Source organism: Ureibacillus acetophenoni (assembly GCF_900220965.1).
Taxonomy (GTDB): Bacteria; Bacillota; Bacilli; order Bacillales_A; family Planococcaceae; genus Ureibacillus; species Ureibacillus acetophenoni.
Window position 1 is genome coordinate 1 of record NZ_OBQC01000003.1, and the last position, 57,671, is coordinate 57,671.

General features: G+C 33.6%; 48 protein-coding genes and 1 pseudogene (1 of these 49 running past the window's edge). 38 read left to right on the top strand and 11 right to left on the bottom strand.

Annotated elements, in window-relative coordinates:
* Positions 1-363 precede the first annotated feature (363 nt).
* The 4 genes from CRO45_RS05515 (at position 364) to CRO45_RS05530 (ending at position 2,799) form a co-directional block, all read left to right on the top strand.
* Entirely contained in the window at positions 364-864 is a 501-nt protein-coding gene (locus CRO45_RS05515; protein ID WP_097148660.1) for a hypothetical protein, read from the top strand.
* Between the two features lie 35 nt (positions 865-899).
* A complete protein-coding gene (locus tag CRO45_RS05520; RefSeq protein WP_097148661.1) occupies positions 900-1,241 on the top strand; it encodes a hypothetical protein in 342 nt (113 codons plus the stop codon).
* 121 nt (positions 1,242-1,362) lie between these two features.
* The gene (locus CRO45_RS05525; RefSeq protein WP_097148662.1) at positions 1,363-1,578 is read left to right on the top strand and encodes a hypothetical protein; all 216 of its coding nucleotides are present in this window, start codon (positions 1,363-1,365) and stop codon (positions 1,576-1,578) included.
* Positions 1,579-1,746: 168 nt separating this feature from the next.
* On the top strand, positions 1,747-2,799 hold the full coding sequence (locus tag CRO45_RS05530) for a replication initiation factor domain-containing protein (protein WP_097148663.1): 1,053 nt from the start codon (positions 1,747-1,749) through the stop codon (positions 2,797-2,799).
* Between the two features lie 48 nt (positions 2,800-2,847).
* Here the strand turns inward: CRO45_RS05530 and CRO45_RS05535 are convergent, their stop codons facing one another.
* Both CRO45_RS05535 and CRO45_RS05540 read right to left on the bottom strand, forming a co-directional pair.
* Positions 2,848-3,048, bottom strand: a complete 201-nt coding sequence (locus CRO45_RS05535; protein ID WP_097148664.1) for a hypothetical protein — start codon at positions 3,046-3,048, stop codon at positions 2,848-2,850.
* Positions 3,049-3,069: 21 nt separating this feature from the next.
* A pseudogene (locus CRO45_RS05540) lies at positions 3,070-3,473 on the bottom strand (recombinase family protein); the annotation flags it as partial.
* Between the two features lie 92 nt (positions 3,474-3,565).
* On the opposite strand from CRO45_RS05540, the gene CRO45_RS05545 reads away from it, so the two are divergent.
* Genes CRO45_RS05545 through CRO45_RS05560 form a run of 4 tightly spaced genes read left to right on the top strand, consistent with a single transcriptional unit; the run spans position 3,566 to position 13,074 of the window.
* Positions 3,566-5,011, top strand: a complete 1,446-nt coding sequence (locus CRO45_RS05545; protein ID WP_097148666.1) for a competence protein CoiA family protein — start codon at positions 3,566-3,568, stop codon at positions 5,009-5,011.
* 5 nt (positions 5,012-5,016) lie between these two features.
* Positions 5,017-6,939 carry a coiled-coil domain-containing protein gene (locus tag CRO45_RS05550; RefSeq protein ID WP_097148667.1) on the top strand — a complete coding sequence of 641 codons (1,923 nt, stop codon included), beginning with the start codon at positions 5,017-5,019 and terminating at the stop codon, positions 6,937-6,939.
* On the top strand, positions 6,936-7,814 hold the full coding sequence (locus tag CRO45_RS05555; protein WP_097148668.1) for a hypothetical protein: 879 nt from the start codon (positions 6,936-6,938) through the stop codon (positions 7,812-7,814). The genes CRO45_RS05550 and CRO45_RS05555 overlap by 4 nt, the downstream gene beginning before the upstream one ends.
* Positions 7,815-7,818: 4 nt before the next feature.
* A complete protein-coding gene (locus CRO45_RS05560; RefSeq protein WP_097148669.1) occupies positions 7,819-13,074 on the top strand; it encodes a DEAD/DEAH box helicase in 5,256 nt (1,751 codons plus the stop codon).
* A gap of 532 nt (positions 13,075-13,606) precedes the next feature.
* Here CRO45_RS05560 and CRO45_RS05565 read toward each other — a convergent pair.
* Positions 13,607-16,288 (bottom strand): hypothetical protein, encoded by a 2,682-nt coding sequence (locus CRO45_RS05565; RefSeq protein ID WP_097148670.1) that lies wholly within the window; start codon positions 16,286-16,288, stop codon positions 13,607-13,609.
* A 1,263-nt stretch (positions 16,289-17,551) separates the two neighbouring features.
* Here CRO45_RS05565 and CRO45_RS20435 point away from each other — a divergent pair.
* From CRO45_RS20435 to CRO45_RS05695, 26 genes are all read left to right on the top strand, one after another.
* Complete coding sequence (locus CRO45_RS20435; RefSeq protein ID WP_097148671.1) at positions 17,552-17,716, top strand: DUF4357 domain-containing protein; 165 nt, start codon at positions 17,552-17,554, stop codon at positions 17,714-17,716.
* A gap of 238 nt (positions 17,717-17,954) precedes the next feature.
* The gene (locus CRO45_RS05575; RefSeq protein WP_097148672.1) at positions 17,955-18,821 is read left to right on the top strand and encodes a hypothetical protein; all 867 of its coding nucleotides are present in this window, start codon (positions 17,955-17,957) and stop codon (positions 18,819-18,821) included.
* A 9-nt stretch (positions 18,822-18,830) separates the two neighbouring features.
* The gene (locus CRO45_RS05580; protein ID WP_097148673.1) at positions 18,831-20,009 is read left to right on the top strand and encodes a hypothetical protein; all 1,179 of its coding nucleotides are present in this window, start codon (positions 18,831-18,833) and stop codon (positions 20,007-20,009) included.
* Between the two features lie 70 nt (positions 20,010-20,079).
* Entirely contained in the window at positions 20,080-21,351 is a 1,272-nt protein-coding gene (locus CRO45_RS05585; RefSeq protein WP_097148674.1) for a cold shock domain-containing protein, read from the top strand.
* Between the two features lie 54 nt (positions 21,352-21,405).
* Positions 21,406-23,109 carry an ATP-dependent DNA helicase gene (locus tag CRO45_RS05590; protein WP_097148675.1) on the top strand — a complete coding sequence of 568 codons (1,704 nt, stop codon included), beginning with the start codon at positions 21,406-21,408 and terminating at the stop codon, positions 23,107-23,109.
* A 598-nt stretch (positions 23,110-23,707) separates the two neighbouring features.
* The gene (locus CRO45_RS05595) at positions 23,708-26,092 is read left to right on the top strand and encodes an INTS11 family MBL fold metallo-hydrolase (RefSeq protein ID WP_097148676.1); all 2,385 of its coding nucleotides are present in this window, start codon (positions 23,708-23,710) and stop codon (positions 26,090-26,092) included.
* 1 nt (position 26,093) lies between these two features.
* The gene (locus CRO45_RS05600; protein WP_097148677.1) at positions 26,094-27,653 is read left to right on the top strand and encodes a hypothetical protein; all 1,560 of its coding nucleotides are present in this window, start codon (positions 26,094-26,096) and stop codon (positions 27,651-27,653) included.
* A 25-nt stretch (positions 27,654-27,678) separates the two neighbouring features.
* Entirely contained in the window at positions 27,679-29,424 is a 1,746-nt protein-coding gene (locus CRO45_RS05605; protein WP_097148678.1) for an Hsp70 family protein, read from the top strand.
* A gap of 16 nt (positions 29,425-29,440) precedes the next feature.
* A complete protein-coding gene (locus CRO45_RS05610; RefSeq protein ID WP_097148679.1) occupies positions 29,441-31,174 on the top strand; it encodes a HEAT repeat domain-containing protein in 1,734 nt (577 codons plus the stop codon).
* Positions 31,175-31,275: 101 nt separating this feature from the next.
* Complete coding sequence (locus tag CRO45_RS05615; RefSeq protein WP_097148680.1) at positions 31,276-32,541, top strand: coiled-coil domain-containing protein; 1,266 nt, start codon at positions 31,276-31,278, stop codon at positions 32,539-32,541.
* 750 nt (positions 32,542-33,291) lie between these two features.
* Complete coding sequence (locus CRO45_RS05620) at positions 33,292-33,921, top strand: LysE family transporter (protein ID WP_097148681.1); 630 nt, start codon at positions 33,292-33,294, stop codon at positions 33,919-33,921.
* A 332-nt stretch (positions 33,922-34,253) separates the two neighbouring features.
* Positions 34,254-35,225, top strand: coding sequence for an N-acetylglucosamine kinase (locus CRO45_RS05625; RefSeq protein ID WP_097148682.1), 972 nt, complete (start codon positions 34,254-34,256; stop codon positions 35,223-35,225).
* Positions 35,222-36,169 (top strand): GNAT family N-acetyltransferase, encoded by a 948-nt coding sequence (locus tag CRO45_RS05630; protein WP_097148683.1) that lies wholly within the window; start codon positions 35,222-35,224, stop codon positions 36,167-36,169. The genes CRO45_RS05625 and CRO45_RS05630 overlap by 4 nt, the downstream gene beginning before the upstream one ends.
* The gene (locus CRO45_RS05635; protein ID WP_097148684.1) at positions 36,166-37,221 is read left to right on the top strand and encodes a serine hydrolase domain-containing protein; all 1,056 of its coding nucleotides are present in this window, start codon (positions 36,166-36,168) and stop codon (positions 37,219-37,221) included. Before CRO45_RS05630 ends, CRO45_RS05635 begins: the two co-directional genes overlap by 4 nt.
* An 11-nt stretch (positions 37,222-37,232) precedes the next feature.
* Positions 37,233-37,952 carry a PIG-L deacetylase family protein gene (locus tag CRO45_RS05640; protein ID WP_097148685.1) on the top strand — a complete coding sequence of 240 codons (720 nt, stop codon included), beginning with the start codon at positions 37,233-37,235 and terminating at the stop codon, positions 37,950-37,952.
* A complete protein-coding gene (nagZ, locus tag CRO45_RS05645; protein ID WP_097148686.1) occupies positions 37,949-39,517 on the top strand; it encodes a beta-N-acetylhexosaminidase in 1,569 nt (522 codons plus the stop codon). The genes CRO45_RS05640 and nagZ overlap by 4 nt, the downstream gene beginning before the upstream one ends.
* 116 nt (positions 39,518-39,633) lie before the next feature.
* Positions 39,634-40,785, top strand: a complete 1,152-nt coding sequence (locus tag CRO45_RS05650; RefSeq protein ID WP_097148987.1) for an anhydro-N-acetylmuramic acid kinase — start codon at positions 39,634-39,636, stop codon at positions 40,783-40,785.
* A 21-nt stretch (positions 40,786-40,806) separates the two neighbouring features.
* Positions 40,807-42,144: a sugar ABC transporter substrate-binding protein gene (locus tag CRO45_RS05655; protein WP_097148687.1), complete on the top strand. Its 1,338-nt coding sequence runs from the start codon at positions 40,807-40,809 to the stop codon at positions 42,142-42,144.
* 59 nt (positions 42,145-42,203) lie between these two features.
* Positions 42,204-43,172 carry a carbohydrate ABC transporter permease gene (locus CRO45_RS05660; RefSeq protein WP_097148688.1) on the top strand — a complete coding sequence of 323 codons (969 nt, stop codon included), beginning with the start codon at positions 42,204-42,206 and terminating at the stop codon, positions 43,170-43,172.
* A 13-nt stretch (positions 43,173-43,185) separates the two neighbouring features.
* Complete coding sequence (locus CRO45_RS05665; protein WP_097148689.1) at positions 43,186-44,157, top strand: carbohydrate ABC transporter permease; 972 nt, start codon at positions 43,186-43,188, stop codon at positions 44,155-44,157.
* The gene (locus CRO45_RS05670) at positions 44,157-45,320 is read left to right on the top strand and encodes an exo-beta-N-acetylmuramidase NamZ family protein (RefSeq protein WP_097148690.1); all 1,164 of its coding nucleotides are present in this window, start codon (positions 44,157-44,159) and stop codon (positions 45,318-45,320) included. Before CRO45_RS05665 ends, CRO45_RS05670 begins: the two co-directional genes overlap by 1 nt.
* A gap of 12 nt (positions 45,321-45,332) precedes the next feature.
* Positions 45,333-46,247: an N-acetylmuramic acid 6-phosphate etherase gene (gene murQ / locus CRO45_RS05675; RefSeq protein ID WP_097148691.1), complete on the top strand. Its 915-nt coding sequence runs from the start codon at positions 45,333-45,335 to the stop codon at positions 46,245-46,247.
* A gap of 5 nt (positions 46,248-46,252) precedes the next feature.
* A complete protein-coding gene (locus CRO45_RS05680; protein WP_212613418.1) occupies positions 46,253-47,203 on the top strand; it encodes a GNAT family N-acetyltransferase in 951 nt (316 codons plus the stop codon).
* Positions 47,204-47,227: 24 nt separating this feature from the next.
* On the top strand, positions 47,228-48,106 hold the full coding sequence (locus CRO45_RS05685) for a MurR/RpiR family transcriptional regulator (protein WP_097148693.1): 879 nt from the start codon (positions 47,228-47,230) through the stop codon (positions 48,104-48,106).
* An 18-nt stretch (positions 48,107-48,124) separates the two neighbouring features.
* Entirely contained in the window at positions 48,125-49,288 is a 1,164-nt protein-coding gene (gene nagA, locus CRO45_RS05690; RefSeq protein ID WP_097148694.1) for an N-acetylglucosamine-6-phosphate deacetylase, read from the top strand.
* A gap of 29 nt (positions 49,289-49,317) precedes the next feature.
* On the top strand, positions 49,318-50,415 hold the full coding sequence (locus CRO45_RS05695; protein WP_097148695.1) for an ABC transporter ATP-binding protein: 1,098 nt from the start codon (positions 49,318-49,320) through the stop codon (positions 50,413-50,415).
* Between the two features lie 208 nt (positions 50,416-50,623).
* Here the strand turns inward: CRO45_RS05695 and CRO45_RS19995 are convergent, their stop codons facing one another.
* The 5 genes from CRO45_RS19995 to CRO45_RS05715 form a co-directional block, all read right to left on the bottom strand.
* Positions 50,624-50,923 carry a hypothetical protein gene (locus CRO45_RS19995; RefSeq protein ID WP_097148696.1) on the bottom strand — a complete coding sequence of 100 codons (300 nt, stop codon included), beginning with the start codon at positions 50,921-50,923 and terminating at the stop codon, positions 50,624-50,626.
* Between the two features lie 87 nt (positions 50,924-51,010).
* Positions 51,011-51,628: a sporulation-specific diadenylate cyclase CdaS gene (gene cdaS, locus CRO45_RS05705; protein ID WP_097148697.1), complete on the bottom strand. Its 618-nt coding sequence runs from the start codon at positions 51,626-51,628 to the stop codon at positions 51,011-51,013.
* 116 nt (positions 51,629-51,744) lie between these two features.
* Positions 51,745-52,707: a hypothetical protein gene (locus CRO45_RS05710; protein WP_097148698.1), complete on the bottom strand. Its 963-nt coding sequence runs from the start codon at positions 52,705-52,707 to the stop codon at positions 51,745-51,747.
* 106 nt (positions 52,708-52,813) lie between these two features.
* Positions 52,814-52,978, bottom strand: coding sequence for a hypothetical protein (locus CRO45_RS20000; RefSeq protein WP_170949416.1), 165 nt, complete (start codon positions 52,976-52,978; stop codon positions 52,814-52,816).
* Between the two features lie 92 nt (positions 52,979-53,070).
* Positions 53,071-53,901, bottom strand: a complete 831-nt coding sequence (locus CRO45_RS05715; protein WP_097148699.1) for an EcsC family protein — start codon at positions 53,899-53,901, stop codon at positions 53,071-53,073.
* Between the two features lie 215 nt (positions 53,902-54,116).
* On the opposite strand from CRO45_RS05715, the gene CRO45_RS20005 reads away from it, so the two are divergent.
* Positions 54,117-54,281 (top strand): hypothetical protein, encoded by a 165-nt coding sequence (locus CRO45_RS20005; protein WP_170949417.1) that lies wholly within the window; start codon positions 54,117-54,119, stop codon positions 54,279-54,281.
* Positions 54,282-54,327: 46 nt separating this feature from the next.
* Here the strand turns inward: CRO45_RS20005 and CRO45_RS05720 are convergent, their stop codons facing one another.
* The 3 genes from CRO45_RS05720 to CRO45_RS05730 are packed head-to-tail and all read right to left on the bottom strand — an operon-like array spanning position 54,328 to position 56,077.
* A complete protein-coding gene (locus CRO45_RS05720) occupies positions 54,328-55,473 on the bottom strand; it encodes a zinc-dependent alcohol dehydrogenase (protein WP_097148700.1) in 1,146 nt (381 codons plus the stop codon).
* Between the two features lie 19 nt (positions 55,474-55,492).
* Positions 55,493-55,855 (bottom strand): spore coat protein, encoded by a 363-nt coding sequence (locus CRO45_RS05725; RefSeq protein WP_097148701.1) that lies wholly within the window; start codon positions 55,853-55,855, stop codon positions 55,493-55,495.
* 12 nt (positions 55,856-55,867) lie between these two features.
* Positions 55,868-56,077, bottom strand: coding sequence for a spore coat protein (locus CRO45_RS05730; RefSeq protein WP_097148702.1), 210 nt, complete (start codon positions 56,075-56,077; stop codon positions 55,868-55,870).
* Positions 56,078-56,234: 157 nt separating this feature from the next.
* Between CRO45_RS05730 and CRO45_RS05735 the strand changes: the two genes are divergently transcribed.
* From CRO45_RS05735 to CRO45_RS05745, 3 genes are all read left to right on the top strand, one after another.
* Positions 56,235-56,438: a hypothetical protein gene (locus CRO45_RS05735; protein ID WP_097148703.1), complete on the top strand. Its 204-nt coding sequence runs from the start codon at positions 56,235-56,237 to the stop codon at positions 56,436-56,438.
* Between the two features lie 193 nt (positions 56,439-56,631).
* Entirely contained in the window at positions 56,632-57,303 is a 672-nt protein-coding gene (locus CRO45_RS05740) for a reverse transcriptase-like protein (protein WP_097148988.1), read from the top strand.
* 196 nt (positions 57,304-57,499) lie between these two features.
* A protein-coding gene (locus CRO45_RS05745; RefSeq protein WP_328588605.1) for a YcdB/YcdC domain-containing protein crosses the window boundary here: on the top strand, positions 57,500-57,671 show its 5' portion. It continues 2,024 nt past the right edge of the window; 172 of the gene's 2,196 nt are visible here — the first part of the coding sequence; its start codon is at positions 57,500-57,502; its stop codon lies off the right edge, out of view.

Below are 57,671 nucleotides of genomic sequence, written 5' to 3' on the forward strand. Positions count from 1 at the left end.
TACGCTCCTAACTCTATGAAGTTAGGATTATTTTCATATAAAAGTGGCTCACTTTTCAATTGCTATGGTGGCTCAGTTTTAGCTTATCAAATACAGGCATCCTTTCGAAGTTTCCTCAATACTTCACCAAAAGCCTGATTAAGTTCCATTTATAATCACCTCTTAGTCTAAAACTAAAAGAATGAATAAATAACTCTACAGACTATAGTCATCAAACGGTTGCTAGTGTTATAATATTTTTTAGAATTGTTAAATGTTGTAATTAAGAGTAGAAAACAAACAGTAGAAACAAACAGATAGTTATGATTAAGTGGGCGGCATTATGAGAGAGAATGAAAGTCTAGTATTAGAGGAGAATGATCTATGAAAGTATTCTTAATTTATCCAGTTGAAATTGAAAACAAAGATTGGATACGTGTTGAATTTGCTGAAAATATTAATGAAGCAATTAAAAAAGCATGTAATTATTATGTGGACCATCAAGATTTTCAGTACTATGAATATAGTTACATTCATAATACACCCGAAGAGTCTAGTCCATATTACTATTTTCATCAAGATTGGAAAGGATATTTGTATGATGACGAATGGCAAATTCGACCAGATTTAAATGAAAAATATACAGATGAAACAAAGTTAAACCAATACATAAACACTCATTTTCGTGAAAATGTTTATAAATTCTTTATTGAGGATAAATCGTTGGCAGATGAATATATAGAAGTACAAGAATTTAATGCCTCATCTAATCAGCATACATATGGTTTTAGCAATGAACTTTATGCTTACTTAATGAGAAAGTTTGAGTTCGAAATACAACAAGGGTTTGTAGTTAAAGAAATTGAACTACATCAAACTATTTAATTTAGAAAAGCAACTAGTAGAAGTAGGTGAAGAGCATGGGACTTAAAGGACAAATGGGTGTCTCTGGGAACATTGAGCGACCACGAACAGCAAAACAGAAAAAAGATAATGAAGCACGAAAAAAAGCTGAAAGAAAGCAATTTGAATATTTCATTCAATACAGATGTACAAAATGCGGAAGAACGACCGAAATTCCTATGAAAGGAGTAAATAAATTATTCTGTGTGAATTGCCATGTAGAGGGTAAAGGTTTAAATGAAGTTATAAAAATGAAAACAAAAGGAAAAAGATTAAAAACTTCAGCTTATATGCCTAAAAGTAAGAAGAATTATGGAAATAAGAAGCCGAAATTTAAAAAGAAGAAATCTACTAAATAGGTAGTAATGAAATATAAAATTCCGAATCGGCACTGATATATATATCGTACATAAAGACATGTTTACAGGAAATAAAAAATTAATAATCGTTGTTAGATTAATAGTGAAGAGAGGGATTACATTGAAATTTGAATACTTTAATGATACTGGCAGAGAAATAGGCATTCATCCTGCTACAAGAGAACATGGAACCCAATGTGATATGTCGACTATTAAACACTTAGAAATACGAACATTCTATCTACCTGAGGGAACATATCCTTGGGTGAAAATGTGGGATTACGGAGAGGATCGTGGACTTAGTATTTTAGTTTCTCCTCGTGAGGTTAATGAATAGAAGAAATAAATTAAAAGTGAAGTAGATTTGAAGAATTAACAATTCTTTGAATCTACTTTTTTGTTGGATCTCAATCTCATTAACTCTATTACCATATTTTTAGTCTTGATAGTGATATATCAACTGCTTACGTTTCCTCCAGACAAACAAAAGGAGGACTAGTAAGTCATGAAAAAAGAGAAAAAAGATTTTGTATTCCCGTACTCTAACAGGGGGGTAGGAAATACATTAGAAAATGGTCTCAGAGCTTGTGTAGACTGGGTTGAAGGCACCTTCAAAACAGTCGGAACGAAACAACTTATTACAGACATTTTGCAGATGGATTTCAACAAGTTCTATCTAGATACAGGACGTTATGGTTATAGAAAGTCATTACGTTGCGGTAGTATTGCAGTGTACTATGATGGTAACGAAGATATGGGAATCCATCTAGAGATGAGAGGTCGTGGCTGCAGAGAGTATGAAAGCTACAATATATGGTCATGGAAAGAGCTATTTGGAGTCATGCTCGGTCACGGTGCATCCTTCTCACGCCTGGACATAGCTGTAGATGATTTCAAAGGATTCTTCAAATTAAAAGGCATCATTAAGAAGATAAAAGGTAGTGAACTTGTTTCTAAGTTCAATTTATCACATATTCATCAATCCTATGAAACTAACACTGGATTAGGACAGGGTTTGACGATTTATTATGGATCTTCTAAGTCTGATATTCATATTAGGATGTATGATAAATTAAGCGAACGTATTAACAACAACTATAACGTTCCAGATGACATTGATTTTTGGAACAGAACAGAAGTCCAACTACGTAACGAACGTGCACAATCTGTAGCTGAAATGTTGGCAACAAATGAAGATGGTGAACGTACGATAGGGAAAACTGTATGTGGTATTTTGAAGCATTATCTTCGTTTTACGATTAAAGGCAAAGATAAAAACCGCAGTCGTTGGAAAACGGCAAGGTTCTGGGATAAGTTCCTCAATGGTGTAGATGCACTTTCACTCTCTACAATTCCAATAGAACCTCAAACAATTGAAGACAAAGAGATGTGGTTTATTAATCAAGCTGCTCCTACTTATGCTTTGATTTATGATGCATATGGTGGAGATGTTGAGAAAATGGCCCAAATTGCAGAGTATGGCCGTTTGCGATATAAAAGAGAACATCGTGATATGATTAGCCGATTCCAAGAACAAAAAATAGAGGGTAGCTCGTAATGAGCTGCCCTTTACTTATAGGGATTCTAAAACAAAGGATTTATTAGTCTAATCATTAGTGTTTTTATTTCTTAATTCATTTAAAAATTCTCTTCCAGATATTTTTGGAAGCTTTCCTTCTTCTATCAATTTCACTGAATTTAATGCTCTTAAATTATGTTTCTTTCTATCGGAATCTATATTTTTGTTTCTAACTATTTGTTTATATAAGTCTCCATCAATCATAAACGAAAACTTATAATAGCCCATGATGAAAAAATCCTCCGCATATTAGATTTTTCTTCTTTTTATTTCTCTAATTAAAGTGCTTTTTGAAATACCTGTCAGCGCGGCAACCTGATTATACGAATTATTAGTTAGTAATTGGATGGCATGATCTAATTGTTTTTTTGTGTATTTAAGCGGTCGGCCTTCTTTAAAATTTGGTTGCTGTTTTGCGATTGCTTTCCCTTCTTGTGTTCGCTCTACAATCATATCACGTTCGAATTCAGCAAATGCAAAAAAGATGTTACGAACTAATTTTGAAGCAGGGGTATTATCAAGTAAGCCAATATTCAATATATGTACAGCAATGCCACGATCGATTAATTCTTTTACAAGTTCACTCCCTTTAGTAGCAGAACGTGTAAAACGGTCAGCTTGGTCACAAATAGTGTATCCCTGGCTGTAAGAATGACAAAATCAACTTAGAACCATATATTACCTCCTAAATATTCGAAATTAATAGTATAATAGTATTATTAAATAAATATATAGAGGAATTATTATGTTTGTAGCATTAGATCAAAATTATCGTTTAGTAGAGACACAGCAAGGGATTGAAAAAGCTATATATTATTGTCCTTGTTGTTTAGAACCAGTACATTTTGTTCGTTCGCAGAAGAAGGTATGGTATTTTAGGCATAATAAGGCGTTAGGAGAGAAAGAACGACAAGAATGTGAATTGTATAGTAGTGGACTTTCTATCTCAAACGAAATTGATTTAGAGGAACAAAGTAATGGAAATCTACGCTTGCAACTACACACAGTTGAAAAAACGCACTTTTCTTTACTCTTCCCAAAACTTACTAAAGAACAAACAATACGTCAAGAGAAAATGGGGAGTTATTTTCATGTGACTCTTGAAGAAACAAAGCAACAACTAAGTTCTGTACACTTGATGCATCATAGTGAGACGAATTTTTTACCAGTTACATTATGTGATTCTTACACAATAACTATTTCTGAAAATGTAAAGGATAGTGCTATAAAAAAAGTATATCAAGGAGTATATTATCTTCTTCAAAAGCCTGTTCTTTTTAAACCGATTGCAGGTAGAATTATTCACATTCCATACGAGGATATTACTATTCAAGATGAGTTCTATATTCTGTCAAGAGAACCCTTATTCTTTCCACAAGATATTAATGTACTACAAAAAGAAACGCTCGAAACATTTATTTTATATCAGTGTGTGATGAATGATGTATTTTCAATAGATTGTATGTCTTGGTTCAAACGTATTCTTGGCAAAAATTTATTACCATCAAGTTATCATATTGATGTAATACAGCCTGTGAAATTTATTCAAGATGCAGGATTGTTTCAAGTTCAACAGACAAACGTTACGTTAAACCTTTCATTTACTGGAAAACATAAAAATCAGGAATTATTGAAAATCAAGCATCCAAATGGGCAAATTACACACCAAAAGGTTGCACCTGGTATTATAAAATTACAACTCCCTCAGCAAGGTATTTATCAATTATCAGTTACTCTACTACGTGGTGCTATTTTAACCGTTAAAAGAGTAGAAAAATTAACAATACCTGAAATAGATTCTCCAAGTTGGATTATTAATAATCAGGAAGTAATTTTCCGATTAAAAGATCTAAAAGGGGAGCAATTTGTAACAAAAAGTGATTATCCATTAAATTATTACAATGGTTCTACTAAAAGACAAAGTAAAGAAATAGTCTTTGACTTTAAAGATGAAATGGTTGCGACCATCCCCTTTTTATGGACTATTAGACTCAGAAATCCAATCCAAGAAATTACATTAGATTTTCAAGAACTTCTCTTTTTCTATAAAACACAAGCAGAACTGGTGAAAGTAGATACTTTATTGTATCGTAGTATATTAACGAAAATTATTGAATCGAATCAACGACAATTATTGACTTTTATGAGAGGCTATCCAAATATGCTTCCGAAAAGATTCATAGATAGGTGAAAATTATGATTATTTTAGGAAAAACAAAAACTCTATTCTTTCCCAACACGGACAAAACCGAACGACTTGCAATCGATGTTGTGGCAACTTTAACAGATAACGTTTTAATTCCACTCCATGAGGAATTTCTTCAACAAGTACTACCAAATAACGGGAAAGTATTCGTACCTAGCTACTTCACAGTGCCTGAAGAGCATCAATATAAGCTATGGGAACTGGAAGAAAGCCATGAATACTCGCCATCAGTACCGACTTCACGCAAATATTTTTTAAAAAGGGAAGTACTAGATGTATCGCTATATGAAGTAATTACATTACAGGCAAATTTTGAAACTGAAAAAAGAGCAATCGAAACAAAATTACGTAATCCAATTTCCTACAAAGAAAAACCACTTCCGCATGTAGTATTTACATCTAAAGATGGATATGTCATCGGCCCTGTAAAGTTAAAACACATATTTGATGAAGCTTACACTCTAGTAGAAGATAATTATGTTGAAGTCTACAAGATGGATGTCGAACAAATAACGATACAGAATCGTAAATTTGCCATAACTGATATTACTGAAGGTAATTTTGTAGGTTTTATTGACGTGGCTGATGATGAACGAGCAGTGCGTGATTCATTAAAAATTTTAAAAGAGCAATATGATTTTGGAGATCTTTCACGTAAAGTAATAGCTCGATTATCAGAGATTTATACAGACAAAAGTGGCGAAATAGGAGAACGTCTAATTCGTGCACAGCAAATTATTCAGTCAAAAACATTTAGTGAAGAAGCCGAAAATTTTTTCCGTAGCCAATTATTAGATTTACCTTATGTACAACAGGTAATAGCGGAACAAACAGATGAAGCGCTTGAAAAATTATTGATAGAATTTAAAGAGAAATATAGTAAGTTATTAAATGAAATCGAAAAAGTAGAACAAGAATTAGAAGAGAAAAATCAAGAGCTTATTCAGACTGAAGAAGTATTAGAACAAAAGCATACTCTGTTACATTCTGTTGAAGAAAGTTTTTCTGCAAAACTTACTCAGCTTGAAAAAGAATTTGCAGATGCATATGTAGAGTACTTTTTACGACAAGGTATAAATATACAAAAACCAATAACACAGAATCAATATTCACAACAAATAACAGAAATATCACCAGCATGTGTAAAAGTAGTTGCTAAAAATCAACATCTTGCCACTCTAAAAGAAACACATGAAATATTCCATACGAATCGCAAACTCTTACATATTCGAGACCGTTATGAAACACTTCATAAAACCGTATTAGGTGCTATTTTATTCCGCAATCCGCTCATAATTGCGGGGCCCCAAAGCTTTGAGCTTGCACAATTTATTGGGCATACGTATAGCGCAAATAAATTCTTTTCGGTTGTACCAGAAGTGAATAAGTTTAGTTTTGCAACACTTGAACATATAGCACCGTGCACGGAAGATAAATTAAGCTCAGTTCATTTGCATAACCTACACTATACACAAGGGGAATTTGCATTGAAGAGTTATGTGGAGTTGATGAAGTGGAGTGATAGGGCAACACAACTACTTATACTAACATTTGATAATGTGCAAGATGCAATAAATTGTATTCATCCACTTGGTTGTACGCCACTCCTTTATGCAGAAGATTATCTTAATTATATGATTCTACCAAGTAAATTTAAAAAGTTGCACTTTTCACAAATTGATCTTACTGAAGTAGAAGAATTAGAATTAACAGATTGTTCCACATTTAATACAGAATTTGAAGCATGGTTTGAGGGAAAGTTTGGTTACCAGTTTGAACAATCTTTTGCCTTAGATAATTGGTTAAGTATCATTGCTTCAGATTTAGATGGTTCAAATAACAAAGAGCTGGAGCATGTATATAAACTATTTGAACATTATATTTCTCGCCTGAAACGAGACGAAGAATCATGAATTGGATACCGTATTTAATAGAAAAATCGCTATACATAAAAAGCGTACTAGCATCACAAAAGCAAAATGGAATTGAAAAGGTACATTTTCGGCAGCTTACACCAGTGCTAAGTCGCTTACTAGCAAATGCACCACAAGAAGTACAGGAATTTCTTCAGCACAAAAAAGACACACCTGCCCAATGTTTACTCAATTGGTTATCTTCTATCGGAGAAATTATTAAGCTAGATGATGGCTACTACACTATTTGGGCACCTTGTAATTTGGAGCTCCCCAGTACTAAGCAGAAAGTAGGGGTACGTTACGTTCTTGAACATGAGTCACAGTTCATTACGATTACTAGTAAACCTGATGAATCAAAATCTTTATTGCCGATCACAGATTATCTATATGCACCTACTTTAGAAGAGACACTTAATCAATATCAGTCATTTACTGAAATCGATGATCTTGACACGATTTATCGTTTTACCAAATATGGGCGACAGCAGGTAACGAAAAATTTTACAACAGATAAGTTGTATTTAGCGGAAAAGAAGCAGGCATTTGCACATGGTGGATATAAAACACATCGTTTTCTTGCTAAATTCCAAAAGGGTTGGCACATACAACAAATAGCAGATAAAGATATTTGGAGAGTTTATTATGCATTGAACGCACGTGCAGGTCGTTATTTTACGTATAAATTAGAAAAGCAGTTGTTTTTTACAGAACTAGAGTTACAAATGAAATTACCACATGAGGAATTTGCATTACTTTCATTAATTGGTATGCCGAAAACATTTAAAGACGCGAAGTCTTTTTATATACCTAATGAGAATTTAGACGATGCAATTGAAATTTTGCAAAGGTTAGAAATGAAGGAGAGGAGCTAAATAAATGGACTACACATTAAATAAAGTGGCCGATCGCTTACAAAAAAGGCTTATTGAATATATTGAAACGCGTTATGTAATCAGTAATGATGTTTTACAGAAAAAGCGTCATGCCATGCTAGAAACGCCGGGAACGCTTCGCACTGCACCGTATATAGAAGCAACCCCTGTTTATGAACTTGGCAGTGCATATCAAGATATGCATATTCCACAAAGTACGAAAGAATTGATGACAGAGCTTGCTGAATACAATATTGGTGTATTCCCAAGGCCATATGTCCATCAGCAAATAGCGATGGAAACATTTTTAAGCAATGGTAACGACCTGATTGTTTCAACAGGTACTGGTTCAGGTAAAACAGAATCATTTTTACATCCAATGCTAGCTACACTTTATGAAGAAGCTGTGACAAGACCTGCTTCATTTGTTCAGCGTGGTGTACGAACACTTATTTTATATCCGATGAATGCTCTTGTAGGTGACCAAATGACACGCCTTCGTAAATTGATGGGTGATGAACGTGTGAAATCACGTTTTCATACATATGGCCGAAATCCACAATTTGGAATGTATACCTCTAGAACGCCATATGCTGGGACTCCGAATAAGCTCAAAGATCAATTACAGCTACAACCAATCTTAAAGCATTATTTAGAAATGGAGCAAAAAAATCCAGATATTGCAAATCAATTAAAAGATCGTGGTAAATGGTATGCTAAAGATTTACAAGCTTTTAAAGATTCCAAAATGCCAAAAACCTATCGTTATACAACTAGCCCTACTGATGCTGAATTACTAACACGCCATGAAATACAGCAAACACCGCCAGATATTCTAGTAACGAATTATTCCATGCTTGAATACATGCTTATGCGTCCCATAGAACGTAGCATTTGGCAGGATACGAAGGAATGGCTAGCAAAGGATTCAGCAAATAATTTTGTACTAGTGCTAGACGAAGCACACATGTACCGTGGTACAAGTGGTGCTGAAGTTGCTCTACTAATCCGTCGTTTGCAAGCAAGACTTGGCATTTCACGTGATCGTATGAAAGTAATCTTAACTTCTGCATCACTTGGCAAAGAAGGAGACGAAGAAACACCAATACGCTTTGCACAGCAGCTTACAGGAGTTGCTGCATCACGTGAATTTAAGCTGATAACAGGTAAAAAGGAATCTCGTCCACAAGGTAAAGCAATGACAGCTAATGATGCATTACATTGGGCAAATATTGATTATTCAATAGTGGCTGAATGGAATAAAAACTATCAAAATGTAGTAACGCATTTACAGCCTATTTTCAAAGCACTAAATCTTGATACACTTCCAACAGAAAAAAATGAATTCCAAGAGTTTTTATATAAGCAACTAGATGGCTATGGTCCGATTGAACGAGTAATCAAGCAAATTAGTGGCAATGCAACATCTATTAAAGAGTTAATTGAAGTTATTTGCCCAACTTCAGACCTTACAATAGCTGAAAAAGCAATTAGTCAGCTATTACTCGTTGCCAATACTGCAGTTAAAAACGGACGCGTTTTATTACCAGCACGTTTGCATTTGTTCTTTAGGGGTTTATCGGGGGTGTATATTTGTACAAATCCGAACTGTGATAATTCAAAATTCTTAGGGAAGATGTATGATGCATACCGTGAGCAATGTACATGTGGTAGTCGAGTCTTTGAAATGTATACACACATGTTATGTGGTGCGGCGTTTATAAAAGCGTTTCGTGAAAAAGATGCAGGATTTCCAACATATTTATGGAGTGAACCAGGTAGTGATATTGTTGGCGAACCGTTAGAAGAAATTCATTTACTTATCGAAAAGCCAAATAATCGTGCGCTTGAAGGCGATATATTAAAACCTTTATGGCTAAACGTCAAAACAGGGTATATCGTTGAGACTCCACCTCAACAAGTGATGAATTATATTCGTGTTTACATGTCAGTTGAGAAACCAAAGAAGTACCGTAAACGAAAATATTATTCTCCCGCTAAGTCATTTTATACTTGTCCCTGTTGTTTAAAAAAATCACAAAATAATATTCGGGACCTACGTACAAAAGGAGATCAGCCATTTGGTGAGATTGTCCGTGAACAATTTGCCATTCAACCACCAGTTAGTGGTAAGGAAGATTTACCAAATGAAGGTCGCAAAGTGCTACTTTTCTCAGATGGCCGTCAAAAAGCCGCACGTTTAGCACGTGATATACCTTTAGAAATGGAAAAAGACGTTATACGTCAGCTAATTTTACAAGCAACAACATTAGAAAATGGAATAAAAATGGACAGTTATTTTTATAACAAAATACTTTATTTACTTAATAAAAATCATGTTCAAATCTTAGATGGTGATGATCGAAAAAGTATACAAAACGATGCGGAATATTTTCAAGAAGAATACGAAAATGACCTTGAATATATTAATGAAGAAGCGTTAGAGCCATCTAAAACTTTAGTTAAACGCATTTACCAAGTCGTTGGAAATCCTGGTTATTCCATTTACGATACAGCAACAGGTTATGTGACATTAAGTGCTCCAATTCTAAAACGAAAGCATCGGAACCATGAAAGTTATATTTCAAAAGAAGATTTTGAAACGATTGTGATTTTATTTATAAAAGAAATGTTAGCAGATGTCTCCATTAATGATGCTGTACTAACACCAAATGATCGCAAAGAAATTCTTGGACAATATCGTTCTGAAGAGGAATGGAGTCGTAATTACGGAGATTTAAGTCGAAGTTTAAAAAAATTGATTGAATATATTACCCCAAATAATGTGCAAGAGATTATAGATGAGTTATACAGTCTTTGCCAAATGCAGAATGACCGTTACTTATTAAAAAAAGATCAGCTTATTATTAAGCAAGGTCTCGAAGATAATTGGTATTACTGTACAGATTGTCGTGAAATTCATTTACGAACAGCAAAAAACTTATGTGTAAATTGCTTGAGTAATAACGTTAAAGAGCTGATACCTAACAGTGAAGCGTTTAATGCATTAAAAGGATTTTGGCGCTCGCCAATTCAAGAAGTGCTTGATGGTGTACGTATTAAAAACGTACGTGTAGAAGAACATACAGCGCAGCTTTCTCAAAAAGATGTTCGCCATGCACTTGCAACAACTGAAAAGTATGAGCTTGGCTTCCAAGATATTGAAATGGACAAAGGTATGGGTGTGGTAGATATATTAAGTTCCACAACAACTATGGAGGTAGGTATTGATATTGGTTCTTTAACCGCGGTTAGTCTCCGCAATATGCCACCACAACGTGAGAACTATCAACAACGTGCTGGGCGTGCTGGGCGTCGTGGATCATCATTATCGACAGTAATCACATACGCACAAGATAGTCCACATGATCACTACTACTTCAACAATCCTAAGAAAATGATTAGCGGTGATACACGTGATGCGCTTATTTACATTAATAATAAAAAAATTGTCCAACGTCATATCAACGCCTTATTCATTCAAACCTACTTCCATGAAGTAGTACACGAACTAAGACATGAAAAGTATACAAAAATTAATGAATCACTCGGATATACAGTCGATTTCTTTGAAGGAGAACCGCCGTTTAATTTTGAATCATTTGATGATTGGCTTACTGAACAAAATCATAAGAAATTTAAAGGTATTCCAGGTGTTTATGATATTATTCCGGAAGAAATGGTTGCTGAAGAAGATGACCCAACACGAGCGAAGGTAAATATTATTCGTGAGGCGATGGGTATCTTACTAGACGAGCTTCCTACAAAATACCAAGAAAACATTAAATCATTAAAAGTAGCTGAAGGTGAAGGGGCAGAGGAGTATGTGGCAACGAAATTGTTCATTGAATTCTTATTTAACTATGGATTCTTGCCATCTTATGCATTTCCAGTTGATTTAACAAGTTTCTATATTCAAAAGAAAGAAAACAAAGAGATTATCTTAGAACAACAACCACAACTACAATTAAACCGTGCTTTAAGTGAATATGCACCTGGCCGAATGCTTGTTGTGAATAAAAAGAAATATCGAGTAGGTGGAATCTTTAATCCATACTTGAAAAATCCATTTAGTGATGAAGTGAATCATCAGCTTGACGAAGTCGTGTATTGTGATCGCTGTCACTTTACAAAGCTTGAGCAATTTGCTGAAACAAAGTGTCCGACATGTAATGCAAAATTAAAACGTATGTCTTATATGCGGCCAACAGGTTTTTCTCCAGAAAAGGGTAGAGAGCTACAGGAATTCGATTTAGAACAAGATTACAGTTACGCAAATGATCCACAATTACCCTTTACTAATAGTCAAGAATCGTTAAAGTTCGAGTTGCTCTACAATGGCAATATTCAATATGCTACAAAATTAAATGATGAGCTTATCATCATGAATCGTGGCGTCCATCGTCAAAATGGTTTTAATATGTGTAAAGATTGTGGATTTATTCAGCCTATATATGAAGGAATAGAACCACCGACAAGTCACTTCAAGCCATTTTTAACAAATGGTCGAGATATTGAATGTAGAGGGGAATTACATCAAGTCTTTTTAGCGAACAGGTTTAAATCAGACTTATTATTTATTCGACTGCATCTCTCAAAACAGCTTGATATAGGTGAAATAAAGGCCTGGTTAAATAATGCTCTAACAACAATTGGTGAAGCATTTAGCTTAGCAGCCGGTCGTGTTTTAGACATTGATGCACAAGAACTATCAGTCGGACATCGTTTCGTACGAGAAGAAGATAATGAATTGTACGCAGACATCTATGTATTTGACACACTTGAAGGTGGTGCTGGGTATTCTCTAATGGCAGGTGAGAAAATCCAAGAAATACTTGGAGAAACAATGAATGTTCTAGCTGAATGTCCAAATCACTGTGATTCTTCTTGCTATAAATGCTTACGTCACTATAATAATCAGTTTAAACATAAATTTTTACATCGAAAACTTGGGCATGAACTACTAAGTTATTTAATGAATAATCAATTTGAACAGTATGATGAAACTGAACAACAACAATGGCTCAGTAGAATAATAGAAACGCATCAACTCTTCTCAGGAACAGTTTCTATTCCATTTAATAAACGAAATAATATCATATACATTGAACTATTTGATCAAAAGATAGCGTTGAAAAATAATATCATGGCAATGAATAATGAGCACTATTTATATTTTTCACCATTTGAAATTCAGTTTGCCTTGCCGAATGTTTATATAGAGATTAGAAAAGCGATGGAAGTGATTAACTCGCTTTAAATAACCTGCTTTACAGAAAAAGATTAACAGAATCAATTTCTATTTATACTATTAATTATCGTGTTGAACATGAAATTTAAAAAGGACATATGGAAAAGGTTAAAACGGAAGTAAGTAGATTGTTGAAGGAGAAGGGAGTAAATATCCCTTCTTTTTTGTGTTTATTGTTCGAATGCTTATACAAAGTAATATTCACAATTCGTTCACAAAATAAAAAGAATTTTTACATTTGGACCGAAAAACATGGAAAATGACTATATTAAATAGTGGCAGGCTATTATTATAGAATTACTAATTAAGCTCTAAAACCCTTATTAATCAACAAATAACTACTACACCCCCACAGAAAGCATCAATTTTTATGATTTTAAAAAAGCCTCGAACGAAGCTCAAATAGCCGAAGGCTGGGAATATATAATCGCAGTGAAATTACTAAAAAGGTGAATCCAAATAATCATAGGATTCACCTTTTATAAGGTTTACGTTATCAAATTTTATGTTATCAGTAACAGTAAACAAAGACTAAATTTACTTAATTTTGTTCTAATTCAAGAATACAATTTGGTACTGGGAAATTGCTATACAAATTAACATTTGCATCATTTCGAAGTAAGCGAGCTCTACCAATTGATTGAATTAGTTCACTTTCAATAAAATAGAACTGGATGTCTCTAAGGATTTTGTTATCGGGGAAGGTTGTGAAGTGAAATTCAAAACCATTTCTTTTTACTAACGTTGGATTTATTTGCAAACCATTACTCTCATCGATTTTGATACGGTTCAATGTAAGAGCGGTTAAAAGATACTTGCTTGGAGGAAAGTGGGGAGTACCTACAATTATTAAATCTTCACCTGAAAATTGATTTAATCCCATTGTAGCACCAAAAGTTGCAGCTATATCAATACCTTCATTTTCAAGTGATTTTGCGTATTTTTTGAATGTAATTACTTTGGTGTTTTCTTCATTTTGTTCTTTTAGTTTTTTAACAAACAACTTAATGTCTAGGTTACTCATTGAAGCACGTGAATAACTTCGATCATAATGAAGAATTACGCTTCCTTTGGTTTCAGTTTCACCGATATCATGAAAGGTTACTCGCTCTCCCCAAATGGATTTTCCGATTGTTCTTGATGTTGTAGCAGAAAACATAATATATTTCTTGTCAGTTGGGAAGTTGCTTCTGTTCTGTACAAAATCAATGATGCCATTATCGTGTTTGATATAGTGAGTTGAGTGGATAAAGTTAATGATATTTGAGGTTAATTGAGCTGAATTGTTTTGAATGCATTTAGTGAATACACCATGTTTGAGTTCGAGTTTTGGGGTATCAGTGTAAGTCTCATTAGATGTTGATTTTACTGAATCTATAAAGCTTTCAATAGATTCGTTTTGTGAGGCTAGTAGCACTTCAAGATCTGTTATGTTAATATTGCTTGTCTTAATAACAGAAGGAATAATATCCTCATCAATAATAAATGTATTTATGTTTTTCATTGCAGGTGGATGCATCATTCGTTCATGAGTCAAAATAACTGTAGAAGCTGAATATGCTTTTGTGATGGATTGGCTATATTTAATAATTGCGTTTTTATGTTCTTCAGACTCAGGTTGTTTTTTTCCTGAAATGATGTCTTGTGTGAATGAATTGAACAGTTGATTGGCTCTGTTATATAGGCCTAATTGATGCGATTGTAGTATCTCTTGATCTAGCATAGGAGTTGTCGATGGTTTTTCAGAAATATAAACAACATCCAATTCAGGTTGAGTCCCTTTTATAGATTGATAGATTTCTTTTGCCAGCCGGTGATTTGGAACAGCAATAGCACAGTTCTTAAGGCTATGGGAAGTGTATAGTTTTGATTTACCGATACCAGTTGGAGCCTTTATTACATGTATAGATCCATCAATTGGAGCATCTAAAAATTCGTTATATGCTGCTTGAAGTTGGTATTCTCCATCAGAAAGTGGAACTGTAGGCAATGAAGCTACACGTTTTATCTTTCCTTTTTTTACATCCAATTGTTGTAGTATGTTCTTTCCATTTCGTTCACATTGATCGAAAAACCTACATCCTGTACTACATTTTCCCCTTGGATTACAGCTAGATGGTTGATAGTTATGATTACTGAAATATTGACAGTAATATTTAAAGTCTTCAACCTTATTTGTCGTAATGTGATTTTCATTCAATTCAAGCGAGTCAATTAATTTTTTTTGTCCTCCTCGTGCATGAATGAGGTTCATGGCGATATGTGTTATTTCATCATGATACAACCATTCACCATTTTCCAAAGCATTAACGAGTTGACATCGAGTTTTCAGGTTTTCTAAGTCTACCCGCTGTTCAGCTTTCATTTTATTTGTAATGTTATCTATAACGTATTTCTTTGGCTTTTTATCAATTGGTGTGCGTATTAATTCCTCTTGAGTAATGGAAAAATTAAAGGTAATACGATTGTTTGTAACAGTGTTGATAGATACGGGGTGAAAAGTTGTCGAGTTCGTGCTCACCTCTATATTATTATTTATAGAAGTGAGCATGTTTTCGACAAAAATTGCTGGTCCTTTTTTGTTTATCTGATTGATTGCAGTTTCTTGACAGAACTTCCGCATCTCTCTACTAAATTGATTGGTACATGTCTTTTTCAATTTGGTATAAACCATTTGGGACAATAGCTCAATTTTAAGCATAGCAGATTCATCTATCTCAGTTGCAAGCCCTCGACCACCAAAGAAAAGCCGTGAAACATCCTTAGCTTGAGGATCTTGTTTGTTATCAAAGATAACTGATAGCGACTTTTGAATGTAGTTGTATATGCGAATGTCAGTAATAAATGCATTTAGCATATACACAACACGGAACTTCTCTTTACCTTCTACACCATGGTTGAAAGTATAGTAAATGAAGTTTGGCTTTAGACCATACTCCTCGCCTATTGCTTTGAATTCATCTAGTGATATACCATCATCAAAATCAAGTCCAATTAATTGAGTTCCCGCCCATTTTACTTTAGACCTACTTAATTTGCCGTCTACTTCTTTAAATAGACTTGGACAAAATGAATAGCCTTTCACAACATATTCAGCTAGTTGCTTAATGCTATATTCACGTTGTCCTTGAAGTGCGGAAGTTTGAATTTCTTTGATTAGATTACTTGAAGGCTTATTTGAAAATGCATTTTTTGTGTCAATAGCACATTTGATTATAGTCATTAAAATCACTCCGTTGTTTTCGTATATTTGGCTCTGTATCAGCCGAAATAAAAACAACCATTTGATTTTGAATAATCAAGAGGTAATGCTTACCAAGAATTTATCTCCATTATATATATCTAACTAAGGTATTCTTTAACAAGGGTAATTAATGATCAGTAACAACCATATCCATTAATATATTGACCATTCAAAATTGAAATGCTTACTTTCATTCATGTAAAACAAATACATTTTTACTAGAGGAATTACAATGTAGAAAGTAACGTTTTCAAACCATCAATTACAGTCGTTTGTCAATATGACTGAAGAACAAATCTCGAATGAAGGTCGACGTGTAATAATCAATAAATTAACATCAATGGGTATGCAAAATATCGTAGTTGAAGGTAGAGGAAAAAAGGCTATTTTCACATTCCGAAACCCCTAATGGATTCTACAAATGATTGATGTTGCCAACTGACAACAAACTTCCACGTTACTCAAAGGTAGTTATAGAATGTATAAATGCCTTAATTCGTGGCAATACACAAAATGGCTTTATATCTGTACGTAATGGAGTAGTTACGGTAATCACAAACAAGTGTGGGAAAAAATTAAGGATGTAAAAAAGAACTTCTTAAAATTTAGGAGAAATTTTTTGTAAGAGGGGGTGGGCACGGAAAGATTTTGATTTAGAGCTTTATATAACCTACTTTCGCCTCGAAAATTTATATAGAGTTTCCTCTATAAAGGGCTTCAGGTCAGGAAGAATATAAATTTGAGCGTTTCCATGCTTCCACTAATCCCTTAGTTTATATAGGTGAAGCAGACGGTGTCTACTCACTCTTACAATCTCATTTGAGAGAAAAAGATTTTCGGAATGAATTAATCGTATTTATTAGCAAAGATGACAATTTAAATAATGCAAATATCAAATATATTGAAAGTCGATTATATGAATTAGCAACAACTGTAAATCGGTACAAAGTTGAAAATGGAAACCTACCATGTCTACTATTTCAGAATCAGATCGAGCTGAAATGGAAGAGTACATAAGTAATTAATAATTATTGTAAACACGTTAGGACATAAGATATTCGAAGTACTTAGAGAAAAGGAAACCAATGAAGTAAAAGACTAATATTACATACGTGCTGCAAGAGGTTCAGATGCAAAAAGAATTCAAACGCAAGAAGGATTTGTCGTATTAAAAGGTTCAAAAATTGCTACAACAACTGTACCTTCTTTGAGTAAGAGTCTTTTAACAAGAAAGAAGCTTTAATTCAAGAAAATAAAATATCTAATATTAATGGTGAATTAATCTTACAGGAAGATTCTTTGTTTACATGCCCATCTCTAGCTGCATCAATAGTAACGGGAAGTAGCATAAATGGTTTTATTGCATGGAAAAATGAACATGGGGTTAGTTTGAAGGATATCGAATGAAAGTAAAGAAGAATACGAGAACAAATTAAGATGTCTATAAGTTTTAAGAAGATTTCCCTTAGTTTAGCTTGGGTGAAATCTTTTTTAATTTCAATAATGAGAACCATAATATATATTGTAGGAAGAATGGTATAATAATGGAAATAGTCGAATATTACTATTATCTTGGTAGATTGAAATGCGATTAGAATATTTGAAAAAATAAAAACTGTTTCTAAAATTTTTAAGGAGCAATGAAATGGAACACGATAAGAGGTTAAAGAATATTCGTTTAGGTTTAACTGGTAATGGCACGATTCCTATAGCTGTGGATACTGGGATTAATATGGGGAGTTATTCGCTCGCTAGTTGGGCAGCAGAAAAATTCAATCATAACTTTGATTATTATGATAGAGCAATTGATGCAGTATATAACAGTTCACATGTCGGTGGTTCTTCCTATCATCATTTACTTGATGGACAACATTCAATATTAGGAGCTTTTAATGCTGTAAAGGATGTTAAAGCAGATGATTCTTTTGTTACGGAATTTCTACAGGCAGGAGAACATTTACTAAGAGATACGGCCTCAATTTCAGGGATTAATCCATTTTTTTCGTTGTCCTCAGAGCAATTTAACAATTTAGCTTCAATGGTACAGCCTCTTGGAATCTCGAAACCATTTTTAGCAGATGCATTAACCATTAACGCCCCTGAGTTATTAGGAGGAGTCATAGCATTACTTTCAACTATAATATTAGGAAAAAAAGCTGATCTTACTTTAATTTCAAAGCTATCAGGAGCATATGTCGTATCTGCATTGGTAAGTGCAAATCCATTACTTGCAACAATTGCTGGGGGTGGATTGGCTTATTCATTATTTAAATCAGAAAACAAAAAGGAAGCATTAATTACTGCTGGAAAAGGAGCTATCGTTTCTGGAGGATCATTGTTGATTGGTGGATTAGTGGGAGGACCAGTATGGTTAGGTTGCATAGTTGCTGTAACTGCTGCAATCTCATTAAATTACGTAATTGAAAACCCTAGTAAAACGATTTCTAGAATGAGTGACTTAATAAAACCAACTAGTAAAATATTGAGAAAAGTCTCACTCTCACTCGATTAGGAGGAAGTAATGGAGTTTAGTTATAAAGAAGAAATAATAAAACTTAAGGCTTTTCAATCTGTTTTTAACCAAATAAAATCTATAGATCCCAAAATGGGGAAGAATATTCAACTATCTTTAGAATCTGCTGTTAAAGAAAGTCATGATTTGTTAATGAATGCAAGAATAAAAGAAGAACTGCAATTAGCTTTAATAAAGGAACAAATTAATATTCAATCACAAAGTAGTCAGTATTTAAATATAACGGATGAGATCACTCAACAGAAAAACAAATTATTAGAGTTTAAGCCAAAAGCTTACCACGAATTTATGGAAGAAGTGGAAACTAAAGTTGCAGGTTTAATGCATAGTAAAAAATTGGCGATGTATAGAGAGATTGAAAAAGATGGAACATGGTATAGCGGACTTAGGGATTCTGGTAAAAAAAGTGGTGGTGCATTAATTAATGCAACTGTCAAAGGGATAAATAAACTATCTAAAGAATTTCAAGGTAAGCAAATCATTGAAAAAGAAAAAGTAGTGGATTCAAATAGCATCGTGGAAACTGTACTTGAAAAACATTTAAATAGTGAAATAGTAGCTAAAGAAATAAGTGAAATACTTTCTAAAGCGAGTAAGAATTATGAGAAAAAGTGGATTGAACAAATTTCTATTAATATACCAAACATAAACCGATTATCTGCATATTCCATTTCAAATTTAACAAAGAATAATATAAGAATTGATTTTCAAATTGGTGCAGCAGAGCAAGTATTAACAATGGGGTTAGGTTCAGCTGTTGTAGGAGCTGTTGGGTTAGCAGCAGGATGGCACACAATGACTTATGCGATGTTGAATGTTTTTCCTCCTGTAGCTTTATTTGCTGCAACGGCAACAGTATTTGTTGGTGTTATTACTAAAGATAAAGCTGTTGTGAAAAGAAAAAAGGAAATTGATGATGCAGTAAATCAATACCATCATCACTTTTTACTTCAATTATATTCAATGAAGCTTCAAACGCTTGGTAATAAAAGTACGTCCATTTATTTTGAAGATATGGGAAACAAAATTGTTGATGAAGCAGTAAGACAGTGGGAAGAAAATTACTTTGGAGATTTGAATATGGATCATTTTAGAATGCTTAATCAGGCATTTGTGAAGCATCTATTGTATGTAAATGAGGCAATGGATGAACTAGTATCAAATTAAACGTAAATAGAGTGGATTTCCATTTTCAAAGGACTTTTTATTATTTGATATTTTTAAAGGTTGGGATTTAATGAATGAACTATTAGAAGCGTTTAATAATGGAGATCTTTTAAAAATTCAAAGGATTTTAGCTGGTAACGTTAAAGATTTATTGTTAGATGCTGATGAAAGAGTGATAAGTGATATATTACGAGCTGTTAGAAGAGCTTATAAAGATTCGAATAATTTAGATTTCCTAAATGCTGGAGATTATCTTGCTCAACATGTTTTGTTACAAGTAAAAGATAACCCATTTATCAATAATGCCTATGGATGGATTTTATATGATTTGTGTTTCAGCCAAAACTTATCAGTTGCCATTAGAATGGATATATATGAAAAAGTAGTTACTATTACTAGACAAGGAGAATATTCACCTTACGAACAATTTATATGGAAATTAATTGATCTGTTAGAAAAGGAGCCAAGTGATCAAAAACAAAACATCTTAACATGTTTAAATCGTTTAAATCCTGATTTATTAGATCGAATTCCATTTCTTACAAATGAAGGACGCGAATTGGCGTCTAAATTGGAAAAGTGGTTTTCAAAACAAAGTAAGCTACGTTACGAACTGAAAATGTATGACACTTGTATCAAAGCATCAAATGAATTTCTAAAGAAAATCTCTAAATTCCATCATGACAATGATTCTTGGACTAAACGTCGAATTGCACTATGTTTAGTAGAATTAAATCAATTGAAAGAGGCAAAACAGGAGCTTCAGAATTTATTAATCCACTTTGAACACTCTAGTATATATGCAGATTTAATGTCAATTGCAGTAAAACAAGGAGACCTGCAAATTGCAAAAGCGTATGGAGCAAACGCTATTCTTCATAGGAGTGGTGAATTAAAGCATAAATTAAAAGTTTTAGATACTATGGGTGAAATCTATGAAAAAGAAAATGAGGGTCTAGCATATTCCCATTATGTATTATTACAAACCGTTCGTAAAAGAGAAGGTTGGTCTACAAACAAGGTTGTTGAGGAAAAAATTTTAAAATATAAACAAAAAAATGTTAGTTTATTGGAACAAAAGGCACTTCTACCATATTGGAAAAATGATGCTTACTCGATTTTCGAAAAAGCGACAGGGATAATAAAAAACTTATTACAAAATGGAGAATCAGGGTTTATCATTACAGATGATGGAAGAGATGTATTTTTCAGCATGCGAAACAATCGACAATTGAAACGAAAAGTTCTTATACAAGGTGAACGAGTGACTTTCTACATGAAACCAACTTTTGATCGTAGAAAAAATCGAAAATCTATCGAGGCCATCAATATTTTTCTGTAAAATTCAAATGTCTTATGAGATGCTTCAAATAACCAGATATGAAGGTGATCTAACATGAATTTAACGCAAAGTCAGGAACATGCTTTCCACTTATTTCAAAATTTTATGTCCAGTGAGAGTCATTGTTTTATTTTAAAAGGGTATGCAGGTACAGGTAAAACGTATTTATTACAATATTTCATCGATTTCTTAAAATTTAGTGATTGTCATTTTACATTGTTAGCTCCTACTGGTCGTGCAGCTAATGTGTTAAGAGAACGCACAACTTACTTAGCAAATACGATTCATGGTTGTATATACGACTTAGACTTAAAGAACACAACCATTGACAATAATGAAGAAAAACAACAGATGGATTATAATTTGGTATTTGACTTAAAGGAAAACAAAAGCCCCCTAAATATGATTTATTTAGTTGATGAAAGTTCAATGATTTCAGATAAAGTAACTGAACAAGAATATCTTCAATTTGGTTCAGGAAAATTACTAAGTGATCTAATTAAGTATGTTAACCCTATACAATCTGGGCGGAAAATTGTGTTTATTGGGGACGATGCACAACTTCCTCCAGTCAATACAAGTCATTCATTAGCACTGGATGTAAACTATTTAAAAGAACATTTTAATTTATCAACAAATGAATACCAATTAACCGAAGTCTACCGACAAAGTGAAGAAAGTGGGATATTAACTGCTGCAACAGACCTTAGAGAGAAAATAGGAGAAGAATCCTTCAATTATTATCCTGTTAAAGTTAATAAAAAAGATTTGATTAATTTGGAAATGCAAGAAGCTATTCATCAATATGTGGGTCAATGGAAAAAATCTATTTTTATTACCGAAACAAATAGCTCAACCTTTGAATATACCAACTATATTCGTGAATTACTTAAACTGAAAGACCTTTCTCCTGGTGAACGATTACTTGTAACAAAAAATACACATACTCCGAGCGGAGATAAATTATTTAATGGTGATTTTATTCAGGTTTCAGATGTATTATCCATTCCCGAAATCCGAACGGTAAACTTTAGGGAAAAAGATGAGCAAATCACAGTAGATTTGGTTTACCGCGATATTGAAATTATATATAAAAATCTGGAAAATGGTCGCGCCTATAAAGAAAAGTTGAAAATCTTTGAAAATATCCTATGGCGAAAAGAAGTGGGTTTAACAAAACACGAACGCCGGGCAATGATTATCGACTTTGAAAAACGTCACAAAGGTGTAAAACGAAACTCTGAAGAATTTAAGAAATTAATAATAAATGATTCGTACTTTAATGCAGTACAAGTACGTTTTGGCTATGTGATTACATGTCATAAAGCTCAAGGTGGTGAGTGGAATACTGTATATGCAGACATGAGCTATTCTCAAAGTATTCAATGTCTCAGTTATTTCCGATGGAGCTATACCGTGCTCACCCGTGCAAAAAATTTAATTAACTTTGTAAATTTACCAATTCAAGCTGAACCTGCCTCTGAGAATCGTTTTTCTGTTTTGAGTACGATTTTAAAAGAATCTTTAAAATTGTATAATGCAGAAATTTTGGAAGAAAAAGAATCAGGCTATGAAAATATTTACTATATACGTATGAACACAAATATATATCGAATCAAAATATATCGTAATAAGAAAGATATTATTACCAAAGTAATGTTTATAGATAAAGGGGAACTGCCTCCATTTTTCAACCTATTTGAAAATGTTGTAAATCGGTCATTGTATGAAACGTCAAATTTACTTACGACTCTTTAAGTTAAACTTCTAAGAGAATGGAGAAATAATGTATTATGTTTTGTTGTAACAAAGTCAATTTCATATAGGAGAGTCACTGAAAATTTAAGATTTAATATAGTTATTGAATCCCACCGTAATAAGGCAAATTACCGTAGATTTGGGCGACAATTTGCCTTATTCCTTGGCTTTTAGATAAGATATTATGATTTTAATTGCCTGGAAAGGCATTGCGCTTTCGAACAATCAAATTTTATTCCGTTGTATTAACATGATTCTTTATTCCTATAGTTGGATAAGCCATGATACTATTACTAAAGAAGTCTCCTCATTGCAATGGGAATCAGTGAAGATGATTCAAAAGAAATGCTGGTTTAAACTATTGCTCCTAACAGAGTTCGTTTTTAACCAGTAGAAACATTATAGAAACTATAAGATTGTGTTATAGAAATTCAGTGGTTCTAATTGATATATTGTAGATTTATGTAAAATAAATAAGTATTTAATAACCAAAAATATGGATTTTCATGATATATTTAGACTATTGTAAATTAATATATATTAGTGCAATAAAACTAATGGTGGATAACTAAATTTCAATCTATAGGAGAACTTAAAATTGAGTTTAAAAAATAATTTAGTAAGTTATTACAATCAAGCTATATATGCAGAAAATCGTAATCAACTTGAATTAGCTAGTCAATACTACCTTAAATTTTATAATGAAATAAGATTATTAGATCATGATGAAAGAGAAACAGATTCATACGATTGGATTCGCATAGCTACTTTTTTCTTTGATAACCAGCAATATGAAAAAGCACTTTACTTTTCTAAAAAGGCAATAATTGATGAAAAAAATGACGGTTTATCCATATATGTCCTCTCCTGTAATAATATGAACATCAAAAAGGAAGAACTAGAGTGGGGATTATCCTATATATTGAAATACCCATTTTTCAAAGAGTCTTCTACATATTTCCGCATTTTATCAGATTATATTGATATATATCCAATTTTGCAGGATGTTTTTGAAAAGATTGAATACGAATTTTTCAATAATAGGCTAGTAGATTCAAAACAATATGTGGATTACTTACGAATGATGATTGATTTAGAAATAAAAGAGGAAAATATGCCTAATGCAAGATTTTATTTGAGAAAGTGGTTTCTTCTTGATACACCTTATATAAATCAAACGAACAATATGGTTGTTTATACTTTATATTTGGATGATTTAGATTTCTTAATTAAGAGGAAAAACATAATTGAATTGCTAGAACAAGTAGAAGAAGAAACGAGATTCTTTTATTTTTTCGCTACAAATTTGTCGAATATTGATGAAATATCAAATGAAATTGAATTTCGTTCATACAAATTTACGAACCCGTTGTTACAAGAAAAACAAGGTTCTTATAAGAAGCTACTAGCAGTAATGCATGGAAAAGAGATTAAGTCTCTACCGCACAAAAATGATTGGACAGAGTTTAAAGCATTTCTTTTGTCATATGGGTTAGGTTCGTTGGACCTATTTAAGTCGAAATTTTCTAAATTCGCAGATTTAGATGAGGCTATTTCATTTTATATGATATTCATGAACCAAATAAAACCACAGATTGAAAATTCATTAGAGGATGTAAGTGTTACAGTCGTTGGTGGAGGAAATAAAATTGGTGGCTCTTGTATAGTGTTAACGGTGGGAGATTCCCATCTTATGATTGATGCTGGAAGTTTTGTCAATACAACAGAATCTCAGATAATTGATTTTACCAGTATAAATGAGCGGGGTATCACATTAGAAGATATAGATGCTCTAATTATTACCCATGCCCATATGGATCACATAGGCAGTATACCTTTTGTGCATCAACAATGTGAAGATCTACCAATGTTTGCAACATCTCAAACTAAGCAGCTAATGTGGCTAATGTTACGTGAACAGGAAAAGTTTGATCAAGAATTGAGAGTGAAATCTCTTGTTGACAAGTGTTTAGTAAATATTACTGAAGTGAATAAAGAATTCACCATTAATTCAAAAGAAGGTAAATGGGAAATCAAACTTATAGAATCAGGTCATATTCGTGGTGCGATTAGCCTTTTAATTAAGAAAAATGGTAAGACAATTTTCGTTACTGGAGACTATTCTGTTCTAAACCAAAGAACGGTGAAAGGTCTTCGTATACCTGATGATATACAGGCAGATATAGTCATCACTGAAAGCACATATGGTTTTTATCCAACGAGTGCTTCGATTTCTCGAGAACGCCAAGAGGCGATGTTTATCACTGAATTACTATCAGTTATCGAAAGAGGTGGAACAGTCTTAATTCCAGCTTTTGCTCTAGGGCGTGCGCAGGAAATTATATCGATTATTCAACATAACTTACAAATTTCACCTTTTCCAATCTATTTAGATGGGATGGTTTGTCATGTAACAGAACTGTATGATCGATTTATGAGAAATGATTCGGAACAACACTGTTCTCTGATGAAACAGGGCATTATACCGGCTAAAAATATATATCAAAAAATCGGATTTGATAATTTTGTTGAACAAATAGTTGATAAAGAACCTAGTTGTATCATTGCGAGTTCTGGAATGTTATATGAGGGGACAAAATCTATGGAATATGCAAAAAAATTACTAGGAAATTCAAAGAATGCCATAATTTTTACCGGCTATTTAGATGAAGAAAGTCCAGGATTTGCTGTTACAAAATCATTATCAAATATTCCTATTGAAGGTGGGAAAATAGAAGTTTCCGCTGATATCTTATCTTTACGTCTATCAGCTCATGCAAATCGTGAGGAGATTGTCCAAACTATACTATCACTAAATCCAAAACATGTCATTCTTGTACATGGAGATCCCAATCGAAACTATCATCCGAATAAAATGATAGCTTCTCCTTTTCCAAGCATTACAACATTGATAAAAAAAGCAAATATTAATGTAATCCAAAGTGAAAATGGTCAAACTTATGACTTCAGAAAGGAAGATTGAAATGTTAAATGGAAATATTTTACCTTTGTTATTAAGTAGTAGAAATAATGATAAAGAGATTTTCTCAATAGCTGAAAAATTTAAAATCAGTGAAAACGAACTACATCAATACCTTGGGGAGAATCAAATAGAAAAATTTCTTAATCGTGAAATGCTTTTGTGGAGATTATATCATTCATTCGAAAATCTTGTGCTTGAATATCCAAACCATACCAATGGTGATTTAGCGGAACTGTTAGTTGATATTTGGAATGAAAAGGAAAGCGTAAAAATCTCAAAAAATAATGCGAAGCATTTTATAGAATCTATCTCTTTGCAGCTAGATAGTCGGAAGCGTGCTTTCATCTCACTATGTGAGCACGATATAGAATCATGTTTAATTTACCTTCGCAAGGATAGTGTACCTTTTGTGGAATGGTTAGTTCGATTCGGAATTCTTATTAGTAAAAAAGATGAGGACTTACGAGAACTAGATATTATTGAAATTTCAAAAGTCATACTTGGACAATATTTTCCTCACGTTAATCCTAAAGATGAAATGTTTAAATGTTTTGACCAACTTGGGTTTTGTCACAAAATTGAAGGGTCAAATCGTAAGAAATTTGATTTTAAACGAATTAAAAAATATAAACTAAATAATGAAGTTGAAAGTCTTCCATTTGCAAAAGGTTTAGCAACGTTGATATTTAATGCAATAGAGAATCAAGTAGAAGAGCCTTTTGTTAAATATAAGGTAGTGTTAACTAATTTGTTTCATGGAAAGGGTGAAATTGAATATGAAAATATAACACCAGAAAATCCTCGTGAAAAGATTGCTCATATAGCAATTGACGCGACTTCAAAACCAATTGACTTTTTTGGTAATGAAGATGATGGTGCGAGCTTCATTGATGAAGTAACTGAACAATTTGTGAATGCTAAAATGATTGAAAAAGAAAAGCTTAACTTTGATATTGAAAAAATTGAAAATGTATATCCAGAGCATTCAAATGAAGATAGCGCGAAAATAGATCCTACTATTCTGGTTAACGAAAAATCGAATGGTTGGTTTAGTATTTTAAATGACTTTGATGGGCTTCATATAAAGATTAAAGAAATTATTAAAGATAACGAAAATGCAAAGATAAAAATAAGTCAATTGGAGAAAGAAAATGTTCATCTTTCCTACCAATTAGAAGAATACGAGAAAAATAAAAAAGAGAATTCATACGAACAGTTAATACAATTTATTAAATTAGTAGGAGGAAGAGAAGGAAATTATGCCCTTCATAATCTTTATCAGGATAGCTTTCATCCAATCGATAATGATTCACTCCAATTACAAGGAAGCTTAATAAGTCTGTTCACCATCCTTGGGTTAAAGGGAATAGAACCATATTTAGGTTCTTATCAATTGGGTGAAGAAGTCAATGTGAAGAAATCTAAAATTGGTCAACTTTTCACAGTGAAAGATGCAATTCAATCTGCAGAAGAAGATGTGGATATAAAAATAATTGGTTATGGCTGGACACTAGATGGAAAAATACTTGTTCAACCAATCGTAGAAGAGATAAATAAATAATTGTTTGAAGGGAGGAAGGTGCATTTTGCACCAAATAAAAATGAAATATATTGGCATTGACTTGGGAACAACAAATTCAACTATTTCGATTGCATATAAAAGCAGTAATGGAAACGATATTTTTTCAAAAACTCTTGGCGTTACACAGGTAGATGAGACAGGGGTAAATATGAGCTCTAGCCACAACATTCTACCAAGTGTTGTTTACTATGATGAATATGAAACACCTTTCGTAGGAATGTATGCAAAAAAAATGATGAGTATTTCACCGAAACAAGTATTGTCTAAAGTAAAACGTTTTATTGGAAAAGAAGGAAAGTGGACTCTTACTAATGGACAATCATTTACTCCTCAAGAAGTAAGTGGTATTGTGCTCAGTGTTTTGCGCCGAGAAGCTGAGAATTACTTTATGGGAGAAGAGGTAGACAGCGCAGTTATTACAGTTCCAGCTAGCTTTGACTTATTACAACAAAATGCTACAAAAGAAGCAGCACAAATTGCTGGCTTTGATTTAAGTAAAATTCGGTTAATACCAGAACCAAGAGCTGCAATTTTAGATTTTATTAATGAAGAACAAAAAAAGGCACCTGATTTTAGACTGATTGATGTAACAACACCAAAGAATATTATGGTATTTGATATTGGTGGTGGTACTTGTGATGTTACAATCCACAACGTTTCCGTAAAAGAAAATCACGTTATTAGAATTAAGGATTTATCCATATCCCAATATACTGAGTTAGGGGGAATTGATTTTGATAATTTGATTGCTCAAGCAATTACAGTAAAGGTTTTGCAGATGACTGGGGTAACTCCAAAGGATTTTAAAGAACTATATTCAGTAGAAATTAAGGAAGAGATTTTGGAATTTGCAGAAAGAGCGAAAAAAGTAATCTCAAATAGTATCAGAACTAAATCAGTAGGAATGAAGTTTGAAGAGTCAATCGGAAAATTTAAAGAAGTACAAGATCGCTATGTATTTACACAATTGACTGGTAAATTATCGCTAAATCAGCCGGTCACAATTACACGTGAGGAAATTGATGAGGCCATTAGACCATTATTATTTGATGCATCTAACTCCAAGAAAAATATTGAACAGCCAATAAAAAATGCCTTTGAAACAAGTGTTATACCAATTTCAAAAGATGATATAGATTGTATTTTATTGGTAGGGGGGATGTCTTATTATCCAACCATTCGAGAAAGAATTTTTGAAATGTTTGATCAACGAATTATTCCAGTTACTCCAGTAGACCCATTGGAATCTATTTCTAGGGGAGCGGCAGTTTATCATCTATGGAAAGAAACAGATAATCAATCTGATGATGATGGTGATTTAATCTATCCTCAAAATGTTTTTATTAAGGTGAAAACTGGTACACCTGAGACTTTAGTTAAATATGGACAACAACTACCATATAAATCACCTTTAATAAAAAATAAGTTTTTTGTTGGTGGTGGGAAATTTGGTGATGAGTACACAAATGATATGATATTAGAATTGTTTACAGCTATTGACCCTGAATCACCAAAAACAAAAACCTTAGGTAAAGCATATATCCAGTTTAAAGAACCTGTACGAGTTGGGACACCTCTCACTTTTGAAGTGAACGTTGACATAGAACGAAATGTTACTGTAAAAGCATGGCTAACTGAAGATGAATCTCAAATGGTTAAAGTGACATTAGGTGAACCAGAGATTTCAGAAAAAGAACAAGCAAAGATTAAGGAACAAATTGAAAAAATGAATCAACGATTAAAACAATAATAGGGAGGATAAAGAAATGGCGACAATTTCTGAATTGTTAAATCAGAAGATAGTGAAACAATTAGGTGGTTCAACAAGCCCTAAATATATAGATGAAAATGGCACTGAAAATAATAGTGGAATGGAAATTGATGTACTTAAATTAAAAAGGGCTTTAGTTGAACAGGCAGAGGCAATACGAAAAGAATCAGATGATAATATTTTAGGTGATATATTTGTAGAAATTGAACCTGAAACAGAAACTAACAACAGCTCCAAACTCATGTATCAACACCCAGATGTAGGAGGTATTGAAGTTATAGTAGATATTGATCAATTAATTCCTGATATGTCTGACGAATTAATTGAAAAAGTTGTAAATTTAATTAAGGATATGGCTGATACTAATAATCAGAAAAAGTCACTTGATGCTTATGTTGCCCTTAAGAATTTAGGGAATAGTGATACTTTGAATGTCCTTTATATAATATTCAGAAAATCCGTATTATTTGATTTTTCCCATTATACAAGAGATTTGCTTGTCACTTTAGTTGCTAATCTGTGTGCATATAATCTGAAGGGACGTGCACTCCTTAAGGGAATTTTAAATCAATCAACAGTTGAAAAGCATGTAGAACTGGCACTCCGAAGTGCTGGTCAAATAAGAGCAAAAGAAGTTTTACCAGAAATATTCTCGATAGCAAAAAATGAAGAGAAAAATCATTTGATTATTATTTGTTTAGAAGCAATCGTGAATATTCGAGATACGGAAGCAGCTATACAATTCCTACCTATCATTTCTAATCTACCAGATGGCAATAACAGACTAATAGGACAGGCAATAAAAGTTGCAAAACATTTTGAAGTATTTGAGGATTCGTTTATTGAGCATGTGTATAACGAATTAATTCAATGTAAAAAACGTTATTTGCGTCCAATCTATTCTGAGGGATTAAAATCTTTCGGTGTACGTGCTATCCCTATCTTAGCAGAATTTATGAAGAGCTCAGACGACCATTTCCATATACGTCAATGCTCTAAAATTATAGGGGGAATAAAATCTCCTATAGCATCTGAACAATTACGAAAATTATTAGTAGACTTACCACATAGTCAAGCAGAAATAATCGAAGGCTTGGCACATACTAAAGATGTTGAAAATCTACCATATTTACTTGAATGCCTACAAAAAACAAGCAGACCGCACGTGAAACGAACTTGTATAAAAGCTATTGCCGACTTTGGAGATATAAGTTATGCTCCTGCATTAAAGAAATACTTAGTTGATCCAGAAACTGAGTTGGAAGTTATTTATGCTCTTTTCCGCCTTGGAGAGAAGGATGCAGATGAACTGTTCTTTGACAAAATGTTAAATGGGACTCCACATGAACAAAATAGATTAGAAAACTTCACTTCTTTATTACCCTCAAAGAATTTAATTCAAGTTGCAAAGAAAGCTTTAATGCTACCAGATATGGATTCAATGATCTTATTATCAGCATTATTAAAGCCTAATGTATTGCCGAAACAAGTTGGACCGTTGCTGAATGAATTGCTAAATCGAGAACCTAAATCAACTACACCAGTTCGTACTTCAATCTACCGAATTATTGGCAAATTCGTTGGTTCAGAGAAAGAATTATTAGGAATGGATGTCCTTGTTAAAGCATTAAGAACTGAAGAACCGAGTGTAAAAAAAGAATTAGAAAATATTATTTCCGCAGTTCGTTCAAAAGGTGAATCAGGAGGAATTGAAAAATACAAGGACTAATATCCTTACAATAATACTAATAAATTAAAAATTAACTAAAAATGCCCACAAAATTAATGATATATGGACTTTATTTAAATTCAATGGAAGGGTGTGTCGATTTGGTAAATAAGAAAGGTGTTAATTATCCTTATATAAAAGTAAAAGGAGTAGAACTACAAGAGCTAGATTTCTATTTAGTAAAAATGTTCTCAACATCAAAATTGTCAAAATATATATTGTCTGATTCGTACCTATCAAAAAATCTTCCTTTTAATAGAGTAGAGCTCATAAGTAACTCAATTCAACATGATGAACTGGTAAAAGAAATTGTTAATAATATGGAAAATAGTTATAAAGTTTATAACAATATGATGCGTGAAACCATCATTGATATACAACGGTTTGAAGATAAAATTAAGAAAAGAAAAGATTATTTAAATATAACTAATAATAGTGAAAAATCTGCATTTCTCTTTAATGAATTATGTAACGAGCTAAAAAATGTCTCATTCACAAAAAATAAACTTATCTGTTGGTTACGTTTAAAACCAAATCTACACGATAAACTATTAGAATTGATAAAACATGACGGGAAAAATGGGGATAATGACATGAATGAAATAATAAAAGAAGAGCACTTGAACGAAAAACAAACATTTAGTGATCAAATTCATATGTTAAAAAAGATAATAATCTCTATGGAGGAACAATCAAATGAATTAGAAAATCAAAAAAATGATGTATTAAATAGTCAAGTTTTATCACTAAAAGAAGAACTTGATCAGATTAGGAATGAGATAGTTAAGAAAGATAAGGAAATTAAAAGTAAAAACCGAGAAATTCAAAAGTTTCAAAAAAAATATGATGATGAAGTGAATAACCGCAATCGAGACAAAGATCTCATCAAAAAATTACAAAAAGACCTTGGAGAGCAAGGTAGTAAACTAGGAGAATTGCGCAAAGAATTAGATAAAGCGCTAACAGAAAAAAACTTTTTAGAACAAAATATAACGCAACTTACCTACAGAAATGGAGAGATTGAAGAAAAAATTAAAGTAGAATACACAAATGAACTAAATAAGCAACTTGCACTTCAAAAATCAAGATATGAGGAAAAACTCGATTTATTAGAATCCAGTCATGAAAGTTCGCTAAAAATGAATGAGAAATTGTATGCAGACTTAAAGATGAAATTTGACGAAATAGAAAATGATAATAATATCCTTCAATCCCAAGTAAGTGAATTAAAACTACAATTAATAAAAAAGGATGAAAAAACCCAAAATCCAATTAATGTAAATTCTAAAACAGCAAATAAAGAAGAAGAATCTCTAGACTTAACAACATTATTTGGTTCAAACGAATTTGAACCAGAATTTACGTAATTTTAGTTAGTATTATTATTTTACACAAATCTTCCACACAGAATGTAAATGAGACGTTTATTAATCACAATAACAACTCTGAGTTAGCTTTTAAAACCCCCCTCGTGTATCAAGAGTTTGTTCTATTAATACGATATACACGATTGAAAACGTATGTAAAAAACAATATATACTATAAAAAGAGTGAGGGAACCACTCTTTTTTAGTTTGTAATTGTTTTATATTATTCCTTTTTATTTTATATGATCTATTTCGCTATTAATTCTTCATCATCAATCCTTTTGTCATTTTATTAATATCTTCATAAGGTAATCCTAAAAACGGTTTGCTTAAATTTTTTCTCTGACATAATTAATTCATCGTTCCTTTTATTAAAATCAACGTATTATTATGGCATCACTGTGGCATCATTTTGGCATCAAACTTAAAATTACAGCAGATTCCCAAAAATAATTCAAAATCATGAAACCCTTGATACCACTAGATTTAAAGCTATTGTCGGTAACTATAAAACACGATATATAACGAGGGTCTTACTTTCGACAACGTGAGGGTCGCAGGTTCGAGCCCTGTCGAGACCATACACTAATAGAAAGCTGGAAACCCTTATTTAACAAGGGTTTCTGGCTTTTTTAAGTTATTAAACTATTGGTTTGAAAGGTAGTTTGTATGAAGTCAACTCTTTCATGTATAATAATTCATATAAAACGGACGTAAGAAGCTATCTTTATTTATGAAAGAAGTGTTTATGTGAGTTTGTATTTTACATATGTAATGGTAGGACTTGCTATTGCAATGCCAGTAGGGGCGATTACCGTCGAAATGACAAAACAAGGATTAAAAAATGGATTTTTACATGGTTGGGCAGTAGGCTTAGGCGGTATAACAATTGATCTTACACTAATCATTTTATTATCAGCAGGACTTGCTTCTATTTTAGCTTTACCTATTATTCAAATCCCAATGTGGCTAATTGGAGCTGCGTTTTTATTATTCTTAGGTTACGATTCAATTATCAATGCTGATAAGGATATTACTTTATCAGGAGAAAAGGTAAAAAAGTCTTTTTTTAGTTCTTTTAAAAATGGCGTCCTAGTGGCTGTATCTCCAGGTAATCTTGTATTTTGGGTAAATGTTTTTGGAGTAGTACTGGCCAAAAATTATGCAAGCGATCAAAGTCATTTTATCATTGTTGCATTAGGAATTTTAAGTGGAATCTTGCTCCATGATCTTGGATTACTTTCCATTATATCGATTACAAGAAAAGCACTAAGTCGAAAGGCAATCAAATGGCTAACAATCATATCGGGAATTTTATTAATTTGCTTTGCAGGGTATTTTGTTTATGAGTTTATTCAAAGTGTGAAGGTATATATATAATATTGTGTAATTATATTAAATTAGATAGATTAATATTTTATACGCAGGGGCGTTGATCCAAGAAGGGTCAATGCCCTATATTATTGAACGTCGACAACGTGGGGGTCGCAGGTTCGAGCCCTGTCGAGACCATACATTAACAGAAAGCCTAAATCCTTTATTTATTAAGGGTTTTGGCCTTTTTTAATTTTTGAACTTTTTAATCTAAGGCATCAATTCTTCTAGGACAAAAATCATCCAACCTAAAAAAATATAACGAAAGATAAAAGAATTGTTGAAATTAATTTTCGGAAAATTATAATTAAAGAAATGGTAGAAAAAGGGGTAACGGTATGTACATTTTAGGGATTGATGGTGGAGGGACGAAGACAACAGCAATCATTGCTGATGAAAATGGAAATGTTTATAGTCAAGCGATTACAGGAAGAAGTAACCCAAATACATTATCTGAAGAACAATTTGAACAAGTAATGGGCGATTTATTGCACCAATTACGTAAAAATAACGAAGATATTTTTAATAGAATCGACGTTTGTTTTGCAGGCATGGCTGGTGTTGGTGAAAGTGGTAGAGATGAAATGATGAAAACTCTACTTCTTAAACACTTACCTTCAAATCCACTTGTCATTGTTCAAAATGATGCAGTCAATGCTCTCTACTCAGGGACATTAGGTTCACCTGGAATCGTGCAAATTGCAGGTACTGGGGCTATTACCATAGGGTTAAATGAAAACAATAAAATGGTCCGTGTCGGAGGCTGGGGATATTTATTCGACGATGAAGGAAGTGGCTTCTATTTGGGTAATGAAGCACTTCGAGCAGTATTTCAACAGTATGATGGACGAGGAATGGATACCACATTAACTAATATTATTTTAAACTATTTTGCAGTGATGAATGTACCAGATTTAATAGAAAAAATATATGGGAAAGATCATCCTCGCTCTGTCATTGCGCCGATTAGTCAATATGTTGTGAGAGAAGCAGAACTTGGTGATCATGTAGCAAGTTCAATCCTTGAAAATGCGTGTGTGAAAATGATCCACTCGATTAAAACATGTCATAGTCAATTAGTTGATAGGAATCATCCAACATCTGTTATTTTGTCAGGCGGCGTATTTACAAACGACGCAATTTTTATTGAACATTTTAAAAAGCTATCCAGTGAAACCCATCCAAACTTAAAATTTAGTAAAACGCTCATTTCTCCAGTTGGCGGTGCTATTGCTGCTGGGGTAAGGGCTGTTCAAAAAAACATTGGGCCAAATTTTGTTGAAACTTTAAATAAGGGTGTCAAACGATGAAACTTGTTAAAGTTGATGAGATTAAAGTTAATCAAATTGTCGAGCTTTGGAATCAATGCTTAGGTAACACATTTCCGATGACCGAAGAATTATGGATTCAAAATACTTTGCATGATCTAAATCTACAAAGTACAGGGTCCGTTGCAGTTCTTGAAGAAGAGAAATTAGTAGGGTTCGTCGTTGCGAAACAATTTATAGAAAAAACTCCTACTTCAATGTCACAAGAAATTGGGTGGATTCAATGTTTACTTGTGAAACCTGAATCTCGTGGAAAAGGCATTGGAAAAATGCTATTGCAACATGCAGAGTCGAGTTTTCAGGACGTGAAGGAAATTCGCTTAGGTCGTGATCCATGGCATTACTTTCCTGGTGTGCCTTTAGAACAAACAGACACAATCAAGTGGTTTGAACGTAAGGGATATGTAAAGGAATCTATTGAAATCGATTTAGTGAAAAAAGTTGTAGATGAAGAACCTTTTACACTATCAAATTCTAATAATCATTTTAGAGTTTTAAAGAAAGAGGATATGCCCCAATTATTAAATTTCTTAAAAGATGTATTCCCTGGTCGATGGCATTATGAAGCTTATCGATATGCTCAGTTAAACTCCACAGGGAGAGAATTTATGGGGTTTTTTATTGATGGTAAATTAAAAGGTTTTTGTCGTATGAATGATTCTCAATCACCAGTGATCGCACAAAATGTGTATTGGTCTCACTTATTTTCATCGCCTTTAGGGGGAATTGGTCCTTTAGGAATCGACCGTACAATAAGGGGGAAACATTTTGGTTTAGATTTAGTCAAAGCAGCTGTGAATGAACTAATGAAACGTGGAATGCATTTTATCGTTATTGACTGGACACAGCTTGAAACATTCTATGGGAAACTTGGGTTTACGAAGTGGAAGGAATATCAAACGATGTCAAAAGGGGTGAAATCGTGAAGCAACTTATTCAGTCATTTTTACAAAAGGAAATTGAAAATGAAGTAACGCCAGGAGCAGTTATCGCAGTGAAACATAAGGGGAAATGGATATTAGAAGAAGAGATCGGATTTAATAGTACGGAAGACGACAAGGTACCAATGACATCACAGCATCTATTTGATGTTGCATCCTTAACCAAAGTTCTTGCAACGACACCATCTATTTTACAATTGCTCGAATTAGGAGAAATTCACCTGCATGACCCGGTTTCTACTTTTATCCCAGAGTTTGCTCAAAAAGGGAAAGAGGCAATTACAATTAAACAACTACTAACACATTCTTCTGGTCTAATTGCCCATCGACCTTATTTTGAAAAGCAGCTGAAATTTGATGAAGTGTTAGCAGATATTTGTGCAAACGAACAATTGACTTATCAGCCGGATACGAAAGTTGTTTATAGCGATTTAGGATATATTTTACTAGGGAAAATTGTAGAAATTGTTTCTACTATACCTATTGAACAATATTCAAAGAAATATATTTTCGAACCGCTGGAAATGAACGATACAACCTATTTACCTGATGTTGAACGACAACGATACGCACCAACAGAGTATTTAGAGCATTTAAATGGCCATAAGTACGGGATTGTTCATGATGACAATACGGAATTTATGGAAGGTGTAAGCGGACATGCAGGTTTATTTTCAACAATCGGGGATATTACAAAATTCTGTGACATGTTAGAAAATAATGGCTTTAATAACGATCATCAAATATTACACCCTTTCTGGTTGCAAAAATCAAAGGAGAATTTTACGCCTTTTTCCCCAGAAGCACGAGGATTAGGGTGGCAATTAAGAGGTGAAGGTGCAAGTCCAGCTGGAGATTTAATGTCTGCTAATACCTATGGTCATACAGGTTATACGGGCACAAGTTTTTATATCGATCCAATCGCTGAAGTCACTGTCATTTTATTAACAAATCGAGTGTATTTTGGCCGTCATGATAAAATGAATCGTTTACGACCACGTCTACATAATCTCATCATGACAAACTTAAGAAATTAGGGGGAAATAACATGCATTTAATGGTTGTTGGGGCACATTGTGGAGACGGTGAAATACAAGCTGGAGCAATTGCACATAAATATGCCGAAGCCGGTTATAAAGTAACCTTTTTACATTTAACTGCGGGTGAAAAAGGTGCGCCTGCCCATTTAACAGTGGACGAATATCGTGATCAAAAAATAAAAGAAGCCGAAAAAGCTGCAGCAATATTAGGTGGGGTAAGCATCACACTTGATCATAGAGATGCTGAGTTAACATTTAATGAAGAAATTGTAAAAGAAGTTGCAACGATTTTTAGAAGGGAAAAACCTGATTTTGTTATTACACATTGGGTGAATAGTATGCATCCAGATCATGCACTATGCCAAAAAATTGTTCAAGATGCTTGGTTAAAAGCATCATTACCAGGATTTGATTTAGATGGACTGCCACCACATGGACTTCGTAGAGTATTTCATAGTGAAAATTGGGAAGACATGGATGGTTATGAGCCTGATATTTATGTAGATGTGTCAGATTCTTTTAAAGCTTATTTAGAAGCTCTATCATGTTATTGGTTCATTATGAATTCTTCAAGCTTCCGCTATTACGACTACTATAAAGCATTAGGTACAGTAAGAGGGTGTTTAGCTAGAACGACCTATGCCCAAACTTTACAAAATTCTAAAGGGCTTCATGTAAGAAAAGAAGGTCATATTCCAGGATTCCCACTACCAGGAGGTGCAAAATGAGTTTAAAGAAAAAAGTTGGACGTTTATTAATTGCAGGTTTTAAAGGTATTACTATGTCGGATGAAATTAAATATTTAATTCATGAATACCACATTGGTGGTGTCATTCTGTTTGGTCGAAACATCGGCACACCTACAGAAATTCTTCATTTAACTCAAAGTTTGCAACACGAAGCGAAAGCAGCAGGTTATTCATCACCATTATTAATTTGTGTTGACCAAGAAAATGGTGTTGTTCGTAGATTAGGAGAAGGAACTACCATTATTCCAGGGGCTATGCTTTTAGGTGCAACCGATAATCCACAACATGCATATTCTGCAGGTGTTATTACGGGAAAGGAATTAAAGGCATTAGGTATTAATTGGAACTTAGCACCTGTTGTTGACGTAAATAATAACCCGAAAAATCCTGTTATTGGTGTTCGTTCGTTTGGAGAAGACCCAAACAAAGTGGCCGAGTTTGCCAAACAATCAATGCTTGGCATGCAACGAGAAAAAGTCATGACAACATTAAAACATTTTCCAGGCCATGGAGACACGAGTGTTGATTCACATTTAGATTTGCCAATTATTAAACATGACTTACAACGATTGCATGAAGTGGAATTAGTACCGTTTAAAGAATGTATCGCTGCCGGAGCAGATGCGATTATGACGGCCCATGTTTATTTCCCAGCTCTCGAAACGGAAGAAAATACTCCTGCAACACTTTCTAGGTCAGTAATTACTAATCTACTTCGAAAAGAGCTTAAATTTGATGGGGTTATTACAACAGATTGTATGGAAATGGATGCTATTGCAAAAGGAATCGGAACAGTAAATGGGGCAGTAAAAGCGATTCAAGCTGGTGTAGATTTAGTGATGGTTTCCCATATTCATTCATTACAAGAGCAGTCAATTTTAAAAATTGTAGAAGCAGTTGAAAACGGTGAAATTTCTGAGAAACAAATTGATGAGTCAATTTGTCGAATAGAAAATATGATCAATAACTTCACAAATTGGTCTGAAATTGAAGAGACGAATTTAGTGCCCGCGTTTATTGGTTCGAAAGAACATAAAGATGAAATGAGAGAAATTTATTTAGATGGTGTAACAGTTGTCCATGATAATGGAAAAACCATACAGAAAGATGAAAAGGTATTACTAATTTATCCGACAAATCAATATGCCATGATGGTAGAAGATAAACGTTATTCAACTATTGAAATGGCGGAACAATTCAAGAAAGTTCATTCTTTAGTTGATGTAATGGAGATTAATCCTTCTTCTTATGCAGAAGTAACATCAACGATTGCCAATGTTGTGCAAGCATATGATCACATAGTTGCATTAACATTAAGTGCCGTGCAACAACCTGTACAAGAACAATTTGTACACGAACTTATAAAAACAGGAAAGTTAGTTGATGTAGTAGCTATCCGTTCTCCATACGATGCAAGTCTTTTCACAATGGCAAATCGGATCATTTGCACATATGAGTTTACAAAAACTGCTTTTGAAGTAGTTTCTCAATATTTAGTAGGGAAAGTCCGAGTAAATGGAAAATTTCCCGTTACAACATTTTGATTAAAAATATATTTCAACTATTTAAAATTTTGTTGATATTATTTTTCAAACCGAATAAAATGTTAATAAGCGTTTGCAAGTAATTCGTTTGCTAAGGGAGGGGTATATTGAAACCAATGCGTGTATGCGGTTTAATGTCTGGTACTTCACTGGACGGGTTAGATATCGCGATTGTAGATTTTTCAAAGACAAATGGGGATCTACAATATGAGTTAAAACATTTTGTTACGATACCATATGATAACGAACTAAAACTTAAGTTACATGAATTAATGGACCCGAATGTATCAATTCAAAAAGTTTCTTCTATGAATATGTATTTAGGCGAACTCTATGCATCCTACATTAAAGAAGCCTTAGTAGATTCAGAGATTGAATATGATTCCATTGATTTAATTAGTTCACATGGACAAACTATTTGGCATGAACCATTCGTAAACAAAAACGAAAAATACGCCCGTCCAAACACATTGCAAATCGGTGATATTGCGGTATTAGCTGAAAAAGCAAAGATTCCTGTCATCGGAGATTTTAGAACGCGTGATATGGCTGCTGGTGGTCAAGGTGCACCTTTAGTTCCTTTTGCTGATTATTACTTATTTCAGCATGAAAGACAGGGGCGCATTTTAGTTAACATCGGAGGGATTGCGAATATAACAGTAGTCCCACATAAAACAAGTTCAAAAAATGTCATTGCATACGATACTGGCCCTGGAAATATGATCATCGATTATTTTGTCTCAAAGTATACAAATGGACAGCAAAGCTTTGACAGGGATGGGAATTTAGCTAAATTAGGCGTAGTCCATTCTGAATTTTTGGAATATTTGATGAATAACCAATATTTCGAACTTTCTGCACCAAAAAGCACTGGTAGAGAATTATTTGGTCAAGCATACTCGGAATGTATTTGGAGTGTTGGAGATCAATATAATCTCACACCATTGGACAAAATTTCAACAGTTACAATGTTTACAGCAAAAACCTTAGCAAATGAGATTGTAAGATTAATCGAACCATACGAAGTGAAAGAAGTTTTTATTAGTGGAGGTGGTGTTCATAATTCTACTCTACTAAACTACTTAATAGAATTACTACCTGACACGATTCGTATGGAAGAAACCGATGTACTAGGTATTCAACATGATGCAAAGGAAGCCTTTGTTTTTGCACTACTTGGGTTTTTAGGTTTTAACAAAATTCCTAATAGCTTACCTTCATCAACAGGAGCAAATAGACAAACGGTTATGGGGAAAATTGCATGGTAAAACAAATAGGGGGAAAGAAAAATGAAAAGGATTTGGAAAAAATCTACGCTTCTTTTAGCTTCACTAGGCTTAACAGCTTCTATGTTAGCTGCATGTAGTGGAGGTAGTAATGAAGAAGTAGGAGATGCTGATGAATTTAAAGGAACAATCACAATTTGGGATGGTCCAAGATGGCCAGATGAAGATGACAACAAATATCATTGGTTAGAAAGCAAAATTGCAGAATACGAAGCAGCACACGAAGGTATTAAAATTGAACTGGTTCAAGTTCCTTGGGCTGAAATGGGCGATAAACTTGGGGTATCTATCGCAGGACAAGCTTGGCCAGATATTGCACCAGTTGATATAAGTGGAAGTTCTGTAAGTATTGATCATATTGAACAAGGTGTAGTTGAACCATTAGATGCATACTTAACTAAAGAAGAAAAAGCAGATTTTTATGAAAATGCTCTAGATGCATATTCGTATGATGGAAAACTATACGGAATTCCAAATTCAATAACATTACACACAATGCTTCTAAATCTAGATTTATTTGAAGAAAGAGGCGTTACACCACCTGAAAATGGTAAATGGACATATGCAGAGTTTTTAAAAACAGCAAAAGATTTAACATTCGATCGTGATGGAGATGGAAAAACAGATGTGTACGGTTTCTCCACTTACATTTTACCTGGATACTATGAAGCTTGGCCATTCTTCTATAAAAACGGTGGTTCTCCACTTAATGAAGATTTGACAGAGTTTACGTTTGATGATCCAAAAGTAGTTCAAGCGATTCAAGATTTAGCAGATTTAAAATTAAAAGAAGATGCAGCACCTGAAACTTTAGGTGGTTCAGATGTTGGTGGTACATTCCAAGCTTGGGCTAACGAAGAACAACGTACTGTTGCAATGGAACCTTGGGCAACTTGGGCTATTGGTTCAGCACAAGGCGCATACCCTACGAACTTTATGGTAGCAGAATACCCAACTGGTGATTCGGGTGAATCAGTAACAATTGGTGGAGTTGGTGGTTGGTTAATGTTTAACCAAAAAGATGATGCAAATAAAAAAGCAGCAGTTGCTGATTTTATGAAATTTATTTCTTCAACAGAAGAGCAATTTACAATGGCTCAACATTACGGTATTTTCCCAGCTCGTATTAGTTCTTCTGATATGGAACCATTTAAAGACAACCCTGAGATGGCAAGAGCGATGGAAATGTCTGACCAAGTTGTCATGCTTCCTCGTCACCCAGAATGGAAAAAGATTGATGAAGCAATTCAAACACAACTTCAATTAGTATTTAATGGTGAAAAAACGGCAGAACAAGCGATGGCTGACGCGAAAAAAGTTGTCGACGAATTATTGAAATAACCATGAAGAAGCAGGTTTTGCGAGAAGCAAGCCTGCTTCATTTGTAGGAGGTGTATGCAATGACTCAAGTGAAATTGGATCCTGTAGAACAAGCAACTGTAAAGGAGAATCGTTTACAAGATACGAAAGAACTGAAAAAGTCGCACAAAAAACCAAATAGAGTTTGGCAAGACATGAAGAAAAACTACAGTGCTTATTTGTTTCTCTTACCAAAATTAATATTATTTGTGTTGTTTGTCGCATTTCCAGTAGTTTGGGCAATTGTTCTATCATTTCAAGAGTATAGATTCAACGGTAGTATCTTTATAGGATTAGATAATTACATAGCAGTATTTAAAAGTGAAGCATTTCGTATTGCTTTAAAAAATACACTACTATTTACCGTTGTAACTGTACCTTTTTCTGTTATTAGTGCACTTGTGATATCCGTTATGATTTTCGGTTTAGGTAAGATTTCTCAAAGCTTTTTCCGCTCAGCCTTCTATTTACCATCTGTTACATCGATGGTTATCATAGCAATGGTTTGGCGTTGGATGTATAACTATGACTTTGGTTTGTTTAACTACTTTTTAAGCTGGTTCGGTGTAGAACCGATCAACTGGTTAGGTCAATCTGCTACTGCATTATGGGCTTTGATTATCATGTCATGTTTAATTCCTTTTGGTACTGGAATCATTATGTATTTAGCTTCTATGGGGTCCATTTCTCAATCACTTTATGAAGCTGCACGTATTGATGGTGCAAATAGTATTAAACAGTTCTTTCATATAACAGTACCATTACTTAAACCTACAACTTTATACCTAGTATTATTAAGTACAATTGGTTCCTTCCAAGTATTTACTCAAATCATCATGATGACTGGTGGAGGACCAGGTAGTTCGACTGAGACGCTAGTACATTTAATCTATAAAACTGGTTTCCGAGATTTTGAATATGGTTTAGCATCAGCTCAAGCAGTTGTGTTATTTGTGATCATTCTCATTTTCTCGATTATCCAGTTTAGAGTACTACGACATGATGAGTAGGGGAGGGTCGAAAATGAAAAACAAACCGATTAAAAGTTTAAACAAAATTATCACCTATATTTTACTAACGATATTTGCGATTATTTCATTATTACCACTTTACTGGGTATTTTCGACATCACTACAGTTAAGTAGTTATCAGTCACAAGACATGGAAAGACCAGTATCTTATGTTAACGCGAATCCACCAAAAATGTATCCGATGGGTATACCTTTGTACTTCGAACATTGGGGTGAAGCACGAGAAGCTGCAAAAGCAGGTGATATTGAGTTAGAAACATATCATCGTGACATGATGAGTTACATTATTGAAGATACCTTTTCTAGTTTTGTTAACCTATTTACAAAACAAGATGTCGGAAAGTGGTTCTTTAATAGTATATACATTGCAGTAATTGTAACTTTTGGGATTCTACTCTTTGACTCCATGGCCGGTTATGTATTAGCCAAAAAGAGGTTTCCTGGTCGTAATTTAATTTTTTGGGTTATTATCGCGACGATGATGATTCCGGGACAAGTTACTCTTGTTCCATTATTTTTCATGGTAGGTAAATTGGAGTTAATGAATACCCATTGGGCATTGATACTACCTGATTTAGCAATGGTATTTGGTGTATTTTTAATGAGACAGTTCATGTACTCTATTCCAGACGAATTATTAGAAGCGGCGAAAATGGATGGCGCTAGTGAATGGAAGACGTATTGGACAGTTGTATTGCCTCTTGCTAAACCTGGTCTTGCAGCGTTAGGTATTTTTACATTCATGAGCGTTTGGAATTCATTCCTTTGGCCAATTATTGTCTTGAATAATGAGGCTCTTTACACATTACCTGTAGGGTTGAAAACGTTGCAAGATGCAAACTTAGCAAGTTTTAAATTGCTTATGAGTGGAGCTGCAATTACGGCAATTCCAATGATTATCGTATTTATTTTATTCCAACGACACTTCGTAAAAGGCTTGACGATTGGTGGAGTAAAAGAATAATGAGAACAAAAGTAAATCTCGGCGTAGACGTATTTTTAGAGCAGTATGTTCACTTAGTGAAAGGCAAACGTGTTGGTTTATTGACGAATCAAACAGGTGCTAATGCAAAGTTAGTTTCCACGATTCGGTTATTTCATCAACATCCAGCTATTCAATTAACAGCATTATTTGCACCAGAACATGGGTTGAAAACAAATGTTAAGGAAGGCGAAAAGTTTCCAAATATGGTTCACCAGGAAACAAATCTTCCTGTGTTTAGCTTATATGGAGCTTCAAAAAAGCCTACTGATGAAATGATGGACGAAGTTGATGTTGTAATATTCGATATTCAAGATATAGGTGCTCGTTATTACACATACATTTATACCCTCGCTTATATGATGGAAGCTTGTCGAAGTACAAATAAGAAAATGATTGTGTTAGATCGTCCAAATCCAATTGGTGGGATTGAAGTAGAAGGGAATTTAGTTGACGTAGATTTCACTTCGTTTGTTGGTCTATACCCAATACCAAATCGCCATGGCATGACTGTTGGTGAATTGGCGAGTTATTTTAACAAAGAATTTTCCATTCAGTGTGATTTAACCGTTGTATTAATGGAAGGTTGGTCAAGAAACATGTACTTTCCAGATACAAATCTCCCATGGATTTCACCATCACCAAATACGACGGGAATCGATATGATGTTACTTTATCCAGGTACTTGTTTAATCGAAGGGACAAATCTTTCGGAAGGAAGAGGTACTACACAACCATTTGAAATTATCGGCGCTCCTTTCATTAACGGCGAAAAGTTACAAGACGAATTGAATGCACTAAAATTACCAAATGTTTATTTTAGGGCTACATCATTCAAACCAACATACCAAAAATATAAGAATGAACTATGTGAAGGTATCCAATTGCATATTTTAGATCGTTTGAATTTTAAACCACTAGGTACTTTTTCGAAAATGTTTAATACGATTTTTAATATTTACGGTAACCGTATAGAGTTCTTAAAATATGAAAATTTAAAGCATCCAATGTTTGATTTACTCGCTGGGAATGCACTGCTAAGAAAGTCTGTGTTAGATGGTAATATCGATAATTTTTTAGAAGAGTATCGAACAGATACGGAAGAATTTATCTCAAAAAGAGATAAGTATTTACTCTATAGATAGGAAGGCAGAGCGATGAACAATATATCACTTCTGACAACTGAAAAAAGCAATCCGAAGACACATCAAATTGATGAAATGTCGATAACAGAAATATTAAAAGTGATGAATGAGGAAGATCAAACAATCGCGTTAGCAGTACAACGTGTATTACCAAAAGTTGAAGAAGTTATTAAAAAGGTAGTAACAGCATTTCAAAATGAAGGTAGATTATTTTATGTTGGAGCTGGTACTAGTGGAAGAATCGGTATACTAGATGCAGTAGAATGTCCTCCGACTTTTAGTACTTCACCAGATTTAGTGCAAGCACTATTAGCAGGTGGAGAAGATGCAATGTTTCGTGCGGCCGAGGGGGCTGAGGATGATGAAGCACTTGGGGCAACCGACTTAAAAAAATTAGCTCCAACTTCTCGTGATGTAGTAATAGGTATTGCTGCAAGTGGAAGAACACCGTATGTAATAGGGGCATTAAAATACGCAAATCAATGTGGGTTAACAACTGTTAGTCTTACTAGTAATGAGAATTCAATTTTAAGTGACTACGCTTCAATTCAAATTGAAGTAATCACTGGTCCTGAAATTTTAACTGGATCTACACGTTTACGAGCTGCAACTGCTCACAAAATGATACTAAACATGATTTCAACCACTTCGATGATTAAAATGGGGAAAGTTTATAAAAATTTCATGGTAGATTTAAACGCAAGTAATTATAAGTTAAAAGAACGTGCAAAGAAAATCGTCTGTAGTGCAACAAATGTCGATTACTCAACAGCTGAAGCTGTATTGGATGAAACAGGTTATAATGTGAAACTTGCAATTGTCATGATTTTAACAAATGAGGATAAAGCTGAAGCTTTAAAACTCATTTCAAAATCAAACGGGTTTGTACGTCAAGCAACCAAACTTTCGAATCATGAGAGGGGATAAGGAACATGTTACGTACATTTAAAAATGGGGATGAATTAGCAATTGTTCAATTATGGAATGAAGTATTGGTGCATGATCCGATAAATGCAAACCGATTCCGAAACCAAATATTGTTAGATGCTAACTTTGATCCAAAGGGACTTATTGTTTCAGTGGAAGAAGGGGAAATCGTAGGAGCTGTGTTAGCCATTACAAGAAAACTTCCAATGGAAGGAACAAATTTAGAAAGTGACACAGGTTGGATTACATTTTTCATGGTTCATCCACAATACGAACGTGCAAATATTGGTCATCAGCTTTTAGAAAGGGCATGTGACTATATAAAAAATGAAGGAGCAGAAAAAGTGTTCTTCTCATCATATGCACCGAATTATTTCGTACCAGGCATTGATGAAGAACGCTATCCAAAAGGATATGCTTTCTTAGAAAAAGAAGGATTTAAAAGGCTTTATTCCCCTGTTGCGATGCATCGTGCATTAATAGATTACGTATATCCAGAACAAATTAAAAAGCTTAAAAAGTTAAGAGAATCTGAAGGATATTCGTTCGGTAAAGTACAGGATGGAGATTTGTATGAACTTATACAATTTGCCAATGTGCATTTTAATGCTGATTGGGGAAGAGCTATTCGTGAAGGGATATTAATGGGAATGGATCCTTCGCGAATTCTAGTCGCAAAAAAACAAGATGTTGTCGTTGGATTTGCATTATATGGTGGATATGAAGGAATTCGTGAAAGATTTGGTCCTTTCGGAGTTGATGAACGCGAACAAGGGAAGGGATTAGGTAAAATATTATTACACGATACGTTACATGAAATGAGAAAGCTGTCTTTACAAGGTGCTTGGTTCTTATGGACAAGTGAAACGAGTTCAGCAGGACATCTGTATTTAAAGAATGGATTTAAAACTTATCGAAAGTTTCATGTGATGGTAAAGGAATTAGCAAATAATTGATTTAAGTATTGAAAGGTTGATTTTATGGCGATATCAAAAGGTGGTTTAATTTTACTAAAAGAAATGAGGGAACAACTTCCTCCATCTGAACAAAAAATAGCAGATTATATTTTATCACAGCCAGAAAAAGTTGCGACGATGACAGTTTCTGAATTAGGTGAACAGAGTCATACAAGTGGAGCTGCAGTTACACGATTGTGCAAATCCTTGAATTTAAAAGGTTTTCAAGAGTTAAAACTGCGAATCATTGGAGACTTAGGCCGTAAAATTGAATTGACCAACCGGGATATCAAGCCTAATGAACCTGTTTCTATTACGATTCAAAAAGTAACTGACTTAGCTGTACAAACTTTACGTGAAACAGCTGAGTTAATAGATAGTAAGCAATTAGAACTGGCCGTAGATGCTATTGTAAAGGCGAAAAATATTCACTTCTTTGGTGTAGGTGCATCTGGCATTTCTGCAATAGATGCCCAACAGAAGTTTTTAAGAATTAACAAGCCATCTACTGCCAGTACTGATTTACATATGGGAGCAACGATAGTCGCAAATGCAACAAAGGATGATGTTGTTTTTGGTATTTCATTTTCAGGTAGTACATTTGAGGTTGAAAAAATTATTGAATTAGCAAATGAAAAAGGCGCAAAAACAATTAGCTTAACAAAATATGGTCAAACACCTATTTCTCAGCTTTCTTCAATTCAGTTGCACACTTCTCCAAACAGAGAAGCGAACTTTCGGAGTGGGGCAACATCATCAAGACTTGCTCAGCTACATGTGATGGATATTTTATTTATGTCTGTTGCTTCTAAACAATACGAAACGACAATCCAATATTTAGATGTGACTAGAGAAGCTATTGAATCCTTTCAAAACCAACAAAATCAGAAGCGAAAGAATTAGACCATTAAGAAGGTGAACATGTTGGGAAATAAATTAATAAGAAATCTTCGAATTTGTTTAGAAGATGGTTCTGTTATTCGTGGGGAAATGTTTATTGAAAATGGAAAAATCTCTCGTATTTCACAAACTCCAATTGAAAACTATGATGGAGAAGAATTTGATGGCAAAGGAAACTTAGCATTGCCAGGATTTATTGATCAACATATTCACGGTGCAATTGGAGCAGATTTTATGGATGGTGAATATCAAGCAACTGAAAGAATTGTTCACTATTTACCCAGCGAAGGAACGACTTCTTTTCTAGCAACAACTATGACACACTCACAAGAAAATATTCAGAATGCAATTAACGTGAATAAGCAGTTTACAGGAAATCGAAGTATTAAAGGGGCGGAGATGCTCGGCCTTCATTTAGAAGGACCATTTATCCATCCTGAACAAGCTGGAGCGCAGCCTTTGCAATATATTCGTAAACCTTCAATAGATATGGTTAAAGAATGGTTCGGTGCTCGGCTTGATGGGTTGAAAATCGTAACTCTAGCTCCTGAGCTAGATTCAAACTTTGAAATGATAGACTTTTTAAACAATAATCACGTTGTATCATCTGCTGGTCATACAATAGCGAGTTTTGAAGTTATTCAATCAGCACATCAACATGGGTTAAATAATTTAACTCATTTTACAAATGCAATGACAGGTATACACCATCGGGAAATAGGTGTTGTAGGAGCAGGTTTTATGAACAATAACCTATTTTGTGAAGTGATTGCAGATGGAGTTCATTTATCAGCGATGATGTTAAAAATGATTGGGAAATTTATTGGAGCTGATCGCATCATTTTAATTACAGATTCGATGCGAGCAAAAGGATTACCAGATGGAACCTATACATTAGCTGATCAGGATGTAACGGTCGTAGGACAAAAAGCAACTCTACGAAATGGTACCTTAGCTGGTAGTGTACTACGCATGATTGATGGTGTGAAGTTAATGAAGGAGCTCTGTGATCTTTCTATTCATGATATTCAAAAAATTAGTTCTATGAATGCAGCGAAACAACTAGGTGTTTTTGATAGAAAAGGTAGTTTAAGAGTAGGAAAAGATGCAGATTTCATATTGCTCAATGAAGACTTTGAAATACAACATACATTTTGTCTAGGAGAATTAAGTTTTTCGAAATAAAAAGAGAATAATAGATTGGAGGAGTAACGATGGCAGAATTAAAATTAGTAAACCTTACAAAAGAATATGATAAGGGAGCTGTCGCAGTTAAAGATTTTAACTTGCATATTTTAGATAAAGAATTCATTGTATTTGTTGGTCCTTCAGGATGCGGAAAAACAACTACTTTACGAATGATAGCAGGGTTAGAGGACATTACAGATGGCGTACTGGAAATCGACGGTAAAAAAATGAATGAAGTAGCACCTAAAAATCGGGATATTGCGATGGTATTCCAAAACTACGCATTGTATCCTCACAAGACAGTTTATGAAAACATGGCTTTTAGTTTACAAATGAGAAAAGTACCTAAAAAGGAAATACAAGAAAAAGTGAATGAAGCCGCAAAAATATTAGGTTTGGAAGAATATTTAAAACGTAAACCAAAAGCATTATCAGGTGGTCAACGTCAACGTGTTGCACTTGGCAGGGCCATTGTTCGTGATGCAAAAATATTTTTAATGGATGAACCGTTATCAAATTTAGATGCAAAATTACGTGTGCAAATGCGTGCAGAAATCCAAAAACTACATCGTAGGTTAGGAACAACAACTATTTATGTAACCCATGATCAAACAGAAGCGATGACAATGGCAACTCGATTAGTTGTCATGAAAGATGGTGTAATACAACAAGTTGGTACTCCTAAAGATGTTTACGATTATCCAAACAATGTGTTTGTAGGTGGCTTTATTGGTTCTCCGGCTATGAACTTTTTCAAAGGAAAGCTTAATGAAACAGAATTTGTTTTAGGAGACATTAGAATTCAAATTCCTGAAAATAAACTTACGTTATTACAAGAAAAAAGATATATTGGAAAAGAAATTATTCTCGGTATTCGTCCGGAAAATATTTATTCGAAATTTGAAGATATCGCGAACCATAAAGGGTCAACTGTTACAGCACAAATTGAAGTGGCTGAGCTAATGGGAGCGGAAACATACTTATATACCAATTTGAACGGTACGGATTTTATTGCAAGAATAGATGTGGATTCATCAGTAAAACCTTTAGATACTATACAATTAGCATTTGATATGGAAAAAGCACATTTCTTTGATGCGAATTCAGAAAATCGAATTTTTTAATGTAAAAAACCTGGCACATAATGCCAGGTTTTCTTCTCTAATTACATTCTTAAAATACAGTTTTATTTTTGGTCGAAATAATTCCCAAATGCATGGAAAATTTCTATACCTTGATATGTTAAAAGTGAAATAGAAGTCACTGAGAACATAGCCATTACAATTAATCGAATCCACATCATTTTTATTTTCCTCCTTTGAATTTAAGTTTTTATTCAAAAGAGTTGATTAAATAATTTGATTGATAAAATATTGTTGTAATTAACATTAGCCTTCTAGTAAATATCGAAAACAAGGAAAACAATCTAATAGAACTAGTAATAATTAAGGTAATTGTAACTAATGCAATTGTCGCGTTAATATCATTTCCGTTATCATCAAGTGGATATTCGGAAATTTGGTCATCAATAAGACTAATTTCTTGAAGGTTTATTGCTTGAGGATTTTCGAATATTAAATAAAAGAAGCTAATTATTATAACCAAAATAGAGAGGGTCAAGTATTTATTCATTACACTTTACTCCTCCTTAGAATTTAGAAGAATATTATATCAATAATTGTTGGGATTTGTAAAGGTTCTAATTTTTATTGTGATCTATTAATTAAAAATTCCTCCACTAATTGGGTATAACTTTCCAGCTAAAGCAAAAGAAGCTCTTCCGGTTTCTTCAGATACGACTAGTACGAGGGCATCGGTTAATTCCGATAAACCAATTGCAGCTCTATGTCTTGTACCTAATTTTTTTCCTCCAGAATCTTGTTTTGACACAGGAAGTACATTAGCCGCAGAAATAATTGTATCTTCTTTTATTAAAACAGCACCGTCATGAAGCCTACCACCTGGATAGAAAATTGATTCTAATAATGCACTTGAAACGTAGCCACCGATAGGTATTCCAGAATGTAAGTAAGGTTCCAAAGAATCATTACGCTCTACTGCAATTAATGCACCTTGTCTAAGTTCTGAAAAGTGCTGGATTGCAGTTGATATTTCCTGATAAGAGGAAGTGTAAGGAGATAAATAATTATTTAAGTAAAATAATGCGGCTGTTTTTTGTAATGTACTTAATTTACTTTGAATTTGTTCAAACTCGGTTAAGATACAGTCATCATTGCAATCAAACTTACTTAACATATCCTGAATTTCTGCAGAAACTTTAATTAAGTGCGTTTTTAAATGTTGCTTAATTGGTTCATTTATTGTCGAACCCATCATTGTTTCACTTCCTAACATTTGATTTTTAAAATTTGAACAAGCGTATGCATCTTGTTTATGTAAAGAATAAGGCGTGAGTAGGGGAGTTGTCCCTACATCACGCCGTTCCAAATTATTTATTTTTGTTTAGGCATGAATTCTTTTGCAATTTCCTGTTGTGATTTTAATTTAGAATTATTTGTTGAGCTTGAAGATGTCTTATTATTCGAAGAGTTATTTGGTTTAGAATTAGTGGTCATAAACTCATTCGCAAATTCTGTTAGTGCCCCCGTATTCGATTTAGATAAAGTATTCATTTTAGAGTTTTTAGCAGCATTAGAATTTGCCGACTTAGAAGAATTTTTATTTAAAGCGTTTGTTTCTGTTAAAAATTCATTGGCAAACTCTGTAACCGCATTTGTGTTTGTATTTGATTTTGCGGCTTTACCTTGTGCACCGTTTGTAGAATTTAATGACTTATTGTTGTTCTTATTGTTGTTAGCTTGAGTGTTAGAAGTTAGAAATTCATTCGCAAATTCAGTGATGACACTTGAAGTCGTTTTCGATTTTGCAGAATTTCCACTTGAAGCACTCTTATTTGCCTGTGAATTCGTTGTTAAAAAATCATTGGCAAACTCTGTAAGAGCATTTGTATTATTATTTGACTGCTTAGCATTCATTTGTGCATTATTTGATTTTCCTGAATTCGATGAGTTTTTATTTGCTTGTGTATTTGCTGATAAAAACTCATTTGCAAATTCCGTCACAGCGTTCGTATTTTTACCTTGACTTGAAGCATTTGACTTATATGAAGGGTTATTAAAGAATTCATTCGCAATTTCTTCAATAGACACTTTCGGCGTGTTACCTGACGAATTCGAATTAGAATTTGCCATTCCCGATAATTTGTTCTTCACCGTTTTCGGGATTAAATTAGGAACAAATTCTTTTGCGAATTCCATAATCGATTTAATCTGTTGCCCATTAGAAGAGGTTGGGGCACTTTTTGGGTAAAATTCTTTCGCAATTTCCTGATGGCTCTTTGGCTTTGCAGAATTTGTACTATTGTTCTTATTTCTCTTATTATCAATGATTGACATTAACTCATCTCCTTTCTATCTTAATATGAGTCGAGCAATTCATCTTTATGTTAGAGAACACTCGCCTCCATATCCAAAACAATACAAAAGATAAAATTCTAATGATTTAATTAGCATCTTTTAAAAATCCTTCCTTCTGTGCACTACTTTGTAATTGATCTTCAGTAATATGGAATTCTTCTGAAGTTTCTTCTTCATTTTGAATTATTCCATATGATGACATTTCTCCAATCCAAGCTAGGTTTTTTAACATCCGATCAATAAAAGACATACTAAAGCTCCTTTTCAACTAAGTATGAGTGGGAAAAGGGAAGCTATACTAAAAAGAAGTTTGCCTTATATGTGCAAACTTCAAGAAAGTATTTATTCTTCAATTTGTTTTATACTTGCTAACTCTAGCTCATGTAGCTTCTCGTATATACGACGTTTTCTGTAAAGCATAATTCCTGCTTCAGATACATCTTTAATCATTCCCTTATTAGCAATTGCACCAAATAACATTCCAGCAATGGGAATCATTTGAAATAACTTTTTCCAACCAAATTGATCGCGGTATGTAAAGAATACTTCTTGCCAACCTTTTAGCTGTGAAATCATATCTTCAGAAGAATTTTTGTTTTCATTCATTGATGCAAGTTCTTTTAAAATTGCTTCTTTACCAACAATGTCTGCAGAAGCAAATTGCATACACTTTACGATAAAAACACGTTCCTTTTTATCATTAGGATCATATCCATGAATAATTGCAATTTCTTGCAATGTCTTTAACGCAGTACCGAGGACAACTGGTATATCTACTACTAAAGTGAAGATACCTCCAAACCCTGTAGATGCCCCTTGAACAGTTGCAAATTTAACACGCTCACCCTGAAGTGCATCACTTACTTTGATCATATCTTTCAATGGCATTTTTGCCACATCATCAATCGTTTCAATTTCTAAATTAACCGTTGTTTTTCGTATCTTTTTTATCATTGCTTTTTCGCTTATTAAATATCTACCACCTGTTTGGATGTAACTTCCTAACTCATTTACTAAAATACCCATTTTCTCTTGAATGAATTTTGGTGTTACTTTGTCTAATAATTTAAAAGGTAAGCGGCCAAGTTTTTCCCAAAAGAATAATCCTTTTTGGTCATCTTCCCACGCTTCAATTTCCGTTAAATAATTTTGTAATTCCTCTTTAAGTTCCATTTAAAATTCTCCTACCTCATTTAATTCATACTCATAGTACGTTTCTCCAGCACAATAAGTTTCATCTAATTATTTTATACAAAATGTATGCATTTATTTTTTATATAACTAATTACTATTGAACAATCAGTTAAACGCTTATTTAACAGATACTCATTTAGTAGGACAATGGCGATCAGATGCTCCAACGACAAAAACATAGGATGTATATGAATGTGAACATTCCATTACGTTCGAATTGGGGTAGTTATATTCGTCATAATAAAATTAACCGTAGAGTTTATAATTTAAACGGTGAGTTCCTAGATGATGAATTTGTCACTGAAAATCATGCACTCATGATGTATGAGCCGTTTCTAGAAAATAAAAAACCACCATAACAAATAAAAAGCAGAATGATTTTCTAATCAACCTGCTTTTTATTTGTTATGGTTTTAAAATTACTTTAATACAATCTTCCGTTTTCGTATCAAACACTTCATATCCATGTTTTGCTTTTTCGAGTGGTAAGACATGTGTAACGATATCACTTGGGTCGACTTTACCTTCTTTTATTAAATTATAAATATGCGGCATGTAGTGAGGAACTGGAGCTTGTCCTGTTTTTAAAGTGACATTCCTTTGGAAGATATCACCTAAAGGAAATGCATTATAACGAGCGCCATAAACACCAGTAACCTGAATTGTTCCACCTTTTCGAACAGCTTGGCTTGCAATAACAAAACCGCCTAGGGCACCACCTTGCAATTTTAAACCACTAGCCAGAAATTCCATAGGTGTCATTTTTCCACTCATTCCAACGCAGTCAATTACGACATCTGCGCCACCTTTTGTAATTTCTTTAATATATTCTCCGCAATTTTCATGATCCTCGAAATTGACGATTTCTACTTTGTTTGTACGTTTTGCATGTTTTAGGCGATACCCAACGTAATCGACAGCAATGACTCGTTCTGCACCTTTTAACCATGCAAACTTTTGGGCAAGTAATCCGATAGGGCCACACCCAACGACAACAACTGTATCACCTGGCTTAACCCCGGCGTTATCTACACTCCAGTATGCAGTTGACGCTGCATCTGCAAGTAACACTAAACTTTCGTCAGGTATTTCGCTATCTTCAGGGACTCTGAATGGAAGAAAATTTCCGAAAGGTACTCGCATATATTCAGCTTGCCCACCAGGATAGCCACCTGTTGTGTGAGAATAGCCGAAGAATCCACCCATCTCGTGATCTTTGTGATTGTCATTTGAATTATCACATTGACTTTCTAAGTCGTGTTTACAAAACCAACATTCCCCACAAGCAACATTAAAAGGAATAACAACACGATCGCCTTTTTTAACCTTCGTTACACTCTTACCAACTTCTTCGACAATTCCCATGGGTTCATGGCCGATAATATAATCTTCATTTAGATTAGGAATCATACCATGTAATAAATGAAGATCAGAACCACAGATTGCCGATGCTGTAACTTTAATAATAATATCGTCTGGTTTTAGAATACTAGGTGCTTTTACTTGTTTTACTTGAACATTTTTAATTCCTTGGAAAGTTACTGCCTTCATATTAAAAACTCCCTTGTATTTATTCTTTTGGTGGAGTAGGGAACAAACCTTTTCGATTCATACTTTTCGGGAATAAATCTAATTGAGCGATACTTACTGCATTTTCTGCAGCTTTTATATCTAGGTCTTTTTGGGCTTCTAAATCATATGGCTTTAACCAATCTTTTTTCATCATTAATTCGCAAATTTCATCGTACAGATCGATCATGACATCTAACTGTGTTTTCATTAACTTTCGAAGGACAGGGGATGCTGTTTCTGTTAACGCGATTGAAATGTTTCGAATTCCGGTTTTTGTTGTTAATAAAAACTCTAGTGCAACACCGGAATCCGTTAGTTCAGGCATATTTACTGAATTAATAGGATCTAAATAGTCATCCACACATATCTCCTCCTAATATTCTAATTTTGAATTTCTATATAATTTGATCATTGCAGTTAATGCTGGAGTAGTTAATTTAACATTTTTGTCTAATAACGCCCTTAAATCATCATCAAAAACAATGCCTTGACTCATTTTTGATTTAAGTAAACTTGTTGTCATAAAATTAACTAATTCGTGAAATTCCATTGTTTCATGAAGAGCTAATTTCTTTTCGAACATATAGAAACCTCCTTTACATCCTTAAAAAAGGCTACCCTTTCAGTAAATGTTGTATTCATTTGTACGTTTTTTTGTATGAGATTAAATTTTATTTTTGAGGAATTTGAATAAAAAAGTTCTGGAGAGTCAAAATAGTGTCGTGGAGGTGAAAGACATCATGGCAAACAACAATAACAACAACAACCGTAATCGCAACAACCGTAACGATTTCGAGGAGTTAGCACAAGATTTAGATCTTAACAACCGTAATCGTAACAACAATAACAACAATAATCGCGAAGAGTATGCTCAAGAAGCAGACTTCGATCGCAACAATAACAACCGTAATAACAACAATAACAATAATAACAACAACCGTTAATTTTTGTTATAAATCCTTAAGCTTATTACACGGAGTTATTGAATAAGCTCTGAACTGAAGCCCCGAAGCGTCACTTTATATAAAGTGGCATTTCGGGGTCTTTCACTTCTACATAATTATTTGAAATTAATACTAAACTAAAACTGTCTAGGATAAAATAAAAATAACGAATACATAAAAGAAGGTGAACATAATCGAATTATTTATTGAATGGACCTATAAATCAAAAAATGGCACTGAAGCTACTTTCAGATCTGAGTTTATGCCAGCAGCACATGCACTGACTATTGGAGAAGATATTGAGAAAACTGGTCGAGCTAAAAACCTAACATATAATGATCAGTACGATACTACTTGGCTACCAAAAGAAATTAAAAAGTATTTAAAAGAAATGGAAACAGAGCCTCATAATGTGAAAGTGTATTTTGACGGTGGATATGACGTACAGTCACAAGAGGCAGGGCTTGGGGTAGCAATCTATTATGAACAAAATGGTAAGTGGTACCGTATGCGAAGAAATGCCCCGGCACAAGGTCTTGCATCAAATAATGAAGCGGAATATGCTGCGCTTCACTTGTCTGTCGTAGAATTAGAACTTCTTGAAGTACACCATCAAAAAGTTCAATTTATTGGGGATTCTCAAGTGGTCATTAACCAAATGAGTGGAGAATGGCCAGCTTATGAAAAGGAACTTGCAAGTTGGGCAGATCGAATTGATGAAAAACTAAAAACATTAGGTATTAAACCTCAATTTGAGTTAGTACCAAGAAAACTCAATGCTGAAGCAGATCGCCTTGCTACGCAAGCGTTACAAGGTGTTGATATAACTGGTCAAATTGAACTTCAAGATAAGTACGAATCTTAACATAAATTACAGAAGAAGATTGTAATGACCCGTAAAAGTTAGACAATATTCTAATTTTTACGGGTTTTTTTATATGGGAAAAATGTTGCATTTATTTCTATTAAATTAATTAATTACTAGTTCTTAGCATATATAACTTATAGTGGGGATTAATGAGATTCCTTATTACGATTTTAGGAGGGTTAATTTGAAAAAGATGAGGAAATTCGCAATCCTCGTTACGTCTACTGCTTTGACACTTGGTATTACTACTACCATTGGACAAGCACAGTCACCTATTGAATCACAAAGTGAACGGATTGCAATAGAAGTACAGTCGGATGAAGTTAACGTTTCAAAGTCAGAGCTAATTAAAAAATTTAAGTCAC

Bases quoted from the DNA above. Each gene is read 5' to 3' on its own strand.
- CRO45_RS05670 (WP_097148690.1), top strand. From the start codon at position 44,157: ATGAGAACAAAAGTAAATCTCGGCGTAGACGTATTTTTAGAGCAGTAT.
- CRO45_RS05600 (WP_097148677.1), top strand. From the start codon at position 26,094: ATGTTAAATGGAAATATTTTACCTTTGTTATTAAGTAGTAGAAATAAT.
- CRO45_RS05715 (WP_097148699.1), bottom strand. From the start codon at position 53,901: ATGGAACTTAAAGAGGAATTACAAAATTATTTAACGGAAATTGAAGCG.
- CRO45_RS05530 (WP_097148663.1), top strand. From the start codon at position 1,747: ATGAAAAAAGAGAAAAAAGATTTTGTATTCCCGTACTCTAACAGGGGG.
- CRO45_RS05735 (WP_097148703.1), top strand. From the start codon at position 56,235: ATGGCAAACAACAATAACAACAACAACCGTAATCGCAACAACCGTAAC.
- CRO45_RS05625 (WP_097148682.1), top strand. From the start codon at position 34,254: ATGTACATTTTAGGGATTGATGGTGGAGGGACGAAGACAACAGCAATC.
- CRO45_RS05680 (WP_212613418.1), top strand. From the start codon at position 46,253: ATGTTACGTACATTTAAAAATGGGGATGAATTAGCAATTGTTCAATTA.
- CRO45_RS05710 (WP_097148698.1), bottom strand. From the start codon at position 52,707: ATGTCAATCATTGATAATAAGAGAAATAAGAACAATAGTACAAATTCT.
- CRO45_RS05650 (WP_097148987.1), top strand. From the start codon at position 39,634: ATGCGTGTATGCGGTTTAATGTCTGGTACTTCACTGGACGGGTTAGAT.
- CRO45_RS05720 (WP_097148700.1), bottom strand. From the start codon at position 55,473: ATGAAGGCAGTAACTTTCCAAGGAATTAAAAATGTTCAAGTAAAACAA.
- CRO45_RS05565 (WP_097148670.1), bottom strand. From the start codon at position 16,288: ATGACTATAATCAAATGTGCTATTGACACAAAAAATGCATTTTCAAAT.
- nagA (WP_097148694.1), top strand. From the start codon at position 48,125: ATGTTGGGAAATAAATTAATAAGAAATCTTCGAATTTGTTTAGAAGAT.
- CRO45_RS19995 (WP_097148696.1), bottom strand. From the start codon at position 50,923: ATGAATAAATACTTGACCCTCTCTATTTTGGTTATAATAATTAGCTTC.
- CRO45_RS05555 (WP_097148668.1), top strand. From the start codon at position 6,936: ATGAATTGGATACCGTATTTAATAGAAAAATCGCTATACATAAAAAGC.
- CRO45_RS05665 (WP_097148689.1), top strand. From the start codon at position 43,186: ATGAAAAACAAACCGATTAAAAGTTTAAACAAAATTATCACCTATATT.
- CRO45_RS20000 (WP_170949416.1), bottom strand. From the start codon at position 52,978: ATGTCTTTTATTGATCGGATGTTAAAAAACCTAGCTTGGATTGGAGAA.
- CRO45_RS05610 (WP_097148679.1), top strand. From the start codon at position 29,441: ATGGCGACAATTTCTGAATTGTTAAATCAGAAGATAGTGAAACAATTA.
- CRO45_RS05550 (WP_097148667.1), top strand. From the start codon at position 5,017: ATGATTATTTTAGGAAAAACAAAAACTCTATTCTTTCCCAACACGGAC.
- CRO45_RS05575 (WP_097148672.1), top strand. From the start codon at position 17,955: ATGGAACACGATAAGAGGTTAAAGAATATTCGTTTAGGTTTAACTGGT.
- CRO45_RS05560 (WP_097148669.1), top strand. From the start codon at position 7,819: ATGGACTACACATTAAATAAAGTGGCCGATCGCTTACAAAAAAGGCTT.
- CRO45_RS05580 (WP_097148673.1), top strand. From the start codon at position 18,831: ATGGAGTTTAGTTATAAAGAAGAAATAATAAAACTTAAGGCTTTTCAA.
- murQ (WP_097148691.1), top strand. From the start codon at position 45,333: ATGAACAATATATCACTTCTGACAACTGAAAAAAGCAATCCGAAGACA.
- cdaS (WP_097148697.1), bottom strand. From the start codon at position 51,628: ATGATGGGTTCGACAATAAATGAACCAATTAAGCAACATTTAAAAACG.
- nagZ (WP_097148686.1), top strand. From the start codon at position 37,949: ATGAGTTTAAAGAAAAAAGTTGGACGTTTATTAATTGCAGGTTTTAAA.
- CRO45_RS05730 (WP_097148702.1), bottom strand. From the start codon at position 56,077: ATGTTCGAAAAGAAATTAGCTCTTCATGAAACAATGGAATTTCACGAA.
- CRO45_RS05590 (WP_097148675.1), top strand. From the start codon at position 21,406: ATGAATTTAACGCAAAGTCAGGAACATGCTTTCCACTTATTTCAAAAT.
- CRO45_RS05685 (WP_097148693.1), top strand. From the start codon at position 47,228: ATGGCGATATCAAAAGGTGGTTTAATTTTACTAAAAGAAATGAGGGAA.
- CRO45_RS05585 (WP_097148674.1), top strand. From the start codon at position 20,080: ATGAATGAACTATTAGAAGCGTTTAATAATGGAGATCTTTTAAAAATT.
- CRO45_RS05630 (WP_097148683.1), top strand. From the start codon at position 35,222: ATGAAACTTGTTAAAGTTGATGAGATTAAAGTTAATCAAATTGTCGAG.
- CRO45_RS05660 (WP_097148688.1), top strand. From the start codon at position 42,204: ATGACTCAAGTGAAATTGGATCCTGTAGAACAAGCAACTGTAAAGGAG.
- CRO45_RS05515 (WP_097148660.1), top strand. From the start codon at position 364: ATGAAAGTATTCTTAATTTATCCAGTTGAAATTGAAAACAAAGATTGG.
- CRO45_RS05545 (WP_097148666.1), top strand. From the start codon at position 3,566: ATGTTTGTAGCATTAGATCAAAATTATCGTTTAGTAGAGACACAGCAA.
- CRO45_RS05520 (WP_097148661.1), top strand. From the start codon at position 900: ATGGGACTTAAAGGACAAATGGGTGTCTCTGGGAACATTGAGCGACCA.
- CRO45_RS05640 (WP_097148685.1), top strand. From the start codon at position 37,233: ATGCATTTAATGGTTGTTGGGGCACATTGTGGAGACGGTGAAATACAA.
- CRO45_RS05535 (WP_097148664.1), bottom strand. From the start codon at position 3,048: ATGGGCTATTATAAGTTTTCGTTTATGATTGATGGAGACTTATATAAA.
- CRO45_RS05655 (WP_097148687.1), top strand. From the start codon at position 40,807: ATGAAAAGGATTTGGAAAAAATCTACGCTTCTTTTAGCTTCACTAGGC.
- CRO45_RS05695 (WP_097148695.1), top strand. From the start codon at position 49,318: ATGGCAGAATTAAAATTAGTAAACCTTACAAAAGAATATGATAAGGGA.